This is a genomic window from Herbaspirillum frisingense GSF30, assembly GCF_000300975.2.
Classification (GTDB): Bacteria; Pseudomonadota; Gammaproteobacteria; order Burkholderiales; family Burkholderiaceae_D; genus Herbaspirillum; species Herbaspirillum frisingense.
The window spans coordinates 1-57,298 of sequence record NZ_AEEC02000019.1; the positions used below are offsets into that span (position 1 = coordinate 1).

The window sequence follows — 57,298 nt, forward strand, 5'->3', positions numbered from 1 at the left end:
CCCGCCATGACCGAACTTGTCATCGCGATTGTTCAGACCTACCGAACAGTGTTGTTGGATTATATGTGTTTATTCGCGACCCTGCTGTGCCGCACAATTCGCCACATTCTTGGACAAGTGGCTTCGGCCCGGGCGCACATCATGCAAGCCTCGCATTCGCTGGATATCCGCAATTTCTTCGTTCCCGGCCCGCTGGGACGCATCCCCGTGCGCCTCTACCAGCCGGTGCAGGCCGCCGCCAAAGGCGAGCAGCGGGCGCTGGTGATGTACTTCCACGGCGGCGGTTTCACCAGTGGTTCGCTGGATGACGCCGACGCCCCCGCCAGCTTCATCGCCCATCACGGCCAGGCCGTGGTGCTGTCGGTAGGCTATGCGCTGGCACCGGCCAAACCCTTCCCGGCCGCCCCGGAAGACGCCTTCGCCGCCGCCAGCTGGGCCTGCAAGCACGCCGACGAACTCAATGTCGACCTCGACCGCATGGTGGTGGCCGGCGACGATGCCGGTGGCAGCCTGGCTGCCAGCCTCACCCTGATGACCCGCGACCGCTGCGGCAAGCCGCTGGCCGCGCAGGTCCTGATCAGCCCCATGCTGGACCCGAGCATGCGCCTGCTGGGCGATGCCGGCCGTCTGCAATCGGACCTCACTGCCGAAACCTGCGCCGCCAGCTATCGCCAGTACCTGCCGCAGACCATGCAGCGCCTGCACCCCTATGCCGCACCGCTGGAGGTGAGCCGCCTAGCCGGCCTGCCGCCGGCCTTCATTGCCACTGCCGAGCGCGACGTGCTCTGCCCGGAGGCCGAGAAGTACGCCTCCAGCCTGATCCGCGCCGGTGTGCCCACACAGGTCTCGCGCTTTGCCGGCATCACGCACGGCGCCCTGCGTACGCACCTGCCGCTGCTGAAAGAAATCGTCAATTTCCTGCGCTGTCGCTTCGCCAGCCTGCAACGCGACGAATCCGGTCACGACTTCATGCCCTTCAAGCTCCACCCCTCCACTCCATTCTGAGGATAAGAACATGCAAACTCCTGCTCCCCTGCGCAAGCGCTTCGCCCTTACTGCCACCGTCCTGGCCGTCATCGCCCTGTCGGTCGGCGGCGCCATCTCGGTGGTCGGCCTGTCGGCCAATGCCTCCACCGCCCCCACTGCAACTGCTGCCGGCGCGCCGGTCGATGTGGCCGAAGTGGTCCAGCGCCAGATCATCGACTGGCAGTCCTACTCCGGCCGTATCGAAGCGGTCGACCGCGTCGAAGTGCGCCCCCTGGTCGGCGGCACGCTGACCGCCGTGCATTTCAAGGATGGTGCGCTGGTCAAGAAGGGCGATGTGCTCTTCACCATCGACCCGCGTCCCTATGAAGCGGAAGTGGCCCGCGCCGAAGCCCAACTGGCCGGCGCCGAAGCCCGTGCCGGTTACACCGCCACCGACCTGGCACGCGGCCAGCGCCTGCTGGGCGACAACGCCATCGCCAAACGCGACTTCGAGGAAAAGCAGAACGCCGCCCGCGAAGCCTCGGCCAATGTCGCCGCCGCCCGCGCCGCCCTGCGCGCCGCCCGCCTGAACCTGGAATACACCCGCATCACCGCCCCGGTCTCGGGCCGCATCTCGCGCGCCGAAGTCACCCTGGGCAATGTGGTCACCCCGGGTGCGGCCAATGCCCCGCTGACCACGCTGGTTTCTGTGGCCAAGGTGTACGCCTCCTTCGACGTCGATGAACAGAGCTTCCTGAAATACGTCAACCCGGCCCGCGCCGCCGGCACCACCGTCCCGGTGGAACTGGGCCTGGCCAATGAGGACGCCTACTCCCGCAAGGGCCGCGTGGGCTCGGTGGACAACCGGCTCGACACTGCCTCCGGCACCATCCGCGTGCGCGCCGTGTTCGACAACGCCGACGGCCAGCTGGTCCCCGGCCTGTACGCCCGCGTACGCCTGGGTGGCGGCGAGCCGCATGCGGCCGTGCTGATTGATGAAAAGGCCGTCGGCACCGATCAGGACAAGCGCTTCGTGATGGTGGCCGACAAGGACAACCACGCCAACTACCGCCAGGTGGTGGTGGGTGCCGGCCATGACGGTCTGGTGGTCATCGAGAAGGGTCTGCAGCCGGGCGAACGCATCGTGGTCAACGGACTGCAACGCATCCGTCCGGGTGACGCCATTACCCCGACCGTGGTGCCGATGCAGGCCCAGGCTGCCAAGGCTGCCGACGCCGGCAAGGCCTGATCCCGCACGGACCTCTCTCGCATTCAAGGAAGAACAAGCCGCGGGGGCGCATCGCCCTCCCGCAAGGGCGGTTGCATCCCGACGGCTGACAAGGAACCTACATGAATATCTCTAAATTCTTCATCGACCGCCCGATCTTCGCGGGTGTGCTGTCGGTACTGCTCTTGCTGGGCGGCGTGCTGGCCATGCTGCAGCTGCCCATCTCGGAATATCCCGAAGTGGTGCCGCCCTCGGTGGTGGTGCGCGCGCAGTATCCCGGCGCCAACCCCAAGGTGATCGCCGAAACCGTGGCCTCGCCGCTGGAAGAGCAGATCAACGGCGTGGAAAACATGCTCTACATGCAGTCGCAGGCCAACAGCGACGGCAACCTCACCATCACCGTCAACTTCCGCCTGGGCGTGGACCCCGACAAGGCGCAGCAGCTGGTGCAGAACCGCGTCTCGCAAGCCCTGCCGCGCCTGCCGGAAGACGTGCAGCGCCTGGGCGTGACCACGCTCAAGTCCTCGCCCACCCTGACCATGGTGGTGCACCTGACCTCGCCCGACAACCGCTATGACACCACCTACCTGCGCAACTACGCGGTCCTGAACGTCAAGGACCGCCTGGCACGCATCCAGGGCGTGGGTGAAGTGGGCCTGTTCGGCTCGGGCAACTACGCCATGCGCGTCTGGCTCGATCCCAACAAGGTGGCCCAGCGCGGCCTGACCGCCAGCGACGTGGTGCGCTCCATCCGCGAACAGAACGTGCAGGTGGCCGCCGGTGTGATCGGCGCCTCGCCCAGCGCGCCGGATACCCCGCTGCAGCTGTCGGTGAACGCGCAAGGCCGCCTGAAGACCGAAGGGGAATTCCGCGACATCATCCTGAAGGCCTCGCCGGACGGCGCCACCACCCGCCTGGGCGATGTCGCCCGGGTGGAACTGGCCGCCTCCGAATACGGCCTGCGCTCGCTGCTGGACAACAAGCCGGCCGTCGCCATCCCCATCTTCCAGGCTCCCGGCGCCAACGCGCTGGATGTCTCGACCCAGGTGCGCGCAGCGATGAAGGAACTGTCGGCCGACTTCCCCAGCTCGGTCAGCTACAGCATCGTCTATGACCCGACCCAGTTCGTGCGTGCCTCCATCGAAGCGGTGGTCCACACCCTGCTGGAAGCGATCGCCCTGGTGGTGATCGTGGTGATCATCTTCCTGCAGACCTGGCGTGCTTCCATCATTCCGCTGTTGGCGGTGCCGGTGTCCATCATCGGTACCTTCTCGCTGATGCTGGGCTTCGGCTACACCATCAATGCGCTGTCGTTGTTCGGCATGGTGCTGGCCATCGGTATCGTGGTCGATGACGCCATCGTGGTGGTGGAAAACGTCGAACGCAACATCGGCGCCGGCCTCTCGCCGCGTGACGCCACCTATCGCGCCATGCAGGAAGTGTCCGGCCCCATCATCGCGATTGCCTTGACGCTGGTGGCGGTGTTCGTGCCGCTGGCCTTCATGACCGGCCTGACCGGCCAGTTCTACAAGCAGTTCGCGATGACCATTGCGATCTCCACCGTCATCTCGGCCTTCAACTCGCTGACCCTGTCCCCGGCCCTGGCCGCCCTGCTGCTCAAGGGTCATGGTGACAAGCCGGACTGGCTGACGCGCCAGATGGACCGCTTCCTGGGTGGCTTCTTCATCCGCTTCAACCGCTTCTTCAACCGCGCCTCCGACAACTACGGCACCGGCGTGACCGGCGTGATCAAGCGCAAGGGTGCCACCATGGGTGTCTACGTGGTGCTGCTGGCCGCGACCCTGGGCGTTTCCTACATCGTCCCCGGCGGCTTCGTGCCGGGCCAGGACAAGCAATACCTGGTGGCCTTCGCGCAACTGCCCAACGGTGCTTCGATTGACCGCAGCGAAGAAGTGATGCGCAAGATGAGCGACATCATGTTGAAGGAACCCGGTGTAGCCAGCGCCATTGCCTTCCCCGGCCTGTCCATCAACGGCTTCACCAACAGTTCCTCGGCCGGTATCGTCTTCGTGGGTCTGAAGCCCTTCGAAGAGCGCAAGAGCAAGGAGCTCTCGGGCAATGCCATCGCCGCGTCGCTGAACAAGAAGTTCGGCGGTATCAAGGAAGCCTTCACCGCCGTCTTCCCGCCGCCGCCGGTGATGGGCCTGGGTACCCTGGGTGGCTTCAAGATGCAGATCGAAGACCGTGACGCACTGGGCTACGCCGAACTGGACAAGGCCGCACAGGCCTTCATGAAGGCCGCCGCCAAGGAACCGGCGCTGGGTCCGATGTTCTCCAGCTACCAGATCAACGTGCCGCAACTGGATGTGGAACTGGATCGCGTCAAGGCCAAGCAGCTCGGCATCCCGGTGACCGACGTCTTCAACACCATGCAGATCTACCTCGGTTCGCTGTATGTGAACGACTTCAACCGCTTCGGCCGTGTCTATCAGGTCCGTGCCCAGGCTGACGCACCCTTCCGCGCCAAGGCCGAGGACATCGCGCAACTGAAGACCCGCAACACTGCCGGCGAAATGGTGCCGCTGTCCTCGGTGGTGAAGGTCAAGCAGACCTTCGGCCCGGAAATGGTGGTGCGCTACAACGGCTACACCGCCGCCGACATCAACGGCGGCCCGGCCCCGGGTTACTCCTCGGACCAGGCCCAGGCCGCCGCCGAACGCGTGGCTGCAGCAACCCTGCCACGTGGCATCAAGTTCGAATGGACCGACCTGACCTACCAGAAGATCCTCGCAGGCAATGCCGGCGTGTGGGTGTTCCCGATCAGCGTGCTGCTGGTGTTCCTGGTGCTGGCTGCCCTGTATGAAAGCCTGACCCTGCCGCTGGCCGTGATCCTGATCGTCCCCATGAGCATTCTGGCCGCCCTGACCGGCGTCTGGCTGACCCGTGGCGACAACAACATCTTCACCCAGATCGGCCTGATGGTCCTGGTGGGCCTGTCGGCCAAGAACGCCATCCTGATCGTGGAATTCGCCCGTGAACTGGAGATGCAGGGCCGTACCGCCGTACAAGCCGCCATCGAAGCCAGCCGCCTGCGTCTGCGCCCGATCCTGATGACCTCGATCGCCTTCATCATGGGTGTGGTGCCGCTGGTGACCTCCTCTGGCGCCGGTTCGGAAATGCGCCATGCGATGGGCATCGCGGTGTTCTTCGGCATGCTGGGCGTGACCCTGTTCGGTCTGTTCCTGACCCCGGTGTTCTACGTCCTGCTGCGCACCATCGACCGCCGCCAGCTGCACTCGGCCTCGCATCATGAAGCCCCGATGACCGCCGGTTCGCATGTGCCGCAGGTGAGCCACGCCGCCCCCGGCCCGCAGGATGATCGCTGATCCCCGGATCAGCCCATGAATGGAGCAAGAAAAATGATGACTCAATCGATGACCCGCCTGCTGCGCCCCGTGCGCATCGGCTCGGCCCTGCTGGCCACCTTGCTGGTGCTGGCCGGCTGCTCGGTGGCGCCCACCTACGAGCGTCCCTCGGTGGATACCCCGGCTGCCTTCAAGGAAGCCGCCCCCACCACCCAGACCGGTGAAAACGGTAGCCAATGGAAGGCCGCCCAGCCCGCCGAAGACATCGCCCGTGGCGAATGGTGGAAGATCTTCGGCGACGACCAGTTGAACGCCCTGGAAGACCGTGCCCAGCAAGCCAACCAGGACCTCAAGGCGGCCGCCGCGCGGCTGGGCCAGGCACGCGCGCTGACCCGCGATGCACGCTCCGGCTACTTCCCGCAGATCGACGCCGGCCTGGGTGCCACGCGTCAACGGCCCTCGCCGGCCTCGCAAGGCTTGCCGGCCGATGCCAACACCCAGCCCAACACCCTGTACCGGGCGCAACTGGGTGTGTCCTATGAAGTGGACCTGTTCGGCCGCGTGGCCTCCACCGTGGACGCCGCCACTGCTGACGCCCAGCGCAGCGAAGCGCTGTTCCACTCGGTGCTGCTGGCCTTGCAGGCCGACGTCGCGCAACAGTATTTCCAGGTGCGTGAACTGGATGCCGCCGCCGAGCTCTATCGCGGCACCGTCGATCTGCGCCAGGAATCGCTGCGCCTGGTGCAGCGCCGTTTCGATGAGGGCGACATCAGCGAAGTCGACGTGGCCCGCGCCCGCACCGAACTGGCCTCGGCCCAATCGGAAGCGCTGGGCATTGCCCGCCAGCGCGCCACCGCCGAACACGCCCTGGCCATCCTCTTGGGCCGTACCCCGGCCGAGTTCGCTCTGCCGCCGCAACCGCTGAAGCGACTGGCGATCTCGGTTCCGGCCGGTCTGCCCTCGACCTTGCTGGAGCGCCGTCCCGACATCGCTGCCGCCGAACGTGCCATGGCCGCCGCCAATGCCCGCGTGGGCGTGGCCAAGTCGGCCTTCTTCCCAGCCCTTAACCTGACCGGTGGTCTGGGCTACGAGTCGGCCCAACTGGGTGATCTCTTCAACTGGTCCAGCCGCACCTTCCTGCTCGGCCCACTGGTGGGCACCGCCCTGACCATGCCGATCTTCGATGGCGGCCGTCGCCAGGCCGGCGTCGATCGCGCCCGCGCCAGCTATGAAGAACAGGTCGCCACCTATCGCGGCACGGTCCTGAATGCCTTCCGCGAAGTGGAAGACAACCTGGCCAACCTGCGCATCCTGGACGACCAGAACCGCGCCCAGGACGAAGCGGTCGCCTCGTCCTCGCGTGCGGCCCGGCTCTCGCACACCCAGTATCGCGAAGGCGCGGTCAGCTACTTCAACGTCATCGATGCCGACCGCACCGTGCTGCAACTGCAGCGCGCCTCGGTCACCCTCGATGGCGAGCGCGCCCGCTCCACGGTCAACCTGATCCGCGCCCTCGGCGGCGGCTGGAGCACGCCGCAGCCGGCTGCGACGCAGGTATCTTCACGCCAGTAATGTTCCCGTCCCCGGTCTCCGGGGACGCTCATCCACTTTCATCCAGAAAAAAATGTCCATCACCCTGCACGAAGTCGGCATCACCCCGCTGATCCGCGCCCTGCACAATCTGTCTTCCCTGCTCGACAAGGCCGAGCAGCATGCCGACCAGCACAAGCTGGAACCGCAGCAGCTGCTCTCGGCACGCCTGTACGAAGACATGTATCCGCTGACCGCCCAGGTACAGCGCGCCAGCGACACCGCCAAGGCCACCGCCAGCCGCCTCTCGGGCGTGGCCGCGCCGGCCTTCAGCGATGACGAGACCAGCTTCGACGAACTGCAGGCCCGCATCAACAAGACCATCGTCTTCCTCGAATCCATTCCCGCCGATGCGGTCAACGGCCAGGAAGACCGTGTCATCACCATGAAGCTGCGCGGCGAAGAGCGCAGCATGAGCGCGCGCGAATACCTGCTGGTGTTCGGCCTGCCCAATTTCTTCTTCCACATCACCACCGCCTACGACATCCTGCGTCACCAGGGCGTCAAGCTGGGCAAGATGGATTTCCTGGGTCTGTAATCCCGACACACCCAGACAAAAACGGCCCGCATCCTGCGATGCGAGCCGCTTTCCAGACCAGTTTCCCGTGGTACTTTGGCCCGCCTCCTTATCGAGGGCGGGCGTTTTTTTTCATGGCTCAGTCCACATGCGGCACGCCCGCCCGCTGCAGCAACTGGCGGCATCGCCGGGACAGTGCCACCACGCGCAAGTCCTTGCCCAACCGGACATAGCGCTCGGCCAGCGTCTGCACGGCGGCAATGGCCGAATGGTCGGCCAGGCGCAGGTGGCGGCAATCCAGCGTGACCTGTCGCGGGTCGTCCTGGGTCGCGAACAGTTCCAGGAAGCGTGTGGTCGAGGCAAAGAACAGGGTGCCATGCGGCAGGTAGGTACGGCTGCCATCCTCTTCATCGACCACCTCGGCACGCACTTCGCGTGCGTGTTCCCACGCGAAGTTGAGCGCGGCGATCACGATGCCGCACAACACCGCCACCGCCAGGTCGGTCAAGACGGTAATGACGGTGACGGCGATGATGACCAGCGCATCGTTCCTCGGCACCTTGCCCAGCACCCGCAGCGAGCCCCAGGCAAAGGTCTCCTGCGCCACCACGAACATGACACCGGCCAGTGCCGCCAGCGGGATGCGCTCGATGGCCGGCGACAGGAACAGGATGAACAGCAGGATCATCACCCCCGCCACCACACCCGAGAGTCGCGAACGGCCGCCGGAGCCGAGGTTGATCATGGTCTGACCGATCATGGCACAACCGCCCATGCCGCCGAACAGGCCCGAGACCACATTGGCCGCGCCCAGCGTCAGGCATTCCCGGTTGGGCTGGCCACGGCTGGCGGTGATTTCGTCGGTCAGGTTGAAGGTCAGCAGTGTTTCCAGCAGGCCGACGATGGCCATGAGCACCGCATACGGTCCGACGATGCGCAGCGTCTCCAGGGTCAACGGCACGCTGGGCAGATGCAGCGGCGGCAAGCCACCGGCGATCTGCGCCATGTCGCCCAGGGTACGCGTGTGCAGGCCACTGACATAGGTCAGCAGACCCACTCCGAGAATGGCTGCCAGTGCAGGTGGAATGGCCTTGGTCACGCGGGGCAGGAGCCACACCACCAGCATGGTCGCCAGCGTCAGGCCGATCATGATCCACAGCGACGTCCCCTGCAGCCACTGCGGCCCGGACGGCGTACTGGTACGGAAATGTTCCAGCTGCGACAGCGCGATCACGATGGCCAGGCCATTGACGAAGCCCAGCATCACCGGATGCGGCACCATGCGCACCAGCTTGCCCAGCCTGAGCGCACCGAAGGCCAGCATGATCAGGCCTGACAACACCACCGTGGCCAGGAAATACTGCGCCCCGTGTTGCACCACCAGCGCCACGATCACCACCGCCATCGAACCGGCGGCCCCCGAGATCATCCCCGGCCGGCCACCGAACAGAGCGGTGATGGTGCAGATGAAGAACGCGCCATACAGCCCCATGAGCGGATTCAACTGCGCCACCAGGGCGAAGGCGATGCATTCGGGCACCAGGGCGAAGGAAGTGGTGAGGCCGGCCAGCACGTTCTGGCGGAGTTCGCGCAGGCGCGATGACGGAGGAGTGACGGTGGTCATGAAAGGAACATGGAACAGAAAATGGACAGGCGCGCAGCTGCGCCGCAGGAACCGCAATGCGTCAGGGAGGGACGCGCCGACAGTCCCGCGCTAGCCCCACAGGGTCTCGATCTCGGCATCCAGGAAATAACCGGCGCCGCGCTCGGTGCGCAGCAGGGTCGGGTTCTTGGGATCGGCTTCCAGCTTGCGGCGCAGTCGCAGGATCTGGACATCGATGGCACGGTCGTAGACTTCGTCGAAGGCGCGCGTGCTCTCCAGCAGGTGCTCGCGCGAGACGATGCGCCCCGGCGCGCCCAGGAAGGCCACCAGCAGGCTGAATTCGGCATTGGTCAGGCTCACCTGGCGCTGGTCCGGCGCGGTCAGGCGACGGGTGTTCAGGTTCAGGTCCCAGCCGGCGAAGCGATAGGCACGCGGGTGCTTGCTACGGGTCACCGGCGCTGCGGGGGCGGCTGGCGTGGCGGTGCGGCGCAGTACGGCACGCATGCGGGCCAACACTTCGCGGGGCGAAAACGGCTTGGTGATGTAATCGTCGGCCCCCAGCTCCAGGCCCATCACCATGTCGGCCTCTTCATTGCGCCCGGTCACGCAGATGATGGACATGCTGCTCTCGGCCCGCCAGCGGCGCGCCAGTTCGGCGCCATCGATGTCGGGCAGGCCGAGGTCCAGCAGCACCATGTCATAGACCGATTCCTGCACGGCGCTTTGGGCCTGGGCACCGGTGGCGGCGCTGTCGACCGAGAGGCCGTGGCCGCTCAGGTAGTCGACCAGCAATTGGCGCATGGCCTGGTCGTCATCGACGACCAGCACCCGGATGGGAGGGGTAGTGCTCATGGAGTTCCTTGTTCGGTATCGGGCAGCGCGGTCATGATAGCGCGTCGCAATGCAGCTCGCTCAAGCGGCTTGGTCAGGCCGGCAACGCCCAGCGTCCTTGCCAGGTCCACCACGTGGGCCTGACCGGAGCACAACACCACCGGCAGATCGGCGCGCAGTTCGCGCAGGGCCGCGATGAGGGCATCACCCTGCATCTGCGGCATGTCCAGGTCGGTGATCACCAGATCCACCGCCAGCGGCTCCAGGGCGAATTCCTCCAGCGCCAGCAGCGGGTCGTCGAAGACGATGGGCGCATAGCCCAGCGCATCCAGCCATTGCGCACACAGTGTGCGCTGGCCCGCATCGTCGTCGACCACGAAGATGCATTGGCCCTGCCCGCTGGCGACTTGTTCGTCGTGCAGCTGGTCGGCGTCGGACGTCGGTTCCGGTGTTGCCGCAGGCGACGGTAGATCAGCGGCGGCCGCAGCCGGCAGCAACAGCCGGAAGCGCGTGCCCCCGGCATCACTGGCAACGGCCACGCCCCCTTCGTGTTCGATGGCGATGCCGGCCACGATGGCCAGACCCAGTCCGGTTCCCTTGCCGCCCGGACCGTCGCGCGTGGTGAAGAAGGGTTCGAACAGCCGCGACAGGTGCTGCGGGGCGATGCCGCTGCCGTCATCCACCACCTCCAGCCACACCGCCTGCTGTTGCGGCAAGTCGCCGGCCAGGGGCGCTTCGGCTGGCGCCTCCCCGGCATGCAGGCTGACCATCACCCGGCTGCGCGCAGCCTGGCTGGCATTGCGGATCAGGTTCAGGGCCACGCGCGAGAGCTGCCCGGCATGGCCTTGTACTGCCAGCGGCTGGGCCGGTGGCTGGAACTCGATCACCACGCCGGCCCGGCACAAGGGACGGGCCAGCCGCACCGCCTCGGCCACCGGCTCGCGCAGGTCCAGCAGGCTGCGCTGGCGATCTCCGCGACGTCCCGCCAGCAGGATCTGCTCCGTCAGTTCGCGCCCCCGACGCACTGCCGATACCACCTCCGACAGCGGGCGCTGGGCCGGCGCGGCCGGGTCCAGTTGTTCCTGGGCCAGTTCGGCATAGCCACCCGCTGCGCCCAACACGTTGTTGAAGTCATGGGCGATGCCGCCGGCCATCAACCCCAGCGATTCGAAGCGGCGCATCTGTTCCATCCGTGCCGCCAGCGCCTGCCGCTCGCGCATGGCCACGGCGATGAAGAAGGTCAGCATGGCCAGGCCGGCCAGGTCGACCTGCAGGCTCCAGGTGCTGTCCAGCCCTTCCTGGCGATAGGGGCCCATATCGTAGAGCGTGAGCAAAACCGCCATCACCGCGGCCAGGCTGGTCACCAGGGTGGCACTGCGCATGCCTCCGTACAGGGCGGCCCCGGCCAGCACCAGCGACAGCAGCACACGCTGCACCTCGCCCGACCAATCGCAGGCGGCACATGCCAGCAATACCGCCACCACGGCCGCGGCACCGAGCAAGGAGGGCCGGTCGCCGCGCAGGCTGCGCCAGTGCAGCTGCGACCAGACCAGCCAGGTCGGCGTCAGTACCAGGATTGCCAGGCCATTGCCCACCAGCAGCGTGCGCCATTCGGCCCACCAGCCGGCCGGCATCACATCGGCCGCCAGGCTTGCCCCCAGGGCAGCCACCACCGCCACTACCAGCAAGGGTAGGAGCGCCACGAAGCGGCCCAGTTTGTAGAGACCGTCGAACTGCCCGTCGCGACTGACGAAGCGTCGTCCCAGCCAGATGCAGGCGACGATCTGCACCACGTTCAACAGCGCGAAACCGGCGTCGACCTGCACCGGCAGGCTATCCCGGTCACCCACCACCAGCATGGCCACGAACACCGCCAGCAGATACGGGAACCAGTCGCGCGCCGGCTTGCGCCACAGCAGCGCGATCATCAGCGCGGGGGCCGGGGCGGCAATCGGCGCCAGGGTGGTGCTGTCCTGCAGGTTGGCGGCAGGACTGGCCAGCAGCGTATAGACCACGCCACACAGCAGTGCCGACAGCAGGCTGCGGAACATGGCGGCCAGCGGACGTTGAGGGATAGATGGGGTCATGGCCAGCCTCAGTTGCGCGAATACAGGACCCGTAGCGCCACCCTGCGCTCTTCCGGCGGCAGCTGGTTGACTGCGCGCAGGTAGGCGATGGAGGCATCACAGGTAGCATCCGGATCGGCCTGGCGACGCAGCGCCGAGGACAGCAGCTTCAACTGTTCCTGCGTCAGCGGCGCCAGCGCCTTGCGGAAGACGCGGGTGCGCTCGGCCAGGGTGTAGCGACCGGCATTGGCCGGATCGGCATCGCGCAACAGGCGCTGGGTCATCTGCTGCTCGCGGTTGGCGAATTCCTGCGGCAGCACGGCCTGCGGCGCCTCGCGGCCGGCGGCGGCATCCGCGCGCGAGCGTGGATAGATCAGTTCGGTACAGGCCGCCGTGCTGATGCCGCGCAGGGCGACCGCTTCATCCAGCAGCAGCTGCTGGAACTCGGCCAGGGATTCGTCGGAGGCGATCGGCAGCAGGCGGCGGCTCAACAGGCCGACCTGCTCGCGGCCGACCGCCAGGATGTCGGCGTCCGACGCATGCGCCTGGACCTTGGCCCAGGCCAGGTCGATGGTGTGGGCAAAGTCGGCAGGATGGTAGCGCGCCATGATGTCGAACAGCGCGCCCTTCTTGAACTCGGCTTCCAGGATGTCGCGCGAGCTGGCGATGGTGGCGATCTGCGCGGTCTCTCCCCCTGGCGCCAGCCGTGTCAGCACACCGGCCTGCAGCAACTGGCCCAGTTCCGGATACCAGCTGCGGGCGGCCGGGGTATCGGCAATGTGTTCGATGAAATCGTGCGGCAGACCCAGCTTGCCGTAGGTGTCGAAGGTCAGCTTGCGGTCGAAGCTCTTGTTGATGCGGTCGTCACCACCCACCGTGTAGAGCGTATGAAAACCGATATGCGCACGCGGATCCATGGCACGGTCGCGGCCGGCCAGGAAGGCCAGCGTGCAGGAAGAGGAACACTCCTGCTCCACATAGGTATTGAGCCGGTGGCGACGGATCACCTCGCCCACCAGCTTGCCCTCGCGCACCCAGCCCCCGGCCGAATACAGCACCACGGTCTGCACCGAAGGATGCTGTTGCAGCAGGCGTTCCAGGCCATCGGCCGCGCCATCGTTCATGCCACCCTGCAGCAGCAGCGACTTGCCGTCCACTCTCAACTGATAGACCACCGGCGGCCCCAGCTGCTTGCCCAGGGCGATCTCGAACTGCTCACGCAAGGAGGGCGCGGCGCGCCAGGTACTGGTGGCCATGCTGATGGCACCGCACACGATGAGGAACTTGACCACCACCTCGGCCCAGCGGCGTCCGCCCCGCGCCACGTGCTTGCTGGCCGAACGCCAGCAGCCGCAGACGCCCCAGGTCCAGGCCAGGTAGCTGAAGGCGGCGATCCCCAGCACGCCGGCCATGCCATAGCGTGCCGGCATGTCATTGGTCAGGCGCGCCAGGACCGAGATGGCCAGCGCCGGCACCAGCGAGGTCAGCAGGACGGTATGCAGCCAGTAGGAACGGCCCAGCGAATAATCGCCGCGCCAATGACGGCGCAGGAAACTGGCGGGCGGGCTGACGGGAGCGGAAGATCGGGTTACTGCCTGGGACACGTGGTGCTTTTCCTCGATGCGAGCCCGCATGCGGCGGGCTCGTCTTCAATGACGGGTGACTTTATGCAGCCGTGAGCATAACCCAGCTTGGCCCGGGTGTCGGTTTTCAGCCACCGTGACCGGGAATGCGCGACAGGTCGACTTCGTCGATCTGGCTGGGATGCATGAACTGCTCGGCGTACTTTTCGTAGATGCGTTCCCGCACGAAGAGGTCGAACAGGTCCGGGTCGATATGGTCGCGCGCCTTGAAGCCGGCCAGGATTTCCACCGCCTCGTTGAGGGTATTGCCGCGCTTGTAGGGACGGTCGGCGGCAGTGACGGCCTCGAAGATGTCGGCCACCGCCATGATGCGCGCCTGCACCGACATCTGGTCCCGCGTCAGTCCCTTGGGGTAGCCCTTGCCATCCATGCGCTCGTGGTGGCCGCCGGCAAATTCGGTGACCCGCGAGAGCTGCTTGGGCCAGGGCAGCGACTCCAGCATGCGGATGGTGATGACGATGTGGTTGTTGATGATGGCGCGCTCGGCGTCGTTGAGCGTCCCGGCGCGGATGCGCAGGTTGCCGGCCTCTTCGTCATCGAGCAGCTTGCGCAGCTGGCCATCCGGGCCGCGCCAGGTCCGCTCGGCGATATCCAGCACGCGCTGCTGGTCTTCGGCGCGCATGCCTTCGTTGCCATAGTTGATCTTGCGCAGGAAGGCCCGCTCCTCATCCATCTGCATCACGTCGGCCTGCAGGGCGGCTTCCAGCGCAGCCGACTTGTCCGCGCTCAGGTCCGCGCCCAGCGCCAGCTTTTCCTGCAGCATGCGGATTTCGGCATCGCGCTTCAGTACCTCGAAACGGGTATCGATCAGGTGGATACGGTCGAAGATGGTCTCCAGCTTGGTGGCCTTCTCGACGATATGGCTGGGCGAGCCGATCTTGCCGCAATCGTGCAACAGTGCCGCCAGCCACAGCTCGCGACGGTCGGCATCGGTCATGCGGAAATCAGCCAGCGGGCCTTCGGTGGCATTGTGGGCCGCCTCGGCCAGCATCATCGCCAGCTGTGGCACCTGCTCGCAATGGCGGCCGGTATGCGGGGATTTTTCGCCGATGCCGATGTTGATCAGCTTGATCAGGCTTTCGAACAGGTTTTCCAGGCGACCGATCAATTGCTGGTTGGTCATCGCCATGGCCGCCTGCGATGCCAGGGCCTCGATGAAGCGCTGGTCGGTCTCGGAGAAGGGGATCGGTTCACCACTGTCGGCATCGATGGCATTGATGAGCTGCAACACGCCCACCAGTTCGCCCTCGTGGTCCTGCATCGGCACCGTCAGGATGGACTTGGACTGATAGCCATACTTCTCGTCGAACAGGCGCATGCCGTTGAAGTTGAAGCCACTGGCCTGGTAGACGTCCGGGATGTTGACCGAATTGCGGGTATTGGCGGAATAGGCCGCCACCGCCGCCAGGTTGGGCTGGCCGTCCGGCAGCGTCAGGGCGATATCGGGAATCGAGATCGGCTGACCGCTGCTGCCACCCTGGTGCATCTTGAGGGTCTGGTTGACCGAGATGTAGAAGCTCAGCGCGTCGCCATTTTCTGTCGTGCGGTAGAGGGTGCCGCCGTCGGCGCGGGTGATATCGCGCGCGGTCAGCAGGATGCGTTCAAGCAACAGTGGGATATCGCGATTGCTGCCCAGCTCGCGGCACAATTCGGTGAGCCGCTCCAGCCGGTGCGCGATGTCGCGATGCTGGCCGGCACTGGGACTGAGGTCGTGGATATTCATGCTGCCATCTCCCCAGCGCGGCAGTGGTGGCACGGGCCGTGGTGGCAGGCTCGGGCTGCTGGATGGACTGCTGGCGACATGCTGCTCCCTGATGCGTTGGCGTATGGACATGACCCGGTGATTGCCGGCCGGCAAACCCGCGTTTTCTTCAGATGCTTTTCGGGCATCATGGCGATTCTAGAACGACGGCGCACGCCGTCTTGCAGCGAACTTGGGGGGATTTGGGCGCCAATTCTACGCTTGTCTCCGCCGCGCCGACGGCGTGCCGCGCATTTCCCAATGCCGCGCCGCAACTGCTGAGCTCAGGGATATCCTGATTGCACTACCGCGCTGAATCCCTTACCATCACAATCTGTTGCATTATTTGCCACATTTTCCGCAAAGTCAGTCCCGGCGCGGGTTTCCGGACTGCAACGCGCATCCCTGACGAGCTTCCATGATCTTGCAGGGACCTTAACACCCTGAAAGCGGCAACGACGATGCGTGTAGAAATTCTCGGCTGCAGTGGCGGCATCGGTGGCAACGGCATGCGCACCACCTCCCTGCTTATTGATGACGATATCCTGATCGACGCCGGCACCGGCGTGGGCGACCTGTCGCTGCAGCGACTGGCCGCCATCGACCACGTCTTCATCACCCACGCCCATCTGGATCACATTGCCTGCCTGCCCCTGATGATCGACAGCGTCGGCGACATGCGCAGCACCCCGCTGACCATGCACGCCACGGCGCAGACCCTGGAGATCATCCGCAAGCACATCTTCAACTGGCATATCTGGCCCGACTTCAGCGTCATCCCGAATGCCGAGCAACCCTTCCTGCGCTTTGCCACCGTCGAGCAAGGCCAGGCCGTCCGCATCGGCCAGCGCAGCATCACGCCTCTGCCGGCCACGCACACCGTACCGGCAGTGGGTTATCACCTGCACAACGAACATAGCGGCGCCTCGCTTGCCTTCAGCGGCGATACGTCCATCTGCCCGGCGCTGTGGGAAGCCCTCAACCGCATCGACGCCCTGCGCTACCTGATCATCGAAGCCGCCTTCGCCAATCGCGACCGCGAGCTGGCGCTGCTCTCCAAGCACCTGTGTCCCAGCCTGCTGCTGCAGGAACTGCAACACCTGCAGAGCACGCCGGAAGTGCTGATCACCCACGCCAAACCCGGTCAGATCCAGGAGATCGCCAGCGAGATTGCCGCCGGCACCGGCATGCACCGTCCGCGCATGCTGGCCACCGGGACCGTGCTCGACTTCTGAAGCCGGCCGGCTTCAACAAAAAGGGCGCCGCACACAAGTGTCGGCGCCCTTTTTTCAGGCTTGCTGCAGCGTATGCATCACTGCACTACACAGGCATCCAGCTTGGCCGCACCAATCTTCTGCGTACCGTTGTTGCCATTGCTGCTGATGGCCGGCGGCATGGTCACCTGCACGCCCTGCGACTGCGGCACGATCACCGGCGGCACGATCCTCGACTGCACGAAACCGAACTGGCCGGCACTGAAGACCTGCGAACCGGCCGGGTTGGTCACCACGATGGCGCCCGTCACCACATCCACGTGCAGACCATTGTCTGGCGGCTGGCCGCTGGGCGTCGGTACGCCACCGCAATCGTTCTGGCAGTACAGCGCGCCGAAGTGGGTGCCGCGAATGCCGATGGTGGCCGTGGGCGTATCGAAGTTGACGGCTTCGTGATTACGCTTGCCGACCAGTCCGGTCACGGCACGCAGGCCACCCTTGACCAGGCCGATGGCCACCGAGTCGTTCTTCGGTTCCTTCTCGTCGTAGATGTATTTGTTGACCGCCACTTCGGTCCCCGGACGCAGGACGATCTCGGCATTGTCCAGGAACTTGACGCGGGTATAGGTCTCCCGCTCGGTGATCAGGGTATCGCCCTGCAGGATGGCCGATTTCACGGCCAGCACCACGCGCGAACCATCGGCATGACGCGCCGTGAGCACGCCCGACAGGTGGGTCACCTGGCCGACCACCGGCTGCGCCTGCGCATGAGCCGGGGCGGCCACGACCAGCAGCCACAGCGCCAGGCTCAACGCCAGCAGTTGCGCGGCCACTTGTTGCCGGACCAGTCCCGGCAGGTTTTGCTTGAAGGAGTTCATAGGCGTGATTTGATCCGGTTCATCAGGTGCACATCGGCAGCGGTTTCTTGGCCTGCTTGCGATCGCCACCCTCATCGCCGAAATTGTCGGCGGTGCCGCCCACGGTCTGGCCGTTGGCATTGTTCTGCTGCAGGACATCACCGGTATGGTAGGCCGCCGAATCCGAGAGCTGCGCATTGTTCAGCGTAGCCTGCAGGTTCTGGCTCTGCTGGTTCTGCTGCTGCTGCACCGCCTGCGCAGTCTGGCTGTTGGCCGAGCTGCTACTGGTGCTGATACTGCTGGCCGCCACCGGCGTACGGGTACCGTTGGCGTCGGTGATGGTCACCCCTTGCGCATAGCCGATCACCGCGCCGGAATCCACCGACAGCAGCGCCACGCCCGGCGGCGAGGTGGAGATGTTGGCATTGATGGTCATCGAATCACCGGCCGAGAGCGTGATGTTGCCGCCGGTGGAGACCAGCACGCCATTGACGGTCAGCGTATCGTTGCTGCCCGACGAGGCCCCGGCAGTCAGCGTGATACTGCCGGTGGCGCTCACCCCGCCCGAACCGATGGTCAGCGGGCTATGCGTGACCAGGCTCACGGATCCGTTGGAACTCTTGACCTGGCCGGTGGTGTTGATGCCCAGCAGCGACAGCTTGCTGGCCGCGCTGGTGACCGTGCCATTGGCGCTGGTGGGCAGACTGCCGAGGAAATCGGCATTGCTGCCGATGGCCGTGGTCTGCGCACCGCCCGTATTGTCGATGCTGATATTGCCGCGCGTGGTGTTCACGCCATTGATGCTGACCACGCTGGCGTCGCTGGTATTGAGCGAATTGGTGAGGCTGATGTCACCCGTGCCGTTGTTGTTGGCCGCGAAGCCCGCCACCTGGTTACCCGAATTGCTGAGCTTGATGCCGGTGGTGGCCGCCGCGATCAACTGCCGCGTCACCCGCAGCGAAGTACCGCTGTTCTGGCTGACGTTGCCGCTCTGCGCTTCCAGTACCAGGTTGTTGGCGGTGATATTGCCCACGGCCAGAGCGCCGCTGGCCTGCGACAACGCTGCGTCGGCCAGGGTCAGGTTGCCACCGGTCTGGGTAAAGCCTTCGGCCACCACCAGGCGCGAGCCGGTATTGCCGGTCACGGTGCCGTTGGAGACGGTCAGGTTGGACAGGCGGACATCGCCACCCAGTGTCAGGTTACCGGCGGTCAGATTGACCGTCATGCCGGACTGCGAGGCATTGGCGATGGTCACGCTGCCCTTCAGGAGCGTGGTCTCCCCCTCGATCATGTCAGTACCGCCGATGTTGAGGGTGCCATTGCCGCTGGTGGTGCCATTGAGAATCAGGGCCGTCGTGGCATTGGCAGCCGCCGAACTGCCGACACTGACGTTGGCCGTCCCCTGGATGCTGGCACTGTTGCGGACCGTCAGGTTGCCGCTCTGCTGATACAGCTGGCCGCCCTGGGCGATCTGCAGGCTGCCGATCACGTCATCCCCGCTGTCATGCCGCAGGCTGGTGTTGGCCGCGATGATCACGGTATCGATCTGGGTCGGAAGATAGGTGTCGCTGGTGCTCTCCCCCTGGCTGTCGGCCCAGCTGTAGCGGCTGCCCCAACCACCCTCGCTGTTAGCCGCGTAGAAGGTCTCGGCGCCCCTGAACTGCAGGCTGAGCGAGCCGCCGTCACCATAGACCGCCTTGATCATCTTCTCGTCGCTACCGACTTTGACCACATCGCCAGTCACGTAGCGGAAATAGCTGTCCCCGACGCCGGATTCGCTGAAACCGAAATCGAAGACATCAAAGCTGGCGTTGCTCGTCGGAACATAGTTGCCGAGCAGTCGTGTCTTGAGGGTACCGTCCAGGTTGACCGAGCTGGTGTTGAGGGTGATGCGGTCATAGCTGCTTGGGCCGGCGATGTCGACCAGCATTCTGCCGGCCGCATTCTGCGTGAAACTGTTGGCACTGATGGTGAGGCTGCCCACCATGCCATCGCCACCCGGCGCCAGGGTACCGTTGTTGATGACCGAACCATTGGCGGTGAGCGTGCCGTTTCCGGAAATGGTGCCGTTGGCCGCATTGGTGATCTGCTTGACACTGATCGTGGCGCCAGCCATGGTCAGCGTGCCGTTGTTGGTGAAGCTATTATTGCTGCCGCGGATGGCGGTCTGGTTGCCCAGGTTCATCTGACCATTGTTGACCAATCCGTTCGAACCATCCAGGCTCAGGTTCTGGCCCACGCCGCTGATGTTGAGCGTGCCATTGTTGGTCCAGGTGGCACTACCCGATGCGGTCAGGGCGGTACTGGCTGCATTGAGCAGTATCTTGCCGTTGGCATTGTTGACCACATCGCCACTGGAGGTGACCGAAGCGCTGGAATTGACGGTGATGGTGCCGTTGTTGCTGATCCCGCCGCTGCCCACGGACAGGCTGTTGCTGCCACCGGCCAACAGGTTCACGGTGCCATTGTTGTTCACCGAATCGACGTTGAGCTGGCTGCCGCTCATCGTCAATACGCCGGCACTGCCCAGCTCCAGGGCAGCGGCAGTCAGCAGCCCTCCCGTACCGAGATCGACCGTGCCATTGCTGATGAGCAGATTCCCTTTGCTGGAACCATCCTTGACGTCCATCGTGCCACCGTTGAGCACGACGCGCGCGTTATTTCCGATGGTCGTCTGGTGACTGGAACTGACCACCGCCACCCTGAAACTGTCCGTCTGCACTTCCTGGTAGCCGCTTTCGAGGTTCAGGTCCAGCTTGCCCGCCGTGCTGGTGATGTTGGCGTTGATGGTGATGTTGTTGGCCGCCTGCAGCGTCAACGTCGCATCGTAATCACTGGTCTTTTCGATGGCGGCGCTGACGGTGATGTTGCCGGCCTGGTCGCCGCCATCCGTGCCTGTCCTCAGGCGCACGCTGGTGCCGTTGTTGAGCTGGTTGCTGATGGTACTGGCACTGATCTGCGAGCCGTCTTCACCGGAATACACGGCATAGGAGGTGCCACAGCTGCCACCACTGCCGGTCAGGGTGCCATTGGCCACCACCTCCAGGTCATATGGATCGATCAGCCAGGTGCCGCCCGAACCGACCGTGGGCACCTTCACCACGTCCAGTTGCTTCAGGCCCGATGTGTCGACGAAACCGCCCTGCCCCGGCGCGCCGGTGGCCGAGACATCGCCATCGATGAAGGCCTTGTTGCTGGCGAACAGCGTGACGTTGCCGCCCTTGGTGCCATCGGCGGTGATGCTGGAACTGGCGGTGGTGGTGAGGTCCTGCGAAGCCCGCAGGAAGATGCGACCACCTTCGCGCACCACGCTGGAGGCGCTGATGACGCCGCTGTTGGTGATCAGGCCCGCAGCCACGCCGATGCGCCCGGCTTCGGCGGTGATGCTGCCCAGGTTGGTGACGTTGCCGGCGCTACCGGTGACGTTGACCGTCACGCCCGGCGTAGCGGTGTCGGCCAGGGTCACGGTCTGGCCGGCGGCCAGGATCACCTCGCCCTGCGGGCTCTTGATGATGCCGCTGTTGGAGACACTGCTGCCGATCAGGTAGACGCTGCCACCGGTGGCCGATTCGATCTTGCCCTGGTTGTCCACCAGACCGGCCGTACCCTGCTTGGCGAAGTTGAGCTTGCCGGCCAGGAAATCACTGTCGCTGATGGCCAGCGAGGTGGCGATGAAACGCGCCGCATCGATGGTACCGCTGGGGCCGATCACCACGCCGTTGGGGTTGTATAACACCACGGTGCCGGTGGCGGACAGCTTGCCGTAGATCTGCGAGATATCCGCGCCGGTCACCTTGGCCAGCAGTGCTGCCGCTGCATTGGGCTGGTTCACGTTGACCGCTGCATCGGCGCCGATGCTGAAGGAGGCGAACTTGGCGATGGCCTGCGGCGAGAGCTGGTTGATGTTGAGCGTGTTGCCGTTCTGGGTGAAGGTGACATTGCCATTGACCACGCTCCAGCCGTTGGGCAAGGTCCCCGGCGCGGGCGCCGCCGCCAGTACCGGTGCCTGCCACGCACCGCAGACGGCGGCCGCCGCCAGCGAGATGCGCAGCCCCGGCGCCAGCAGACGCTGCCAGGAGCGACGCAGCAGGCGCGACAGCAATTGCGGCAGCGGCTTGCTGGGACGCCAGGACAGCGTCAGCTTGCGCCTGCCCACCCGCACCGTGATCGACGGCGGCAGCAATTCGATGGCCGGCTGGACCGGACGTTGCGTGGAAGCAGAAGCGGAGGTGGATGTCGAAGTCATGTCAGAACCCCAGGATTGCGCTCAGATGGGCGTTGAGATCGCCGCGTTGTTCGGTCACCGAATTGCCATTGAGCAGTACGCGCGCCACGTCCAGGCGCAGGCTGAAATCACGGCCCAGGGTGTAACGGACGCCGGCACCGAAGCTGGCCAGCGTCACGGTGGAAGGCAGCGTGGAAGCGGACGTCACGTTGTTATTGGCACCCCGGCCGGCATCGAAGAAGGCCAGCAGGCGCATGTTCCCGCGCACCTCCTGCTTGGCCAGCAGGTCGGGCGTATAGACTTCGCTGTTGAGGACCACGCCACTGTCGGCGGCCACTGCACGTTCGGTAAAGCCGCGCACGGTATTGGCACCCGCCATGCCGAACTGCTCCACTGGCGGCAGGGCGTGCGGTGAAATCTGCAGGGCGCTGGCCAGGCGCACCTGCCAGTCGTTCTCGAAGCCCTTGAACCAGGACGCGCCGCCACGGATGGCGATGAAATTGTCCATCGACCGGCGCGAGCCGGTGAAGAGCGAATAGCGGTCCGTCACATTCAGGCTATCGTTGCGCCGTGCCTGGCCGGTAGCCAGGTTGCGGGCGATGCCCAGGTTGTAGTCGATGATCTGGCCCACGCTCTGGCGCTGCGCGCTGTAGCTGACCGACAGCGGCAGGGTGGAATAAGGCACGCAGGTGTTGATGTTGGCGCCATTGAGCAGACCGCCGGCGATGGCGCAGGACGACTCGACCTTCTTGTAGTCCGCCCCGAAGACCAGCTTGCTGCTCCACTCCCCGCTGCGGGCAAAGAAGTGGTTCCAGCGCAGTGCATAGACTTCGCCACGGCCGGTGATGTTGAGGGTGGAATTGAGCGCCAGCGTCTGACCCGAGCTGACGTTGGATTTACCGTAGATGAAATCCAGGCTGTCACCCAGCGCATACAGCGGCACCCGGTAACCCAGCGAATACAGGTCCACCTTGGCGCCCGAGGGCGAGTCCGGCGAGGTGGTGTAGGCCACCGTGGCCACATGATCGCGGTTGAACAGGTTGGAGTGCTGCAGGGCGACGCCGGTACGCCAGCGGCCGGTATCGCCGCTGCCGGTGTTATCGACGTTGAGCAACAGGCGCAGCGGATTTTCATCCTTGACGCCGACGGCGGCATCGATCTGGTTGCTGGTCTCGGAAGCCGTCAGGTTGACGTTGATCTGCTTGCCCGGATTGTCGTTGGCCAGTTGCACCGACTCCGAAATGCGGCGCAGGTTGGGGGCGCTGCCCTCGCGCAGGTCGGGAATGCTGGCGCGGATGTTCTGTTCGCTGAAGTAACGGTTGTCGCTCACCACCACCTTGCCGATGACCGCCTCGACCACCTGCAGGCGTACCACGCCGCCGGTCAGTTCCTGTTCCGGTACGCTGACCTGGACGGCGCTGTAACCGGCACTGCGGTAGGCGTTTTCCAGTGCCTCCAGGGCCTGCTGGATATCGCCGTAGACCCGGCCCGGGCCGGTGAAAGGCGCCACGACGGCATCGATGCGGGACTGCGACAAGAGGCTGTTGCCTTGCACGTCATAGCGGCGGATATCGAAGCGCTCATCCCTGGGCGCCGACATGGCCACACCCGGCGCGGGCGTGGCCGTTTGCGCCATGGCACCCGCGGCTGCGCCCAGCAGCGCCATCCCCATTACATAATGCGGCAAGCATCGTTTCATCGTCTCAACAGCCATGCCTGCGGCAAGGCTCTCCCTGTTTTCTTGTTTGCGATGTGCATCGCCCGCGCGACGCACCCCTGCTCCCTCCCGCCATGTCCTTACACCACTGATCACCCCGATCAATGGTGCAGGCGCGCAGGCACGCGCCCGTGGACGACACGACGATGCCCTGTCCACGGCGATGACGCCCCACAGCGAAATACGAATACGAGAAGGAACCCCTGAAGCAGAATCATCCGGACACCGATGTTCCCCTTCTTGCGGGAGGGATGGATCGCTGCCGGATACGCTGCCGCCTTTCCAGGCGGCACCGCTTATTGATGCTTGTAAAGTATACTGACTAGTCCTGACCGAGTCGACAATAATCGTCGTTTAACCGCCTCCAGTGGGCGTTTGCGCCACTTTTAGCCGAAACAAATTTCCACACGGAAATGAATTTCCCCGGCCAGATGTAAAGAATTTCAAGCCGCCTCAGGGGGTGAGAGCAACTGTCCATTGCACCTTCAAATCCGGTTCGCACCCCACCCGACAACGACCGCCAGGATGCCATGGTCACCCCGGATGTCGTCGTCCTTCAGGCGCGTCTATTTGGTCTCGAAGGTGGTCACGCCATCCCAGTCTGCTGCCGGCGGCGTGACACGATAGTGGGCGATGCGCTCCAGGTAGAGCGTGTACAGACCACGCGGCTTCTCCTGCTGCAGGGCCAGCAAGGCGGGCTCGGCCTCGTCCCAGCGTTGGGCGCGCACCAGCGCCAGTGCCGCATGCCAGCGTTCGACCTCGGCGCGCAGGACGGCGTCGAGTTCGTTTTCCGGTGCCAGCGGTTCATAGATGGGGACCGGCTCGTTCTTGCCCTTGACCCGCACCCGGTCCAGCTCGCGGTAGGCGAACTGCGGCGCCGCCTGGCGCGTGGCCTGGCCCACCAGCACGCCCACGCCATAGACCTTGGTGATCGATTCCAGCCGCGAGGACAGGTTCACCGCGTCGCCCATGACGGTATACGCCTTGCGGATCTTCGAGCCCATGTCGCCCACGCGCATCTGCCCGCTGTTGAGGCCGATACCGATCTTCAGCGGCGGCCAGTTGCGACGGATGAATTCCTCGTTGAGCAGCAGCGTGGTCTGCTGCATCTTCAGCGCCGTGGCGACCGCCCGGGCGGCGTGGTCGGGCAGTTCCAGGGGCGCGCCCCAGAAGGCCATGACGGCGTCGCCGATGTACTTGTCCAGGGTGCCGCGATTGCCGCGGATGTCTTCCGACATCGCCGTGAGATAGACGTTGATGTATTCGCGCAGCTCATTGGGCTGCAGGCTCTCGGAGATGGTGGTGAAACCGCGCACGTCGGAAAACATCACGGTCAGCTCGCGGATCTCGCCCTCCATGTTGTAGCTTTCCGGATTGGCGGCCATTTCGGCCACCAGTTCCGGCGCCACATATTCACCGAACAGGTTGACGATGGCCTTGCGGTTGCGATACTCGAACAGGTAGCCCCAGGCCAGATTGCTGATGAACAGCATGGCCACCAGCAGCAGCGCGGTGGCCAGTGGCAACACCATGCCGGCACTGTCGTAGAGCCAGAAGTTGAGCCCGCCCAGGGCAGCCGCTGCCCCCACGGTGAGCAGCATCGATGCCAGCGGACCCAGCATCGGCAACAGCAGACCCAGCAGCAGGCCCACCAGCAGCACCTGCAGGGCATCGTAACCCTGCGCGAAATCGGGCCGGGCCTTGAAATCATCATCGATGATGGAGGCGATCAGGTTGGCATGGATTTCCACCCCCGGATAGACCGGGTTGACCGGCGTGGCCCGCAGGTCGTTCAAGCCCGGCACGGTGGTGCCGACCAGCATGATGCGGCCATCCAGCTGGTCATGCGGATAGGTGCCGCGGATCACGTCCACTGCCGGCACGTAGCGGAAGGCGCCGCCCTTGGGGCCGCCCGCGCCGCGATAGGTGACCAGCGTGGTCAGGTGCCGCTCCACCGGGATGAACAGGGGCTGCGGCCTGGCTTCCACGGCAATGCCGGCCAGTGCGCCATAGTCGCGCAACTGCCCCTCGAACAGCACATCCTGGCGCTGCAGGAAGACCGGCTTGATGCGCCTGCCACCCAGCGCCACGCGCGAGGTCGCCAGTGCCAGCGATTCGTAGAAATGATCACCCACCTGCGCAATGAGCGGCACGGCGCGGATCAGGCCGTCGTCATCCGGGATGGGATTGAAGAAGCCGCCCGCGCGGGCCGCTGCCTGTAACTGCGGCAGATTGGCGCCGTAGGCCTGCCAGTGGGTCACATCCAGTGCACGACCGCCCAGGTCGGCCACGCTGAAGGCCGGCGGTGGCAACTGCCCCTTGGCAATGGCACCCGACTCATTGGAGAGGTTGTAGCCCATCACCACCGGTTGTCCCTGCAGGGCCTCGGCCAGGCGGGCGTCGTAGTCCATCTGCGGCTTGAGCACCTGCAGCTGTCGCGCCAGCTGCGGCACATCCTTCAGCGGTCCCTGCGCCAGCTGTTCCAGGCGACCATAACCGGAGCTGGTATCAGGCTCGGCGAACACCACGTCAAAGCCCACCGATTGCGCCTGGTAGGTCTGCGTCATCTGCCGCACCAGTTGCGCCACCACGTCCCGGCTCCAGGGCCAGCGGCCGATCTCGGCGATGCTTTTCTCGTCGATGTCGATGATGACGATGCGCGGGTCCAGATCGGGCTTGGCCACCCGCATGCGCAAGTCATAGAAGAACAGGTCCAGTCGCTCCACCAGGCGGTTGGGCAGCATGCCCATGACCTGAGCACCCGCCACGCCGGTCAGTACCAGCGCCAGCAACCAGCGCGCCCAGTATTTGCCAAAGGCGGTACGCAAACGACGCAGCATGGACTTTCCCCCGGATTCCCTTTTTGATTGGCTGCGATCATGCCAGTAGTTGGACGCCGCCACAATCGGCGCAATGCGGCGATATTGCCTGGCAGCATCAGTAGCTCTCGGCCGGGCATGGATGAGCCCCATTGGCACGGCGCGATGAACCGATGGCGAAAATGGGTTCTAATGTTTTCCCATTCATTCTTTCCACCCCTCTTGCTGGAGCCACAGATGAAGCCCATCCCGCTGATCACGCTGCGCAATGGCGCGCAGGTCCCCGTTCTCGGACAAGGTACCTGGAACATGGGCGAATCCCGCGCCGCTGCCGCCACCGAGGTACGCGCCCTGCAGGCCGGCATCGACTTGGGCCTGACCCTGATCGATACGGCCGAGATGTACGCCGACGGCAATGCCGAGCGCATCGTGGCGCAGGCCATCGCCGGCCGGCGCGAACAGGTCTATCTGGTCAGCAAGGTCTTGCCGCACAACGCCAGCAAGCGCGGCACCATCGCCGCCTGCGAAGCCAGCCTCAAGCGCCTGGGCACCGGGCATATCGATCTCTACCTGCTGCATTGGCGCGGCTCCCATCCACTGGCCGCCACCATCGAAGGCATGCAGGCCCTGGTGGCGCAAGGCAAGATCGGTGGCTGGGGGGTGAGCAACCTGGATAGCGACGACATCGCGGAATTGCTGGAGCAACCGGAGGGCGAGCACACCCTGTGCAACCAGGTGCTCTACAACCTGTCCCGTCGCGGCATCGAATACGACCTGCTGCCGCAGGCGCAGGAAAGCGGGATGGCCGTCATGGCCTATTCGCCCATCGAACAGGGCCGCATCCTGAAGAACCCGGCCTTGCACGCCGTAGCGCAACGTCACGGCGCGACACCGGCACAGGTGGCGCTGGCCTGGGTAGTGCGACAACCGGGCGTGATCGCCATTCCCAAGGCGGCCGACGTCGCCCACGTCGAGGCCAACCGCGCCTGCCTGGCGCTGGCCCTGGACGAGACCGACCTCAAGGAACTGGACGCCGCCTTTCCGCCGCCCCGCCGCAAGGTGCCGCTGGCGATGCTGTGAGCGCTGCGGCGATCGGGGGCTGTCAGGCAATACTCAGGAATACTCAGGCAATAGTCAGGCAGCCGCCTCCAGCGCCTGCAAGGACTTCAGCAGATGACGCACCGCCGCCGGGATCGGTGCGATCACCGGCACCGTGAATCGCCGTGCCAGGGCAATGGCCGCCTGGCCCAGCGGGCCGCCACCGATCACCACGGCCTGCGCGCCATCGATCTCCACGCATTCGCGCACGGCCTGGGCCAGGGCCTCTTCCAGTGCCTGCGGATCGGTCGCCAGCACACGCGGATCGCCCGCCGTCAGGCGGATACCGGTATAGAGTCCACCTACCCCGGCCTGCACCGCCTTCTCGCCGATCACCCCGGCCAGTTCCGGCGTGACGGTGGCGATGCCGAAACGGCGACCGCCCTGGGCGGCCTCCAGCATCGAGGCTTCGCACAGGCCTGCCACCGGGCGTCCATCCAGCGCGCGCAGGCGTTCGATACCCGGATCACCGAAGGCGCTGATGATCGCGCCCACGCTATGCCGACCGGCCTCGCGCCAGTTGCGTTCCACCTCGGGCGCAGCCGCCGCCAGCTCGTCGGCATTGACGATCATCCCCGGCCCCTGCCCGGCACTGACGCCACTGATGCCATAAGCGGCCGGCAGCTCGGCGCGGGCGATGGCCACCATCATGTCGGTGGTGGCACGGGAAGCGTTGGGGTTGATCAGCAGGATATGCGGCATGCCAGTCTCGACAGAAAATGCATCAGCTACGCGCGGCCACCGCCTGCACCGGCGCTTCGGGGGCGTCGTCCTGCAGCGGCGCATCGGGCGACTTGCCATAGGTTTCAGGAACGGTGCGCACGGCCAGCGTGAAGATGCCATACATGGCCGCGATCATGCCGAACACGCCGGCCAGGCCGAAGGCGTCGAACAGGCGTCCGGCCACCAGCGGCATGAAGGCGCCGGCAGCGGTGCCGGTGGCCAGGATGAAGGCGGTGCCGAAGGCGCGCACCCGGGTGGGATAGAGTTCCGGCGCAAAGATCCAGATGGTGGTGTTGAGCAGCAGCACGAAGAACTGGAATACCGCACCGGCCGCCAGGATCAGCACGATGTTCTTGGCCAGGAAACCGATGGTCAGCGCCGCCAGGCAGGCGCCGATGGCGCCTGCCGTCAGCACGCGCTTGCGCGGCAGGTGGAAGCCGAAGGCCGAGGCCGCAATTGCACCCAGCAGGCTGCCGCTCTGCATCACCATGGTAAACAACAGGCTCTTGGACATGGTGTAACCCAGGCTCACCAGGATGGTCGGCATGAGCGTCAACACCGAGATCTGCGCGCCATAGGTCATCCAGATGGCAATGCACAGTGGCAGCGTGCGGCGGGCCAGCGCCCCCTGGAAGATTTCCATCGAGCGTACCTTCACCGGTGCCGCCTGCTCGCGCTTGCCATCATCGCTGATCCAGGCCTGGCCCTGCGGCGCCGGGCCGGACAGCTTGCCGCTGGCCAGGCGCGCCAGCACCTGATTGGCCTCGGCGATCTTGTGGCGCGACAGCAGGAAGCGCGGGGTCTCCGGGATGTAACGACGGTAGAAGGCCCCCAGCAGGGCCGGCAGCATCAGGCAGAAGAACAGCCAGCGCCAGCTGTTCTCGCCCGGGAACAGGGTGAAGACCAGCAAGCCGAAGGCCGGCGCCAGGAAGTTGCCCATGCCGCCGGCACCGACGTTGACCAGCCCCACCGCCGTACCACGGAACTTGCTGGAGCAGAACTCGGCCAGCATGGTGACCGCAATGGCGATCTCCCCGCCCAGGCCAAAGCCGACGATGGCGCGACCGATGGCCATGACCGTCAGGTCCGGTGCCAGCGCACAGATGCCCGCACCCAGCGTGAACAGCAGCAGATCCAGGCTCAGCATGACACGACGGCCATAGCGGTCCGCCACCAGCCCGGAGACGATGCGACCGATGGCCGCGCTGGCGAAGGTGATGGTATTGAGCAGGCCGATATCGGTGGCGGACAGCCCCCACTGCTGCTTGAGCAGGGGACCGACCAGGCCGATGGCGTTCTGTTCGAAACTGTCGAACAGGCAACCAATCAGGATCAGGAAGATGATGGTGTGGTGCGAACGGGTCACGCCGATCTTGTCCAGCGCGCCGTCCAGCTCGGCTACGCGCGGCGAATTCGGGATGTCCGGCGACGAAAGTGTGGGTCCAGCCATGGTCTGCTCCTCGTGCGTAGGGATGGCAAATGAATGCTGCTCGGTCTGCGGTCGAATCAAGGCTGTGGAACCACGGGTACTGCATGTCACCGTTTGGATACTGTAGTCCAGCATGCCCGCAAATGGAAGTTTGATTTCAATAAATAGTATTTTATGAAATTTAAATTTCACTCACGCCAGGCTATTAGCAATCTGCATGCCAGCAATGCTGAATGTATGAAATCCAGCTTTCAGGAACATCGGCGTAGCCGACAAAGCCGCCAGGAGTGGGGATGTCGGAAGAGATAGGAAGCCAGGCCGCCCGTTGGCGGCACCCTTTCAGGTGTGCCATCGGGTGCGCCCCGCCGGGGCAGCGACAGGCGGCGCGACAGTCACCGCGCACCGTACCAGTGCGGCACCCGCATGAAAACAGGGAGTCAAGCCGGTGGATTCCCTGAAATCACTATTTCGAACCGGCAAGCCGGGGATTACTCGAAATCCCCCAGCTCCTCATGCTCCTGCTCCACCGCCGCCAGCCGCTTGCGCCCGGCGGCACCGCTGGCGTCGATGACCAGGGTGGCCAGCAGGTCGCACAAGGCCATCACGCCGACATGGTTGTCCAGCGGGCCGGGACCGCGACACTGGGCCTGCAGCGACCAGCGGGCCTGGGTGCAATCCGGCGAGGCATGGTCGCTGATGTAGAGGATAGGGGCAGCGGCGCGCACGGCCGCCTGCAGCAGGCGGTCCATCTGGCTGGTCTGCCGACGGGTACCGAAGACGATGACGCAATCGCGCTCGGACAGGCCGGCGGTGTATTCGGCCAGGGTCTCGCCGGGACCGGGGATGACCGTCACCCGCGGCAGCACCTGGATGATCTGCCAGCGCAGGTACAGCGCAAAGGCCTGGCTGCTGCGGCTGCCGAAGATCAGCACCTGCGGGGCGCCGACGATGGCGCGGGCGATCTCGGCCATGGTGGCGTCGGACAGGCGCTCGAAGGTGGCTGCCAGATTGGCCTGCGACTGCTGGAAGTGCGCCGTCACCGAGCGCACCTGGCGTGCCGCACCGGCACTGCTGCCGTGGAACAGGGGCGAGCCGACTTCCTGCTCTTCGCGCACGTGACGGCGGGCTTCTTCGTAGCTGTCATAGCCGATACGACGGATGAACCGGCTCACCGTGGAGGGCGACACGCCGGCCAGCTGCGCCAGCTCGTTGCCGGCGTAGCTGGCCAGTTCACCCGGGAATTCCAGCAGGAAGTCCGCCAGCAGGCGCTCGGTGCTCGACAACTCGTCCAGCTTGCTGCGCACCCGGCGCACGAAGGATTCGGAAGAAGGTCTCATGGTGGCGCGGGCCGGGCCCGCTGCGGTGCTATCAGGATCGCCGCATTGTATAGCAGCTATCGCGACACGAAAGGCCGCAGTTCAACCAAACTTGCGCGCCGCGTCGATGGCCAGGCCACTGCCGATGCTGCCGAACAGGTCACCTTCCACATGGCGTGCCTTGGGCGCCAGTGCCGCGATGCGTTCGCGCAGCAGGCGCACGCCGCTGGAGCCACCGGTGAAGAACACGCTGTCGATATCGTCGGCGCGCAGGCCGGCCTGCTTCAAGAGCGCCAGCACGGTCTGCTCCACCGTCTGCACCAGGTGGTCGACGGCGGCATCGAAATCGCTGCGCTGCAATTGCAGCTGCTCTGGATTGCGCAGGCGCTCCAGGTCCAGCACGGTCTGCTCCGCCGAGGACAGCGCGATCTTGCCGGCTTCCACCTGCAGGGCCAGCCAGTGGCCGCAGCGCTGCTCCACCACATCGAGCAGGCGGGAGAAGCGCTCGCGGTCGGCCACCTCGCGCCCCACGTCCTGCAATTGCTGCCAGGCCTTGCGGGTGTAGAGCTGGTTGATGGTGTGCCAGGTGGCCAGGTTGAAGTAATAGCTGGAGGGGATCTCGGCATTGCCCTGCAGGCGGCCGCCCAGGCCGAGCAGCGGCATGACGCAGGCCAGGCTGAAATACTTGTCGAAGTCGGTGCCGCCGATGTGCACGCCGCCATTGGCCAGGATGTCATCACGGCGCTCGCTGCGCTGCGCCCGCTGCGGCGACAGGCGTACCAGCGAAAAGTCGGAGGTACCCCCGCCGATGTCGACGATCAGGACCAGCTCTTCCCGGTCGATGCGCGACTCGTAGTCGAAGGCGGCGGCGATCGGTTCGAACTGGAAGGCGATGTCCTTGAAACCGACGTCACGCGCGATCTCTTCCAGCGTATCCTGCGCCAGCTGGTCGGCAGCCGCATCGTCGTCCACGAAATGCACCGGACGACCCAGCACCACGCTGGAGAACGAGGTGCCGGCGGCCCGCTGGGCGCGCTGCTTCAATTCACCGATGAACTGCGACAGCAGGCCGCGATACGGCAGCGCCCGGCCGCCGACCTCGGTCTGACCATCAATGGCACCGGAGCCCAGCAGGCTCTTGAGCGAGCGCATCAGGCGGCCTTCATAGCCCGCCAGGTATTCACCCAGTCCGGCGCGACCATAGCTGAAGCTGTTCTCGTCGGCGTTGAAGAACACGACCGATGGCAGCGTCGCACGGCCTTCTTCCAGCGGCAGCAGCAGGGAATCCCCGGCATCCGGGCGCAGCCAGCCGACGGTGGAATTGGAGGTGCCGAAATCCACACCGCACGCGTTCGCCATCGCCATCGATCACTCCTTGTTTTTTCGGCCGGCAATCATATAGAAAAGCACCGTGCTTGTCTGCACGGATGTCCGGCAGCGTTTGAAGCAAGCAACATGCCGTGCGCATTTCCTTGCCGTGGCGACAATGTCAGGACGACAAAAGGCGCCGGGCGGCATGTCTGCCGTCCCGGCGCCTTCTATGGCAGCGGATCGCCTGAGGCCTGTGGAAAACTTAGAATTCCTGGGCCACCGGACGCAGCACCACTTCACTGATGTCCACATTCTCCGGCTGCTCGATGGCATAGGCGATGGCACGGGCCACCGAATCGGCGGGAATCTGGTTGGCTTCGTACCAGGCTTGCACGGCGGCCGAGGTTTCCTGGTCGCTGCTATGCGTCTTCAGTTCGGAATCCACCGCCCCCGGGGAAATGATGGTGGTGCGCACGCCCTCCGGTGCTTCGGTACGCAGGCCCTCGGAAAGTGCACGCACGGCAAATTTGGTGGCGCTATACACGGTTCCCATACCGGCGAAGACCTTGATCCCGGCCACCGAGGCCACATTGATGATGTGACCCGAGCCCTGGGCGGAGAAACGCGGCAGTGCAGCGGCCACGCCGTAGAGCACACCCTTGATGTTGACGTCGATCATGCGGTCCCATTCCTCGACCTTGAGCTTGGCAATGGGTGCCAGCGGCATGATGCCGGCATTGTTGACCAGCACATCGATGCGGCCGAAGTGCTGCACGCCCTGCGCCACCAGCGCTTCCACATCGGCGCGGCGGGCGACGTCGGTGGTCACCGCAATGGCCTCGCCACCGGCGGCGGTGATGTCGGCCACCAATTTCTGCAGGCGCTCGGTGCGACGCGCGCCCAGTACCAGCCGTGCGCCCAGGGAGGCCAGATGGCGCGCCGTGGTTTCGCCCAATCCACTGCTGGCGCCGGTGATGACGATGACCTTGTTCTTGATGTTGTTGCTCATGATGAATCCCTTTCCATGGATAGTGTGAATGCCTGCCTATGTGTGTTGCTGATGCTGTCGGTGCTGCGGATGCTGTGGTTGCTGCGGTTACTGCATATCGATGGAAGGATTATGGTCACGGCGACTATGCCAAACAATGGAAATGATAAGATTACAGAATTCCAATTCAAGGAATCATCATGCTCAACCGACTGGAGATGCTGCGTATCTTCTGTGCAGCCGCCGACGCCGGCAGCTTCAAGGATGCCGCCATCCATCTCGGCATTTCGCCGCAGGCGGTCACCCGCGCGATCCAGGAGCTGGAGCGGCTGCAAGGCGAGATGCTGTTCCACCGCAACACCCGCCAGGTGCGCATCACCAGCTTCGGCGAACAACTGGCCGAACGCGCCCGCACCAGCCTGCAGCAGCTTGATGGCCTGTTCGCCCCGGATCCGGCCAGCCCGCCGGACGACATGAGTGGCGTGGTGCGACTGGCCGCACCCTCGGCACTGGGGCGCAGTCGCCTGTTGCCCATCGTGGAAAGGCTGGCCAACGCCCATCCCGGCCTGCGCTTCGACCTGCGCCTGACCGACCAGCGCGCCGACGTGGTCGGAGAAAAGATCGACATCGGCATACGCGTGGGGGCGTTGCGCGACAACCGCTTCGTGGTGCGCCGGCTGGGCAAGACCCGCTTTCATGTCGTGGCCACCCCGCGCTTCCTGCGCCGCCACGGCACCCCCGCCGGGCTGGAAGACCTGCCCGCCCTGCCCTGTACCGGCATTCTCGATCGCGACACCGGCCGGCTGTGGCCATGGATGTTTGCCGGGGATCGCCAGATGAACGCCGACCATGCGCGCTTCGTCTGCGATGACTCGGAAGCGGAATACCTGCTGGTCAGGGATGGCATGGCCATCGGTCAGATTGCTGGCTTCCTGTGCGATGACGATATCGCCGCCGGACGCCTGGTGCCGGTACTGGGGGAACATGAACCGGAACCCTGGGATACCTATCTGTACCGCCCGCAGCGCGGCCCGGTGCCGCCACGGCTGCGCCTGGTGTTCGATACGCTGGTACAGGAGCTGTCCGACTGAGGAACTGAGGAACTGAGGGCTGGGGGAGTGATCTGCTCCGCTACCAGCGGCAGTCGTGGTCCATCAGGACTTCGGCGCTGCCCGGTTCCTGCAGGTCGAAGTTGACCGGCATGTTGACCAGGAAGAAGCCGGCACTGCCGTCGGCCAGGCGCGCCCCGGTCAGCAGCAAGGACTGCGAGGCCATGTTGGCGGCTGCATAGGCGCTGCCGGCGGCGGCCAGCCGGAAGGGATCATCCTGCTGCAGCGCATCGGCAGGCAGACGCATGACCCAATAACGATGGCCCTCGAAATGCCAGGGCAGCCACTGCTTCAACGGATCGTCGCGATGCCCGGCCAGGCTGACGGCAACGTCGCGCCGCATGCAGTCCATGTGCAGATGCAGGTGCAATTGCGAACGCGCGGCGGCGGAGTTGATTTCCACGCCCAATTGCTCATCTTCCAGCGGGCGCCCCAGCTTCTGCGCCACGCGCCACCGCTGTTCCCAGGCATAGGCCCAGTAGCGGGGCGCATCCTCCCTTAACAGTTCCGGACTTTCGATACCGGTCAGGCGCCGGGTCGGCATCAGCAGGTACTGGGCCGGACCCACCAGATCCTTGAGGATCACGAAGCCGCGTTGCAGGTCCACCATGGCGCAGGGCTGCGGCTGTTCCCGCCCCTGCATGGATGGCACACATTGCTGGCTGGTGATTTCCCACAGCTTGTGGGGATCGGCGGCTGCGGTGGCGGACGGGCTGCACAGGAGCATGAGAGGGCAGATCAGGAGCAGGCAAGAGAATGGTCGCATCGATGTCATTCCCGGCAGTAGGGCCGCGGCGGCCCGGTTGCAGTGGGTGGCAGGCTGCGTAGATTAACACCTCGGCATGTCGGCACCATGACAGCGACCATGGCAGGTATGTGGGCCGGCTCCTCACCCATCTCATCCTGGACTACACTGACGCTCTGTAGCGCCATTTCGTCATTGTGTCGTATCCATCAACAGGACAGGAGAACCGGAAATGATCAGGCTGGACCACCTCGACAACATCGACCGGCAACTGCTCTCCATCCTGCAACTGAATGCCCGGGAACCGGTGGCCGAGATTGCCCGCCGTCTGGGCGTGGCGCGCACCACCGTGATTGCACGCATCGCCCGGCTGGAGCAGGCCGGCGTGATCGGCGGCTATACCCTCAAGCTCGGGAACGACGTGGTCGATCCCAGTCTGCAGGCCTATGTGGGCGTCACGGTGCAGCCGCGCGCCGGGCGCGATGTGGTCCGCCGCTTCGGGCGCATCGCCGAGGTCCAGCAATTGTGTGCCGTCAGCGGCGAGTTCGATTACGTCGCCTGGCTGCGCGTGAGCACTCCCGAACAACTGGACAAGATCCTTGACCAGATCGGCGAGATGGAAGGCGTCATCAAGACCACGACCTCGGTGGTGCTGGCGCGCAAGATCGACCGGGGCGATGTGGCCAAGACCCGCTGACGCTACATAGTGACTAATTGACGCTACATATCGTCTGCAAACTTGCTGCTTTCTGACGATCTGCCAATGTATTCTGTCGTGACGGCTACCTAGAATGAATCATCCGTTCACCTTCATTCTGGAGAGTCATCATGCGTACCGTCCTCCTCGGCTCCGGCCACATCGGCCAGACCATCGCCCGCCTGCTGGCCACTGCCGGTGATGGTCGCACTGGTCACCACACCCACGACTACAGCGTCACCATCGCCGACCGCGACGCCCACGCCTTGCAGGCGGTCTCAGGCCTGAATGTCGAAAAGACGGTAGTCGATTCCACCGACCCACAGGCACTGGCTGCACTGCTGCGTCAGGCCGATGTGGTCATCAATGCCCTGCCCTATCACATGGCGGTGCCGGTGGCGACGGTGGCGCGCCAGACCGGCACCCACTATTTCGACCTGACCGAAGATGTGCAGGCGACCGCAGCGATTGCAGCGCTGGCGACGGATGCCCCCACCGTCTTCATGCCGCAATGCGGACTGGCGCCGGGCTTCATCGGCATCGCCGCGCATCACCTGGCGGCCGGTTTCGACGAGGTACACGACATCAAGATGCGGGTGGGCGCCCTGCCGCAGTTCCCCACCAATGAATTGAAGTACAACCTGACCTGGAGCGTGGACGGTCTCATCAACGAATACTGCCATCCTTGCGCGGCGCTGCGCGATGGCGAGCGGGTCAGCGTCGACGCCCTGGCCGACCTCGAACATTTTTCACTGGACGGTGTGGAGTACGAAGCCTTCAATACTTCCGGCGGCCTGGGCAGCCTGTGCGAGACGCTGGCCGGCAAGGTGCGCAATCTGGACTACAAGTCGGTACGCTATCCCGGTCACCAGCAGCGCATGAAATTCCTGCTGGGCGATCTTGGCCTGCGCCATGACCAGGCCTTGCTCAAGGACATCCTGCGCAAGAGCGTGCCGGCCACCATGCAGGACGTGGTACTGGTGTTCGTCACCGTGAGCGGGCTGCGCGATGGCAAGCTGATGCAAGAGGTCTTCACCCGCAAGATCTTTGCGCGGCAGTCCGATGGCCGCTGGCAGAGCGCCATCCAGGCCAGCACCGCAGCCGGTGTCTGTGCGGCGCTGGACCTGTTCCGCGAAGGCAGGCTGCCGGCCCGGGGCTTCATCCGGCAGGAGCAGATCGCCCTGCCGGATCTACTGGCCAACCGGTTCGGCGCGGTCTATGCCTGAGGCAGTGGCCGGCGGCTCACTTGCCGCCGGTGACATCAAGAAAGGTGCCGGTGATGAACGATGCTTCTTCGCTGGCCAGCCACAGCACGGCGCGCGCCACCTCTTCGGGCTGGCCGCCCCGGCCCATCGGGATACTTTCCCTGACCCGGTTGACCCGATCCGGCTCGCCGCCACTGGCATGCATCTCGGTATAGATGTGTCCCGGCCGGACACAGTTCACGCGGATGCCTTCGCGAGCCACTTCCTTGGCGAAGCCGGTGGTGAAGGTCTCCAGCGCGCCCTTGGACGCAGCGTAGTCGACATATTCATTGGGGCTGCCGAGCCGGGCAGAGGCCGAGGAAATATTGACCACCGCGCCGCCGCGTCCCTGGTAGCGATAGGCCATGCGCCGCAGCGCCTGCTGGGCGCACAGCATGGGACCGATGGCGTTGACCGCGAAGACACGCTGCATGCGCGCGTAGCCCAGGTCTTCCAGCCGTGACTGGCGGTCCAGCATCGCTGCGTTGTTGACCAGCACATCGATGCGTCCGAAGCTGTCATCGATGGCGGCGAAGAGCCTGGCCACCTGCTCCGGATCAGCGCTGTCGGCCTGCATCGCCAGGGCGCGCTGGCCCAGCCTGCGCACGTCGTCTGCGACGGATTGCGCCGCCTGCTCGTTGGCGAGGTAGCTCAGCGCGACATCGTAGCCGCGTGCAGCCGCCAGCCGGGCCGTGGCGGCGCCCATGCCACGGCTGCCGCCGGTGATGAGGATCAGAGGGGATGAGGAAGGGACGGACATGGTCGTTCTCCGAAAGGGTAAAACGGGAAACCTGTCTGGCAGTGCCTGAGGCACATGTCGGCTTCAGCCGATCAGGACCGTGCCGGCAGCGATGGCGGCGCACGCCAGCAGGCGCGCCAGGCCCAGGGATTCACCCAGGAACAGGTAGCCGATCAGCGCCGCGAACAGCACGCTGGTCTCGCGCAGTGCCGAGACCGCGCCCATCGGTGCCAGGTCCATGGCGTAGATGACGATGCCGTAGGCCAGCAGCGAGACCAGTCCACCGGCAAAGGCGCGAGCGAATCCCGGCTGCAACATGAAGATCACACGCAGGCCGCGTGGGCGGCGCAGCGCGAGGTAGACCAGCGGCATGAGCAGTCCCCAGCCCGCTGACATCCACGCGGTATAGGCCAGCGGCGCCCCCGAAAGACGCACGCCGATGCCATCGACCACGCTGTAGGCAGCAATGAAACAACCGGTCGCCAGCGCATAAGGCAGGCCCGGCAGCGCCAGCCCGCCTCGGCGAAACGCCAGGGCTACGATGCCACCCGACACCAGTACGATACCCAGCAGAACGACCGCGCTCATCTGTTCACCTGCGAAGATAGCGGCACCCAGGGTCACCAGCACCGGCGAACATCCGCGTGCGATCGGGTAGGTCTGGCCCAGCTCACCGGCCCGGTAGCTGCGCACCAGGAACAGGTTGTAGCCCACATGCAGCAGCGCCGAGCCGGCTGCATAGGGCCAGCTGGCCGCTAGCGGCGAAGCCAGGAAGGGCATGGCAGCGAGGCTGGCCAGCGCCACTGCCATGCACATCACGGTCATCGACCAGAGGCGGTCGCCGCCGGCACGCAGCAAGGCGTTCCAGGCGGCATGCAGGAAGGCGGCGAGGAGGATGAGCAATACGATAGGCAGGGACATGCGCCATGGTAAGCACGACCGGGCGCGGACCCAAGCGAAGTCTCCTCATCCCGGCATGAGCAATTGCTCATGCTACGCGGCCATCAAGGTCCATAGCCTTGTGCAGCCTGCAGGGATTGCGCCATCATCCACGCGCGGAAGCTGGCCACATGCGGCTGCACCTCCACGCCCTGGGGACAGACGAAGTAGTAGGCCAGGGGCGAAGGCAGGGCCAGCGTGAACAGCCTGACCAGGCTACCGCTGGCCAGCTCCTGCTCCACATGGCCGCTGCGGGCCAGGGCCACGCCCTGGCCCAGCAGGGCTGCTTCGATGGTCATGTTGGTATCGGCCAGCCGTACGTTCTCGCGCAAGGCCGGTGCCGTCACGCCGGCTTGCTGGAACCACAGGTCCCACTTGGGCACCATGTCGGCGCCGGCACGGGTGAGCAGGGGATAGCGCAGCAGGTCGGCCGGCTTGTGCGGCTTGCCCAGGCGCTGCAGCAAGCCCGGGCTGACCACCGGGAAGATCTGTTCGCGGAACAGGAACTCCGAGAACAGGCCCGGGTAGGGTCCGGTACCAAAGCGGATGGCCACGTCCGGCTCGCCGGGCATGAAGCGGATGGCGGCGTCGGTGGTCTCCAGCGTGACCAGGATGTCGGGATGGTCCTGCGCCAGATCGGGAAGGCGCGGCAACAGCCACTTGAGCGCGAAGGAATAGGTGGTGCTGACCTTGAGCCTGACGCGTCCATTCTGCTCACGCAGTTCGCCCAGGGTGGATTCCAGCTTCATGAAGAACTCCCGCACCACCGGCGCCAGCGCCGCGCCGGCCGGGGTCAGCGTGAGCGACTTGCCACGCTGGAACAACTGCACACCCCAGAGTTCTTCCAGATGCCGCAGCTGGTGGCTGACCGCGCTCTGGGTGACGTGCAATTCCTCGGAGGCGGCGGTGAAGGTGGCGTGCCGGGTCGCGACTTCGAAGGCGCGCAAGGTGGCGGTGGGGGGCAGGTCTCGCATGGGCCGGACTCTCGGAACGGGAGGTCGTCAGCATCGCCAACCTCGTATGAACGGATGCTCATGATAGCAAGCGCCTGCCCGGGCTGCGCAAGGCAAGCTACGGCGGAGTATACGTAAAGTCTAATTTTAGATAATATGTATTGCATGACTTCACGCTCCCGCAAAAAGAAACCCGACCGTCCCGACCATGCCCTGCTGCTGTCGCAATTGCAGCAGGTTGCCCTTGGGCTGGGCGAGACCTTCGCCCCCTTCTGCGAAGTGGTGCTGCACGACCTGCGCGATGCGGACCATTCCATCGTGGCCTTGCACAACAACCTGTCCGGGCGCGAAGTGGGCGACGCCACCACCGAACTGGGCCTGGCACGCATCGCCGACGAAAGCTATCCGCAAGTGCTGACCAACTACGCCAACACCCTGCCCGACGGGCGCCAGGCCAAGAGCACGTCGATCGGTATCAAAGACGCTGATGGCAAGTACGTGGCGGCGCTGTGCATGAACATCGACCTGACGCTGTTCGGCGCCTTGCAGGGCATGCTGCGCCAGTTCGGCGGCATCGATGGCGCGGTGCGCGTGGCCGAGACGCTGGAGCCGGCCGGCGCGGACGCCCTGCGCAGTCGTATCGACGATTTTGCGACGCGCCTGTCGACCACGCCGCGCAGCCTCAAGGCCGAGGACCGCCGCCAGTTGATGCGCGAGCTGCGCCAGAGCGGCTGCATGGATGTGCGCCGGGCGGCCGAGATCGTGGCAGCGCACCTGGGCGTCTCACGTGCGACGGTCTACAACGACGAGAAGGACTGACCCGCCCCGCACCGACGCCGGCTCCTCCTTCTGATTGCGCTATCGAATCCCTCCGACTCCACCCTGCCTCCAAAGGAAAATCATGATCCCCGTTTCCAGCGCCACCGAATTGCCCAGCTTCGCCGATGTCCTGCTGGCCGCCGAACGCATCAAGCCCTGGGCGCACAGGACGCCGGTGTTGCGCTCGCGTACCGCCGATGCCGAGCTTGGCGCGCAACTGTTCTTCAAGTGCGAAAACTTCCAGCGCATGGGCGCCTTCAAGTTCCGCGGAGCGATGAATGCGCTGTCGCAATTCGATGCAGACCAGCGCCGCCACGGGGTGATCACCTTCTCTTCCGGCAATCACGCGCAGGGGACGGCGCTGGCCGCGCAGTTGCTGGGCATCCCCGCAGTGATCGTGATGCCGCAGGATGCGCCGGCGGCCAAGGTCGCCGCCACCCGTGGCTATGGCGCCGAAGTGGTCACCTATGACCGCTACACCGAAGACCGCGAAGCCATCGGTGCGCGCCTGGCGGCCGAGCGCAAGATGACGCTGATCCCGCCCTACGATCATCCGCACGTGATGGCCGGCCAGGGCACGGCCACGCTGGAATTGCTGCAGGAGACCGGACCGCTGGATGCGCTGTTCGTCTGTGTCGGCGGTGGCGGCCTGCTGTCGGGTGCGGCACTGGCGGCCCGCGCGCTGGCGCCGGACTGCAAGATCTACGGCGTGGAACCGGAGGCCGGCAATGATGGCCAGCAATCGCTGCGCGCCGGTCATGTGGTCCACATCGATACCCCGAAGACCATCGCCGATGGTGCGCAGACCCAGCACCTGGGCAAGTACACCTTCGAGGTGATCCGCCAGCTGGTGGACGACATCCACACCGTCAGCGACGCAGAACTGATTGCCGGCCTGCGCTTCTTCGCCGAACGCATGAAGATGGTAGTGGAGCCGACCGGCTGCCTGGGCTTTGCTGCCGCCCGCAAGTTAAAGGACCAGTTGCAGGGCAAGCGGGTGGGCGTGATCATCAGCGGCGGCAATGTGGACCTGGGCAAGCTTTCCGCTTACCTGGCCAGCTAATCGTTTACACCAATATCATCGTCGGCGGTTTTGGCTTACAGTCGCAGGCAGCCTTAGCCCGCACACCCCTCATCTACCTAACAAGGATTGGAACCACCATGCCCCATCTCGTTGTGGAATACACCGGCAATCTCACCCTCGACGTACAGCCCACCCTGCTCAAGCTCAACCAGGCACTGGTGGCCAGCGGACACTTTGACGAAAACGCCATCAAGGCGCGCGCCGTGCGTCTGGATGACTACCTCGTCGGCACCGCCGCCGATGCCAAGCGAGCCTTCGTGGCACTGCGCCTGTCCATCCTGACCGGCCGCACGCTGGAAGAAAAGAAGCAGGTCGCCGACCTGCTGGGCGCGGCCATCCAGAAGGACCAGAGCTGGCCGGCACAGACCCAGGTGCAGATCACGGTGGACGTGGTGGACATGCAGCGCGAGACCTACTTCAAGCTTGCCGCGCAGTAAGCGCGGCAGCGCCCACAGCACGCGAGGGGAAGCGTTCCCTTGATCTGCGTGGGTGCTGGAACGCAGGAACGAAAAAGCCGTCCGGTATTTGCCGGACGGCTTCTTTTTTGGTGCTGTCGATGGGGGTGCGCTGACCGGTATTGTTCTTCTGCAAGGTCAGCAGCAATGTCCTCAGGAGGCCAGCGCCGGCTCGCGTGCGACTTCGCGGAACTGCACCACATTGCCTTCCGGATCGAAGCCATCGCAGGCACGGAAGTCCGGCCCGCTCCATTCGGCGTCGGCGGGCTTCATGCCACCGCCGAGCTGTTGCGTGCTCAACCTGGCCTGGGCCAGCGAGCGCACCGGCAGGAACAGCTTGACCGGCACGTTCTCACGCAACACCGGTGGCGCGCTGATTTCCAACGTGGCTGCTGCGGCGGGCGGAATGGCATGGATCACCAACAGGAAATCCTCGGCCTCGATCACTACCTTTTCTGCATGGGCATGCTTGGGAACCACCGCCAGCACCTGCGCATAGAACGCGGCGAGGCGGGCTACATCTTTGGCGAACAGGACTGCGCCTGCTTTGGGCTGGGTCGACATCTCTGCTTTCAAAAACGTTGATCGGATCTACGGAACGGCAGAGTTTATTTAGGACCAAGCAGCTTTGCAAGCATTAATCGTCACCTTGTGGCGACATGATTTTGTCGCCTCATGGCGACGCCTGAATGTCGCCTTTTTTCGCTCTATTGCAGAGCAATATAAGAATCCGCTGACACGCGAAAGTGGCGCTGTCCGATGGGCATTTCCGAGGGCGCAATTTATTGTTACGCATCGCCGTGAAGACACTGGCAAAACGTCAATTGTCGGCATGATCAGCGAAGCTGTTCTTATGTGATCGGAATGGCATCGTTTCCGCTACAACGAGGTATAAATTGTAAGCGGATGTTCCAAAGCGGTTTACTTCGGGACGTGATCTGCTACCTTGATGTCGCAGGGCAACATGATGTGCGGTGATGTACGGTTGATGAAGAAGAAAAATATTTCCGTCCGCGCACCAGACCACCAGAACATCCTGCACCGTCCTCCCCACTGCCTCACACGAAGCACCGACGGTGAATCAAATAAAACGAAACCCAACCCTCACGAGTATCACGCCATGAACATTCGAGATTTGCACGCCCAGTACACTCCCGAACGCTCCCTCTTCCAGCGTACCCAAGGCCGCCAGCGCGGACTGACCGACACCCGCGTCGAACTGGCGCACACCGACAGCGACGCCGACGCCTGGCTGGAACCGGCACTCTCCGACTTCATCTCGCTGGCCTCCAGCGTGTGCGGTACTCCCATGGGCATGTTCAGCCAGCTGCACCCCGACATCGGCCTGCAACAACCCTATCTGTCGGTGATCAACGGCCGTGGCGACAGCCGCAACCAGTGGTGGCACTTCCCCGGCCAGACAGGCGTGCTGCGCAATGCAGTGGACTTTTCCTTGTGCGACATGGCGGCCCGCACGCCGGGCGTGGTGACCGAAATCACCGATCTGCGTACTGTCGAACGTTTTGCTGTCAGCGCCCTGGCCAATGGCACCCCACCGGTGCGGTTCTACGCCGCCGTGCCGCTGGTGTCGGGCAATGGCGACATCATGGGCACGCTGTGCGTGATGGACCGCGAACCACGCGCCCTGTCCGCTACGCAACGTGATGCCTTCCTGAAGCTGGGCCGCCAGCTCGAAGCCCTGCTCGACAGCCATCGCGCCATGCAGAAGCTGGAGCAGCAGACCATGACCGACTCCTTGACCGGCATCGGCAATCGTCGCAGCTTCGATTCGCGCCTGCGCGAAGAATGGACCCGCCACCTGCGTAACGCGCGACCGCTGTCGATGCTGATGGTGGACGTGGATTATTTCAAGCAGTACAACGACACCTACGGTCACCCGGCAGGCGATGCCATGCTGCAGCAACTGGCAAGGGTGCTGCGTTCACCGCTGCGTGCCAGCGATTTCCTGGCCCGCTACGGTGGCGACGAGTTTTCGCTGATCCTGCCCGATACCGACGAGACCGGCGCACAGCAGGTTGCCGATCGCATCAAGCAGGCGGTGGCGCGGGTGAAGTGGCCGCATACCGATATCGAGATCAGCCTGGGCGCAGCCACCGTAACGCCCTCTGAAATGTGCGACTTCAGCGCACTGCTGCATGCGGCCGACCAGGCCATGTACCAACGCAAGCACGGCCGCAATCCACGCAACGCCTGAAGTCTGCAGGACCCGCTGCAAACGAATGACGCCGCTGCACAGACAGCGGCGTTTTCATGTCAGCGCCCTAGCACCTGACGCGCTACCCGACGGTGCTCATGTGCCTTCGCCGGGTGAGCGCATCAGATGCAGCGCCACCAGCATCGACAATCCCACCAGGACCGCTCCCGCCAGATACACGCCCTGCACCCCCACCTGGCTGGCCAATGCGCCGGCCAGGGGGCTGGTGATGCCCAGCGACAGATCAAGGAAGGCCACGTAGGCGCCCATGGCCAGGCCACGGGTCTGGGGTGGTGCGCGACGCATCGCCTCCACGCCGAAGCCGGGGAAGGCCAGCGAATAGCCGAAGCCGGTCAGGGCTGCACCGGCATAGGCCAACGCGCTGGCATCAGCCTGCCAGATCAGCAACTGACCCAGGGCTTCGATCAGCACGCAGACCAGTGCCACCCTGGCGCCACCGATGCGATCAGGCAGATGCGAAAACAGCAGGCGGGCGATGATGAAGGCCACGCCGAAGCTGGTAAAGGCCAGCGAAGAATCGCCCCAGCCACGCGCAGCGAACAGCAGCGCGATGAACGCCGTGATGACACCGAATCCGACACTGGACAGGGCCAGCCCCAGCCCAGGCTGCCATACCGCGCCCAACACCTTGTAGAAGGGCGTGCGACGACTGGCGCCGGGTGCCACCGGGCGCAGGCCGGCGATGAGCGCCAGTGCCAGCAGGGCAATGGCCAGGCTCACCATGCAGATGCCGGCAAATCCATACACATGGCTGACCGCCACCCCCAGCGGCGCCCCGCAAGCCATGGCGGCATAGATGGCGATACCCAGCCAGGCCATGACCTTGCCGCCATGCTGCGGGCCGACCAGCGCAATGCCCCAGCTCATGGTGCCGGTGACCACCAGGCTCTCGCCCAGGGCCAGCACCACGCGGCCGACGAGCAGGACCAGCACCGACAGCGCAGGTCGATCCAGCAGGGCCAGGGAAGCAAGATAGATCAGCGCCGAAACCGCAGCGGCGATGAAGCCCATGACCACCGCGCGCTTGGCCCCGTGCATGTCGGCCTGGTTGCCGGCCCAGGCACGGGACAGCAGGGCTGCCGCGAACTGTGCGCCGACCACCACGCCGACCATGGTGGCATTCATGCCCAGGGCATCCTTCAGATGCAGGGGCAGTACCGGCAACTGCAGGCCGATGGTGAGAAAGGCGATGAAGACCGCCAGCGTCAGCGGGGCGAGCCTGAGAAAGACGATGAAGGACGCCGCGCCGGGGCTGGCCAGCGGCGTCAGGGAAGCAGGCTTGTCAGCCGGTTTGATAGTCATGGTATGTCCTTGGAGATAGACGAGGTGAGGATGCCTGCCGGGCCTGCACCGTTCCGATTGAAGGTCGCGACCACCCAGGCTAGAATGCGACGAATCCGTCACATCCTGTCGATACGCAGTATGCGATCATTTCGTCAGGTTTTCCATTCGCATTCCCTACGACCACTTCCTGCACCATGCCCAAGCCCCGCCGCCCCCAGATTTCCCTGCGCAAGACGCCGCAGCAGGCCCGCTCGACCGAGCTGGTCGCCGCCATTCTCGAAGCGGCTGTTCAGGTTTTGCTACGCGAGGGGGCGCAACGGTTCACGACCGCGCGGGTGGCCGAGCGGGCCGGTGTGAGCGTGGGATCGGTGTACCAGTATTTCCCCAACAAGGCAGCCATCCTGTTCCGTCTGCAGGCCGACGAATGGCAGCAGACCACCGGGATGGTGCGCCAGTTGCTGCAGGACCAGCGCAAGCCGCCGACCAGACGGCTGCGGGAACTGGTACATGCCTTCATCCGCAGCGAATTCGAGGAAGCCCAGGTCCGGCTGGCGCTGGCCGATGCGGCGCCGCTCTATCGCGATGCGGTGGAGTCCGAAGCCTTGATCCAGGAATGGGATGCGATCATCGCCACCTTCATGCGCGAGGCCCTGCCGGGCGTGCCGACACCGCGACGCAAGCGCGCCGGCGAACTGGTGATGACCACGCTCTCTTCGGTGGGTGAACATCTCTCGCGCAGCGCGCAACAGCCCAGGGCCGTCCGCGCCTATGGCGAAGCCATAGCCGACATGTTCTGTGCGTATCTGGAGAGCCTGCAGGTGCGCTGATCAGCCCTTGCGCTTGCGTGGCGCTGCGGTCGAGGCGCGCTCCACCAGTTGCGGCGTGGCGGTCACCCGCATCACCGGCGAAGGACTGCGGCGCTCGATCAGCGCCAGCAGCAGATCGATGGACATGCGCGCCGCCTCTTCGGTCGGCACTGCCACCGTGGTCAAGGCCGGACGCGAGACCCGCGCCCACTGGATATCGGTGATGCCGGTGACGGAAATGTCACGCGGTACGTTCAGCCCGAGATCGGCGATGGCATTCATCGCGCCCAGTGCCGGCAGGTCATTGCTGGCAAAGATGGCGGTCACCTGTGGATGTTCCTTGAGCAATTCCATGGTGGCGCGATAGCCGGCCTCGACGGTGTCGTTGATGTAACGGGTGCGCTGCAGCGGGTGCTTGTGACCGGCCTGCGCGCAGGCGCTGGAAAATCCGCGATAGCGTTCGGCATGGATGCCGCTTTTCTTGCTGCCCACCAGCGCGGCGAAACACTGGTGACCCAGCCCCAGCAGATGACGTGCGGCGATTGCGCCGGCCTCATGGAAGTCCACTGCGATGCAGGGCAGTTCCGGCGGCGCATCGGGCTTTTCCCACATGCATAGCACGACCGGTGCACCGCGCTGTTCGGTCTTGCGCAGCTCATCCATGGGCAGGTTGGCATTCATGATCAGCACACCATCGGACAAGGTGCCGGCGATCTGGTCGAGATAGGCGCGGCCAATATCGGGATCGTCATTGGTGTTGCAGACGATCAGGAAGCGGCCACGATCACGCGCGGCACGTTCAGCGGCCAGGGCGAACTCGGGATAGAAGGGGTTGGCGATGCTGGAGACCACCAGCGCCAGCGTCGGCGCCCGTCCCTCGGCCAGTGCGCGCGCTGTCAGGTGCGGCCGATAGCCGAGCTGGGCAACTGCGTCCAGCACACGCTGGCGCGTCTGCTCGCCGACCTTGCCGCGCTGGCGCAGGACGTTGGAGACGGTGGCCGAGGTGACACCGGCCAGACGGGCGACTTCGGATAAGGTGGTCATGGCTGCATGGAGTTGGAAGCCCTCGCATTCAATCCGCTTATGTCGGGCTTGTCAACGCAGTCCACCATCACGGCGCGTGCCAATCCCGCGGCGGCTGACAAATTCCTGTCGGCCTGCGGTTACAGGATTGTTGTTGCAGGGCCGATTCAAGATGGGTATGATCGACCGAAATTATTTGCCGCCACCAAGGCGGCAACGCGATCAGAACAACGACGTGGAGACAACCCCGATTGCACACAGGAAACTCAGGCGATCTTTTTTTTGGATAGTTTGATTAAGCGCTTAACCTTAGGCTCGACCTGACGTCCGCCCTGCCCTTGCGGCGTCCTGCCCTGCAATCCATTTCTGTAAGGAAGACGTGATGGCCAGCATCAGCTTGCGTGCAGCACAAAAAGCCTACGGCGATGCGCCGCCGGTGATCCGCAATGTGGACCTCGACATTGGCGAGCATGAATTCTGTGTCTTCCTCGGCCCTTCCGGCTGTGGCAAGTCGACCCTGCTGCGGGTGATCGCGGGGCTGGAAGACCTCTCCTCCGGTGATCTCTTCATCGGCGGGCGCCGTGTCAACGATGTGCCCTCGGCACAGCGCTCGGTGGCCATGGTGTTCCAGAGCTATGCGCTGTTCCCGCACATGACGGTGTTCGAGAACATGAGCTTCGGGCTGACCCTGGCCAAGCTGCCCAAGGTCGAGATCGAGCAGAAGGTGCGCGAGGCCGCACGCATCCTGCAGCTGGAAGAACTGCTGCAGCGCAAGCCCAAGGAATTGTCGGGCGGCCAGCGCCAGCGGGTGGCGATCGGACGTGCCATCGTGCGACGTCCGGGCGTGTTCCTGTTCGACGAACCGCTGTCCAACCTGGATGCCACGCTGCGCAGCCAGACCCGCATCGAGATCGCCCGCCTGCACCGCCAGTTCGAACAGGCCAGCGTGGTCTATGTCACGCACGATCAGGTCGAGGCCATGACCCTGGCAGATCGCATCGTGCTGCTGCATGCCGGAGCCGACACGCAACGCTTCGGCAGCATCGCCCAGGTCGGTACACCCATGGAGCTGTACCACCATCCGCGTAACCGCTTCGTGGCCGGCTTCATCGGTTCGCCGCGCATGAACTTCCTGCCGGTGCAGGTGGTTGGCGTGCAGGACCAGGGCATCCTGGTGCGCCTGACCAGCAGCGACGAGACCGTGCTGGTGGCCGCGCAGGGCGCCGTACAGCCGGGCCAGATGCTGACGCTGGGCGTGCGTCCCGAACATATGGAGATCGGCCATGGCAGCCCTGGTGGCCAGCAGAGCCCGTACGGCATCACCCGTGAGGTGGTGTTGGTGGAACGCCTGGGCGAGCAGACCTACGTGCATCTGGATGAGCCAGCCGGCCAACCCCTGGTCGCCAAGGCGGCGGGGGATGCCCACATCGCCCGTGGCGAACGCCTGCGCGTCTCGGTGTCTCCCGACTGCACCTATCTCTTCGACCAGGACGGCGTGGCGCTGGCGCGCAGGCAGCCTGCTCCCGGTCTGGCTGCGGCGGCCTGAACCACGGGCTGCGGCCGCGACCACTGCCGCACCTCTCCTTCCACGCTTCACTACCGCTAAGGAATCACGACCATGTCGTTACGATTGGGAGTCTGTTACTACCCTGAACATTGGCCCGAGGCCATGTGGGAAAGCGATGCGCAACGCATGCAGGCGCTGGGCATCAAGCAGGTGCGCATCGGCGAATTCGCCTGGAGCCGCATCGAACCGTCGCCGGGCGACCTGCGCTGGGACTGGCTGGACCGCGCCATCGACGTGCTGGCCCGGCATGGTCTGGAGGTGGTGATGTGCACCCCGACTGCGACGCCACCCAAGTGGCTCATCGACCGTCATGACGATGTGCTGGCAGTCGATGCCCATGGCCGCGAGCGCGCCTTTGGCTCCCGTCGTCACTACGATTTCTCGTCCGACTCCTATTACGAAGAATCGCAACGCATCGTACGCCTGCTGGGCGAGCGTTATGGCCAGCACCCGGCCGTGACCGCCTGGCAACTGGACAACGAATACGGCTGCCACCAGACCGTGGTCAGCTATTCACCGTCGGCGCAGCGCCGCTTCCGCCAGTGGCTGCGCCAGCGCTACGGCAGCATCGACGCGCTCAACAGCGCCTGGGGTACGGTGTTTTGGAGCATGGAATATCGCAGCTTCGATGAGATCGATGCGCCCATCGGCACGGTGACCGAAGCCCATCCTTCCCATCGCCTGGACTACCGCCGCTTCGCCTCCGACGAGGTGGTGCGCTACAACCGCATGCAGGTCGAGATTTTGCGTCCGCTCTCGCCGGGTCGCTTGATGGTGCACAACTTCATGCAGATGTTCCTGGAGTTCGATCACTATCCGGTCGCGGCCGACCTGGACGTGGCCACCTGGGATAGCTATCCGCTGGGCGCGCTGGAGGTGATGTGGTTCGACCAGGACACCAAGGCGCGCTGGCTGCGCACCGGTCATCCGGATTTCGCCAGCTTCAACCATGACCTCTATCGCGGCATGTCGGCCCAGCCCTTCTGGGTGATGGAGCAGCAGCCGGGGCCGGTGAACTGGGCACATTGGAACCCGCATCCGCTGCCGGGCATGGTGCGTCTGTGGAGCTGGGAAGCCTTCGCCCACGGCGCCGGCTGCGTGTCCTACTTCCGCTGGCGCCAGTGCCCGTTCGCGCAGGAACAGTTGCATGCCGGCCTGAACCGTCCCGACAATCGCCTCGACGTGGGCGGCGCGGAGGCCGAGCGCGTGGCGCAGGAAATCCTCGCGGTCGAAGCCAGCCATGGTGCGCTGGCACAGCCACGCGGCAAGGTGGCGCTACTGTTCGACTATGACGCCAAGTGGCTCTTCGAGATCCATTTCCAGGGTATCGACTTCGAATATGCGCACTTCGCCTTCGACTATTACTCCACCCTGCGTGCGCTGGGGCTGGATGTGGACATCGTGCCGCTGCACGCGAACCTCGATGGCTACGCCATGATCGTGGTGCCGCCGCTGCCCATCGTGCCGGACGACCTGCCGGGTCGCATCGCGAAAAGCGGCGCGCAGGTGGTGTTCGGTCCGCGCAGCGGTTCCAAGACCGGCTCGCTGCAGATTCCCGACACGCTGCCGCCGGGCTCCCTGCAAGAGTTGCTGCCGATGCGCGTCTGGCGCGTGGAATCGATGCGTCCCAACGTCAGCGAGCCGGTGCAATGGGGTAGCGAACAAGGACAGGGCCGCTACTGGCGCGACCTGATCGAAGCCGATGGCGATGGTCTGCAGACCATCGCCCGCTTCGGGGATGGCCACCCCGCCATCGTGCGCAAGGAACGGGCCCATTATCTTGCCGGCATCTTCGATAGCGGGTTGACCACGCGCTATTTCGAAGAGGTCGCACGCGCCGCCGGGTTGACACCCCAGCGTCTGCCAGAAGGCCTGCGCCTGCAGCAGCGCGGCGGCCTGCAATTCGCTTTCAACTACAGCGATGCGCCGATACAGCTGCCGCAGACCGATACCGCACAGTTCCTGGTGGGACAGGCCCGCCTGGAACCGCAGGGCGTGGCGATCTACCGCAGCAGCAAACCCGATTAGGCAGGACGCCGGCCTCACTCTGGAAGAACGCACGGCAGCCGCGGCTGCCGTGCACAAGCAGGCAAGAGACCTGCGCAAGATGGGCAAAGAACCTGGCAGAACTGAAAAAGAAGCTGCGCAGGTCGGTCACAGCATCGACAACGCAGCTGTTTTGAAACCAACATTCGGAGACGACAATGAACAAGATGATTCGCATGACCGTGATCGCCGGCTGCCTGGCCGCATCCGCCTGGAGCAGCGCCGCCATGGCCGGCACCCTGGCCGTCAACATCGCCTACAAGGGGGCGGTCCAGCGCGCGGTATGGCAATCGACGATGGATGAATTCAAGAAGGCCAACCCGGACGTGGACATCAAGGCCTCCTTCATCGAGGAAGAAGCCTACAAGGTGCAATTGCCGGGCTGGCTGTCGACCCAGGCGCCGGACATCATCAACTGGCACAACGGCGAGCGCATGGCCTTCTACGCCAGCCGCGGCCTGCTGGAAGACCTGAGCGAAGACTGGAAGAAGAACGGCTGGGACAGCACCTATGCTTCCACCAAGGAAGCCTCGTCCTGGCAGGGCAAGCAGTATTCGGCACCGACCGTCTACTACTCCTGGGGCATGTTCTACCGCAAGGACCTGTTCAAGAAGGTCGGCATCGCCAGCGAACCCAAGACCTGGGATGAATTCCTGGAAGCCTGCAAGAAACTCAAGGCCGCCGGCATCGCCCCGGTCGCCGTCGGTGGTCGCGACGCCTGGACCCTGGCCGGCTGGTTCGATTACCTCGACCTGCGCATCAACGGCAATGCCTTCCACCAGCAGCTGATGGCCGGCGACGTCGCCTACACCGACCCTCGGGTGAAAAAGGTCTATACCGCCTGGAAGAGCCTGATCGACAACAAGGTCTTCATCGACAACGCCCTGTCCTACGACCTGGACGGCGCCCAGCCCTTCCTGTTCCAGGGCAAGGCCGCCATGATGCTCATGGGCACCTTCATCGCCAAGGGCTTCCCGGCCAAGCTGGCACCGGAGATGGGTTACTTCCAGTTCCCCATCATCGATGCCGCCGTGCCGACGGCCGAGGAAGGTCCGACCGAATCGATCCACATCCCGGCCAAGGCACGCAACAAGGCCGATGCGCACCGCTTCATCGCCTTCGTGGGAACACCCGCCATCAGCGCCAAGCTGGCCGAGGGCCTGGGATCGCTGCCGGCCAACAGCAAGTCGCCGGCACCGAGCGACCCGATCTCGCGCATCGGCTTCGAGATCCTGTCCAATGCCAAGGGCGGCATCTCGCAGTTCTATGATCGCGACATGACCAAGGAAATGGCCGATGAAGGCATGAAGGGCATGCAGAAGTTCGTCAGCGATCCGAACAAGCTCGATGATGTCCTCAACGATCTGGAACAGGCCCGCAAGCGCATCTACAAGAAGTCCTGAGCGCTGGCAGATAGAGACCCACCCGGGCCATTCCGGTCGCCGACGGCGGCGGGAATGGCCCGCAGAAATTGAAGGAGACCCAGCCATGCTCGCGCCCACTTCCGCCGCGCAGCCGCCTGCGACCGATGCAACGGCCACATCTGCCACATCTGCGGTATCAGCCACCCCGGCCAGCAGCCCGCAGCGCAGAGCCGCCCGTCGCAACCGTGCCGCCTTCTGGTTCCTGGCGCCGGCCTGCGTGATGACGCTGGTCTATGTGCTCTATCCGATCCTGTACACCATCTATCTCAGCTTCTTCAGCTGGGATGGCATGACCGATCCCAGGTTCGTCGGCCTGGCCAACTACGTCGAACTGTTCCACGCGCCGACCTTCTACACGGCGCTCAAGAACAATGTGCTATGGCTGCTGATGTTCCTGCTGGCGCCGCCCATGGGGCTGGCCATCGCGCTCTACCTGAACCAGAAGATGCGTGGCATGCGCGTGGTGAAGTCGCTGTTCTTCGCGCCCTTCGTGCTCTCGGGGGTGGTGGTGGGACTGATCTACAGCTGGTTCTACGATCCCAGCTTCGGCCTGCTGTCGTTGATCCTGGGCCAAGGCGTGCCGGTGCTGGGCGACGCCCGCTACGCCACCTTCGGCATCATCTTCGCGGCGCTGTGGCCGCAGACTGCCTATTGCATGATCCTCTATCTCACCGGGCTGACGGCACTGAACCACGACCAGGTAGAAGCGGCGCGCATGGAAGGCGCCAAGGGCTGGAGCATGCTGCGCTACGTGATCCTGCCGCAGCTGCGCTCGACCACCTTCATGGCCTTCGTGGTCAGCATCATCGGCGCGTTGCGCAGCTTCGACCTGATCTCGGTGATGACCAGCGGCGGACCTTACGAGAGTTCGACCGTGCTGGCCTACTACGCCTACGACCAGGCCATCAAGTATTACCGCCAGGGTTACTCGGCCGCGGTGGCAGTGACGCTGTTCGCCATCATGCTGGTCTACATCATCTACCAACTGCGCCGCATGCTGCGCGCCGAACGCTAACGAAGAAAAGAGGGATCGCCATGTTTCCCATGCCGATAGAAAAATGGAAGCCGTTCAATCGGGCGCTGTACCGTATCTCGGTGCCGGTGGCCCTGCTGATCTGGCTGCTGCCGATGCTGACCGCGCTGGTGACCTCGGTGCGCTCCAACGATGAACTGATGGCCGGCAACTACTGGGGCTGGCCGCAGGACTTCGCCATGCTGGAGAACTACCGCGAAGCGCTGACCGCCTCGCCCATGCTGCATTACTTCTGGAACAGCTGCCTGATCACCATTCCCTCGGTGATCGGTGCGATCTCGCTGGCGGCGATGGCCGGCTTTGCGCTGTCGACCTACCAGTTCCGGGGCAATACGGTGCTCTTCGCCACCTTCGTGGCCTGCAACTTCGTGCCGCAGCAGATCCTGATGATCCCGGTGCGGGACCTGTCGCTGTCGCTGGGCCTGTTCAACACCATCACCGGGATGATGCTGTTCCACATCGCCATGCAGACCGGCTTCTGCACGCTGTTCCTGCGCAATTTCATCAAGCAGCTGCCCTTCGAGATGATCGAGGCTGCACGCATCGAAGGCGCCAGCGAGTGGACCGTGTTCTACCGCATCGTGCTGCCGCTGATCCGGCCCGCGCTGGCGGCCCTGGCGGTGCTGGTCTTCACCTTCGTCTGGAACGATTACTTCTGGGCGCTGGTGCTGACCCAGGGGGACGACGTGGCGCCCATCACGGTGGGCGTGGCGGCCCTGCGCGGACAGTGGACCACCGCCTGGAACCTGGTCTCGGCCGGTTCCATCCTGGCGGCACTGCCCTCGGTGATCCTGTTCTTCGTGATGCAGAAGCAATTCGTGGCCGGCCTCACCTTCGGGGCCAGCAAGGGCTGAGCCCGCTGCGCCTATTGGGCGGCAGCAGGCGTCGCGGCCACCTCGGGTGGCCCGTTCTTGGGCGGTGGCGGCGGCACATCGGTGTGGATCATCAATACCGTGCACTGTCGCGCCACCATGCCATTCTTGGCAAGTTGCGGCCCCTTGCCGTTATAGATCTTGGCATTGCCCATGAAGACGCCATCGATCTTGAAGGTCCAAGTGTTGGCGGGATTCTCAAAGCGGTAACCCATGCCATCCAGGCTCAGCGATTCGCCCATGATGGTGCCGGACATCACCTCCTCTGCAATCTTGGTACGGCGCTTGAGGCTCACACGGTTACCATCGACCTCGGCGATGAAATTTGCCTGGAAAGGCTTGGAATCCTTGTTGAAGCGGTTAGCATCGCAGGACATGACGGCACGCCAGCGGCCATCAGGCGGGGTCGGATCGGGACTGGCCGTACCGCCCGCGACGCCAGCCGAAGGCAGGACCCCGAGACGGCTGCCCAGCGTCACCGTAACCGAGTCAGGATAATCGAAACCGGCACCGCTGCTGCGATCGACCACATAGCCGATCGGGCCACCCAGCAGCAGGTTTCCCCACACATTGGTGTTGGCGCGCGAGACCACGTTCTGCTGACCGCTCACACCGTCCTTGGCGCATTCCACCAGCAAATCACCCGTGCTCTTCTTGATGGCCACGCTGCCTGGGGTCTTGACGTACCACTTGCCGACGTCGTTGCTCAGCGTGCAGCTGGCACCCGAGATGATCTGGCTGCCCTGGTTGGCAATGACTGAAATGGGTTGCGTCTGCGTGCCCGTGATGGAGGCACAACCACCCAGCAGCAGTGCTGCAAGGCATACCGGCATTCTCGACATGGATTCCCCGATTCTCTTCTGTCCGCTCGCGCGGATTTCATTGTTGTTGTAGTTCGCGGCGGCGATAACGCTGCCCCTGAAGACCTACCACCACGTGAGAATATAGCTGAGCTGTTTGCCGCTTGACTGACGAATAACTGACAGCGGAGAAAAATTATTTCAACTGAAATGCGGGCGTCGCTTTTTGACATCCGGGCATGACCGGACCGGTGCAAGATGACTCCATCGACACAGCAATCCGCCACCACAAGGAGCCCATCATGCACACCACCACCCTGCGCCTGGCCGTCTTCATCGGTACGATGAGCATCGCGTTCGAAGCCCACGCCGGTCGCGGCGGGGCGATGCTGATGAAGGACCTGACCCGGCTGTTCAGCCACCTGTTCCAGCAGTACATGGGCGGTTGACGAGAGAATGGGATAGGAAAGGGACGGGAGCGCCCGCTGGGTGCTCCCGCCCTGTCCGTTCAGGGCTTGGCCGCTGCCTGCTGGGCAGGTGCTTCGATGCCCACGCCCATGGCCTGGAACAGGGTGGCGGTATCGCTCATGCGGTTGGCCGTGGCACGCACTTCGCCCAGCCTGGCATTGAGATACTGGCGCTCGCCTGCGCGTGCGGCACTGGCCGGGTAGGCGCCCAGCTGGGCGCGTCGCTGGGCATTGCGCCAGCCCTGCTCGCTGGCCGCGCGCGCCGCCGTGGAGGCTTGCAGGGCATCAGCATCCTGGGTCAGCGCCACCAGGCTATCGGCCACGTTCTGGAAGGCATTCAACACGGTCTGGCGATAATTGGCCTCGGCCGCGAGATAGGCCTCCTTGGAAGCATCACGCCGGGCGCTGAGAGCGCCGCCGTGGAACAGCGGCTGCGTCAACGAAGCCCCCAGTCCCCACACCGCACCCGCCCCACTGGTCGCCTTGGCCCAGGAAAAACCGGACTGGCCGAAGGAGGCGCTGATGGACAGACTGGGGAACATCTCGGCCGTGGCCAGCGCCTGCTCGGCGGCAGCCACCTTCAATGCGGCGTCGGCAGCCAGGATATCGGGCCGCTGGCGCAGCAGTTCCGAAGGCAAGGCCAGCGGCACTTCGCCGGGTAGTTGCAGGCGGGTGATATCCAGATCGGCCGGCGCAGCGTCCGGGGTGCGTCCCATCAACACCGCCAGCGCATGGCGCGAGGCCTGCCACTGCGCTTTCATGGCGGGCAGGCTGGCGCGCAGCGACTGCGCGCTGGCCTGCGCCGACAGCAACTCATCCTGTGACACCGCACCCAGCGCCAGCCGGCGCTGCATCTCCTCGACATCGGCATCGGCCAGCGCCACCAGGCGTTCGGTATGCATCACCTGCGCGTGCAGGGAAGCCGCATTGATGGCCGTGATCACTACATTGGCCGCCACCGAGCGGCGTGCCGCGTCGAACTGGTAGGACTGCGCATCCACCTGGGCTGCAGCCGCCGAGTTGGCGAAGCGCTCCACGCCAAACAGGTCGAAGGTATAGCTGGCGCGAATCTGGCCGGCGAAGACGTTGTACAGGTTGGTGGTCGGCCCCAGATTGGGCAGCCCCAGGGCGCGCTGGCGCTGGGCCTGGCCGACCGCATCGATGGTGGGCCACAGCGATTCATCGATCTGGGCGCGCAACTGGAGGCGGGCGGCGGCCAGATTGCGATCAGCCTGGGCCAGGGAATGGTTGCTGCGCAGGGCCTCCTCCACCCATGCGGACAGTTCCGGCGAGCCATAGGCACGCCACCACTGCGGTACGGCGCGCTGGCCGAGCACGAATTTCTGACGCGCCTCCTGCGGCCCCAGGGTGGCGGGTGTGGCATCGACGGCGTAGTGGGCCGGCTGGGGCGAGGCCGGTGCCTCGCCGGTCGGACCCAGGGCGCAACCGGAGACCAGCAGCGCTGCGGCCAGCGCCAGGGTGCGCGGGGCGGGGGGAAAACGGACGGCGCTCATCAGTGGCTCCCTTGCGCGGCGTTGTCGCGATGATGGGTTTCATCCGGCTTGACCCGGTAGCACAGCGCATACAGGGCCGGCAGGTAGAACAGGGTCAGGATGGTGGCGATGGTGATGCCGCCCATCAGGGCGGTGGCCATCGGGCCGAAGAAGTTGCTGCGCAACAGCGGGATCAGCGCCAGCACGGCGGCGGCCGCAGTCAGCGTGATCGGGCGGAAGCGACGCACGGTGGCA

At 64.8% G+C, this 57,298-nt stretch carries 47 protein-coding genes (1 of these 47 cut by a window edge); 23 read left to right on the forward strand and 24 right to left on the reverse strand.

Going from position 1 to position 57,298, the window contains the following annotated elements; all coding sequences use genetic code 11:
• The first annotated feature begins 141 nt into the window (after positions 1-141).
• From HFRIS_RS14070 to HFRIS_RS14090, 5 genes are all read left to right on the forward strand, one after another.
• Positions 142-1,005, forward strand: coding sequence for an alpha/beta hydrolase (locus tag HFRIS_RS14070; protein ID WP_006464056.1), 864 nt, complete (start codon positions 142-144; stop codon positions 1,003-1,005).
• A gap of 10 nt (positions 1,006-1,015) precedes the next feature.
• Positions 1,016-2,215 carry an efflux RND transporter periplasmic adaptor subunit gene (locus tag HFRIS_RS14075; RefSeq protein ID WP_006464057.1) on the forward strand — a complete coding sequence of 400 codons (1,200 nt, stop codon included), beginning with the start codon at positions 1,016-1,018 and terminating at the stop codon, positions 2,213-2,215.
• Positions 2,216-2,316: 101 nt separating this feature from the next.
• Entirely contained in the window at positions 2,317-5,541 is a 3,225-nt protein-coding gene (locus HFRIS_RS14080) for an efflux RND transporter permease subunit (protein ID WP_006464058.1), read from the forward strand.
• 33 nt (positions 5,542-5,574) lie between these two features.
• On the forward strand, positions 5,575-7,092 hold the full coding sequence (locus tag HFRIS_RS14085; protein WP_039875792.1) for an efflux transporter outer membrane subunit: 1,518 nt from the start codon (positions 5,575-5,577) through the stop codon (positions 7,090-7,092).
• Between the two features lie 52 nt (positions 7,093-7,144).
• Positions 7,145-7,648 (forward strand): DUF1993 domain-containing protein, encoded by a 504-nt coding sequence (locus HFRIS_RS14090; protein ID WP_006464060.1) that lies wholly within the window; start codon positions 7,145-7,147, stop codon positions 7,646-7,648.
• A 118-nt stretch (positions 7,649-7,766) separates the two neighbouring features.
• On the opposite strand, the gene HFRIS_RS14095 is transcribed toward HFRIS_RS14090, so the two are convergent.
• The 5 genes from HFRIS_RS14095 to HFRIS_RS14115 form a co-directional block, all read right to left on the reverse strand.
• Positions 7,767-9,251 carry a SulP family inorganic anion transporter gene (locus tag HFRIS_RS14095; protein ID WP_006464061.1) on the reverse strand — a complete coding sequence of 495 codons (1,485 nt, stop codon included), beginning with the start codon at positions 9,249-9,251 and terminating at the stop codon, positions 7,767-7,769.
• Positions 9,252-9,341: 90 nt separating this feature from the next.
• Positions 9,342-10,082: a response regulator transcription factor gene (locus HFRIS_RS14100; RefSeq protein ID WP_006464062.1), complete on the reverse strand. Its 741-nt coding sequence runs from the start codon at positions 10,080-10,082 to the stop codon at positions 9,342-9,344.
• A complete protein-coding gene (locus tag HFRIS_RS14105; protein ID WP_006464063.1) occupies positions 10,079-12,148 on the reverse strand; it encodes an ATP-binding protein in 2,070 nt (689 codons plus the stop codon). Before HFRIS_RS14105 ends, HFRIS_RS14100 begins: the two co-directional genes overlap by 4 nt.
• A gap of 8 nt (positions 12,149-12,156) precedes the next feature.
• On the reverse strand, positions 12,157-13,761 hold the full coding sequence (locus HFRIS_RS14110; RefSeq protein WP_006464064.1) for a COG3904 family protein: 1,605 nt from the start codon (positions 13,759-13,761) through the stop codon (positions 12,157-12,159).
• A gap of 76 nt (positions 13,762-13,837) precedes the next feature.
• Positions 13,838-15,493 (reverse strand): HD family phosphohydrolase, encoded by a 1,656-nt coding sequence (locus HFRIS_RS14115; protein ID WP_006464065.1) that lies wholly within the window; start codon positions 15,491-15,493, stop codon positions 13,838-13,840.
• 479 nt (positions 15,494-15,972) lie between these two features.
• On the opposite strand from HFRIS_RS14115, the gene HFRIS_RS14120 reads away from it, so the two are divergent.
• Complete coding sequence (locus HFRIS_RS14120) at positions 15,973-16,746, forward strand: 3',5'-cyclic-nucleotide phosphodiesterase (RefSeq protein ID WP_006464066.1); 774 nt, start codon at positions 15,973-15,975, stop codon at positions 16,744-16,746.
• A gap of 77 nt (positions 16,747-16,823) precedes the next feature.
• On the opposite strand, the gene HFRIS_RS14125 is transcribed toward HFRIS_RS14120, so the two are convergent.
• From HFRIS_RS14125 to HFRIS_RS14140, 4 genes are all read right to left on the reverse strand, one after another.
• Positions 16,824-17,603 (reverse strand): FecR family protein, encoded by a 780-nt coding sequence (locus HFRIS_RS14125; protein WP_006464067.1) that lies wholly within the window; start codon positions 17,601-17,603, stop codon positions 16,824-16,826.
• 22 nt (positions 17,604-17,625) lie between these two features.
• The gene (locus HFRIS_RS14130; RefSeq protein ID WP_006464068.1) at positions 17,626-21,828 is read right to left on the reverse strand and encodes a beta strand repeat-containing protein; all 4,203 of its coding nucleotides are present in this window, start codon (positions 21,826-21,828) and stop codon (positions 17,626-17,628) included.
• A 1-nt stretch (position 21,829) separates the two neighbouring features.
• Positions 21,830-23,479 (reverse strand): ShlB/FhaC/HecB family hemolysin secretion/activation protein, encoded by a 1,650-nt coding sequence (locus HFRIS_RS14135; RefSeq protein WP_006464069.1) that lies wholly within the window; start codon positions 23,477-23,479, stop codon positions 21,830-21,832.
• 611 nt (positions 23,480-24,090) lie between these two features.
• Positions 24,091-26,364, reverse strand: a complete 2,274-nt coding sequence (locus HFRIS_RS14140) for a CHASE2 domain-containing protein (protein ID WP_006464070.1) — start codon at positions 26,362-26,364, stop codon at positions 24,091-24,093.
• A gap of 216 nt (positions 26,365-26,580) precedes the next feature.
• On the opposite strand from HFRIS_RS14140, the gene HFRIS_RS14145 reads away from it, so the two are divergent.
• Entirely contained in the window at positions 26,581-27,423 is an 843-nt protein-coding gene (locus HFRIS_RS14145) for an aldo/keto reductase (RefSeq protein ID WP_006464071.1), read from the forward strand.
• Between the two features lie 54 nt (positions 27,424-27,477).
• Here the strand turns inward: HFRIS_RS14145 and HFRIS_RS14150 are convergent, their stop codons facing one another.
• The 5 genes from HFRIS_RS14150 to HFRIS_RS14170 form a co-directional block, all read right to left on the reverse strand.
• Complete coding sequence (locus HFRIS_RS14150; protein ID WP_006464072.1) at positions 27,478-28,143, reverse strand: aspartate/glutamate racemase family protein; 666 nt, start codon at positions 28,141-28,143, stop codon at positions 27,478-27,480.
• A 22-nt stretch (positions 28,144-28,165) separates the two neighbouring features.
• A complete protein-coding gene (locus tag HFRIS_RS14155) occupies positions 28,166-29,614 on the reverse strand; it encodes an MFS transporter (RefSeq protein WP_006464073.1) in 1,449 nt (482 codons plus the stop codon).
• A gap of 467 nt (positions 29,615-30,081) precedes the next feature.
• Positions 30,082-30,930, reverse strand: a complete 849-nt coding sequence (locus HFRIS_RS14160; protein ID WP_039875801.1) for a MurR/RpiR family transcriptional regulator — start codon at positions 30,928-30,930, stop codon at positions 30,082-30,084.
• A gap of 81 nt (positions 30,931-31,011) precedes the next feature.
• Positions 31,012-32,268, reverse strand: a complete 1,257-nt coding sequence (locus HFRIS_RS14165; protein WP_039875855.1) for an Hsp70 family protein — start codon at positions 32,266-32,268, stop codon at positions 31,012-31,014.
• 214 nt (positions 32,269-32,482) lie between these two features.
• Positions 32,483-33,229, reverse strand: a complete 747-nt coding sequence (locus HFRIS_RS14170; protein WP_006464076.1) for an SDR family oxidoreductase — start codon at positions 33,227-33,229, stop codon at positions 32,483-32,485.
• 179 nt (positions 33,230-33,408) lie between these two features.
• Here HFRIS_RS14170 and HFRIS_RS14175 point away from each other — a divergent pair, with 179 nt between their 5' ends.
• Positions 33,409-34,299: a LysR family transcriptional regulator gene (locus HFRIS_RS14175; RefSeq protein WP_006464077.1), complete on the forward strand. Its 891-nt coding sequence runs from the start codon at positions 33,409-33,411 to the stop codon at positions 34,297-34,299.
• 40 nt (positions 34,300-34,339) lie between these two features.
• Here the strand turns inward: HFRIS_RS14175 and HFRIS_RS14180 are convergent, their stop codons facing one another.
• The gene (locus HFRIS_RS14180) at positions 34,340-35,044 is read right to left on the reverse strand and encodes a CDP-diacylglycerol diphosphatase (RefSeq protein WP_006464078.1); all 705 of its coding nucleotides are present in this window, start codon (positions 35,042-35,044) and stop codon (positions 34,340-34,342) included.
• 250 nt (positions 35,045-35,294) lie between these two features.
• Here HFRIS_RS14180 and HFRIS_RS14185 point away from each other — a divergent pair, with 250 nt between their 5' ends.
• Both HFRIS_RS14185 and HFRIS_RS14190 read left to right on the forward strand, forming a co-directional pair.
• Entirely contained in the window at positions 35,295-35,759 is a 465-nt protein-coding gene (locus HFRIS_RS14185; RefSeq protein WP_006464079.1) for an Lrp/AsnC family transcriptional regulator, read from the forward strand.
• Positions 35,760-35,890: 131 nt separating this feature from the next.
• Positions 35,891-36,985, forward strand: coding sequence for a saccharopine dehydrogenase family protein (locus HFRIS_RS14190; protein WP_006464080.1), 1,095 nt, complete (start codon positions 35,891-35,893; stop codon positions 36,983-36,985).
• 16 nt (positions 36,986-37,001) lie between these two features.
• Here HFRIS_RS14190 and HFRIS_RS14195 read toward each other — a convergent pair whose 3' ends face one another.
• From HFRIS_RS14195 to gcvA, 3 genes are all read right to left on the reverse strand, one after another.
• A complete protein-coding gene (locus HFRIS_RS14195; RefSeq protein WP_006464081.1) occupies positions 37,002-37,763 on the reverse strand; it encodes a glucose 1-dehydrogenase in 762 nt (253 codons plus the stop codon).
• A gap of 63 nt (positions 37,764-37,826) precedes the next feature.
• Positions 37,827-38,663 (reverse strand): DMT family transporter, encoded by an 837-nt coding sequence (locus tag HFRIS_RS14200; RefSeq protein ID WP_006464082.1) that lies wholly within the window; start codon positions 38,661-38,663, stop codon positions 37,827-37,829.
• A gap of 83 nt (positions 38,664-38,746) precedes the next feature.
• The gene (gene gcvA / locus HFRIS_RS14205; RefSeq protein WP_006464083.1) at positions 38,747-39,655 is read right to left on the reverse strand and encodes a transcriptional regulator GcvA; all 909 of its coding nucleotides are present in this window, start codon (positions 39,653-39,655) and stop codon (positions 38,747-38,749) included.
• 135 nt (positions 39,656-39,790) lie between these two features.
• Here gcvA and HFRIS_RS14210 point away from each other — a divergent pair, with 135 nt between their 5' ends.
• The 3 genes from HFRIS_RS14210 (at position 39,791) to HFRIS_RS14220 (ending at position 41,974) form a co-directional block, all read left to right on the forward strand.
• Positions 39,791-40,453, forward strand: coding sequence for a helix-turn-helix transcriptional regulator (locus tag HFRIS_RS14210; RefSeq protein ID WP_039875813.1), 663 nt, complete (start codon positions 39,791-39,793; stop codon positions 40,451-40,453).
• An 82-nt stretch (positions 40,454-40,535) separates the two neighbouring features.
• Positions 40,536-41,516, forward strand: a complete 981-nt coding sequence (locus tag HFRIS_RS14215) for a threo-3-hydroxy-L-aspartate ammonia-lyase (RefSeq protein WP_006464085.1) — start codon at positions 40,536-40,538, stop codon at positions 41,514-41,516.
• A 98-nt stretch (positions 41,517-41,614) separates the two neighbouring features.
• Entirely contained in the window at positions 41,615-41,974 is a 360-nt protein-coding gene (locus HFRIS_RS14220) for a 5-carboxymethyl-2-hydroxymuconate Delta-isomerase (protein ID WP_006464086.1), read from the forward strand.
• 171 nt (positions 41,975-42,145) lie between these two features.
• On the opposite strand, the gene HFRIS_RS14225 is transcribed toward HFRIS_RS14220, so the two are convergent.
• The gene (locus HFRIS_RS14225; RefSeq protein ID WP_006464087.1) at positions 42,146-42,556 is read right to left on the reverse strand and encodes a VOC family protein; all 411 of its coding nucleotides are present in this window, start codon (positions 42,554-42,556) and stop codon (positions 42,146-42,148) included.
• Positions 42,557-42,620: 64 nt separating this feature from the next.
• Here HFRIS_RS14225 and HFRIS_RS25265 point away from each other — a divergent pair, with 64 nt between their 5' ends.
• Both HFRIS_RS25265 and HFRIS_RS14230 read left to right on the forward strand, forming a co-directional pair.
• Positions 42,621-42,851 (forward strand): hypothetical protein, encoded by a 231-nt coding sequence (locus tag HFRIS_RS25265; protein WP_139347098.1) that lies wholly within the window; start codon positions 42,621-42,623, stop codon positions 42,849-42,851.
• Between the two features lie 261 nt (positions 42,852-43,112).
• Entirely contained in the window at positions 43,113-44,207 is a 1,095-nt protein-coding gene (locus tag HFRIS_RS14230) for a GGDEF domain-containing protein (RefSeq protein WP_241813608.1), read from the forward strand.
• Between the two features lie 96 nt (positions 44,208-44,303).
• Here HFRIS_RS14230 and HFRIS_RS14235 read toward each other — a convergent pair whose 3' ends face one another.
• A complete protein-coding gene (locus HFRIS_RS14235) occupies positions 44,304-45,530 on the reverse strand; it encodes an arabinose transporter (protein WP_006464089.1) in 1,227 nt (408 codons plus the stop codon).
• Between the two features lie 176 nt (positions 45,531-45,706).
• Between HFRIS_RS14235 and HFRIS_RS14240 the strand changes: the two genes are divergently transcribed.
• Positions 45,707-46,339 carry a TetR/AcrR family transcriptional regulator gene (locus HFRIS_RS14240; RefSeq protein ID WP_006464090.1) on the forward strand — a complete coding sequence of 211 codons (633 nt, stop codon included), beginning with the start codon at positions 45,707-45,709 and terminating at the stop codon, positions 46,337-46,339.
• Here the strand turns inward: HFRIS_RS14240 and HFRIS_RS14245 are convergent, their stop codons facing one another.
• A complete protein-coding gene (locus tag HFRIS_RS14245; protein WP_006464091.1) occupies positions 46,340-47,362 on the reverse strand; it encodes a LacI family DNA-binding transcriptional regulator in 1,023 nt (340 codons plus the stop codon).
• A 6-nt stretch (positions 47,363-47,368) separates the two neighbouring features.
• Between HFRIS_RS14245 and HFRIS_RS25270 the strand changes: the two genes are divergently transcribed.
• From HFRIS_RS25270 to HFRIS_RS14270, 6 genes are all read left to right on the forward strand, one after another.
• Positions 47,369-47,665, forward strand: coding sequence for a hypothetical protein (locus HFRIS_RS25270; RefSeq protein WP_152486696.1), 297 nt, complete (start codon positions 47,369-47,371; stop codon positions 47,663-47,665).
• Between the two features lie 58 nt (positions 47,666-47,723).
• Positions 47,724-48,887, forward strand: coding sequence for an ABC transporter ATP-binding protein (locus HFRIS_RS14250; RefSeq protein ID WP_006464092.1), 1,164 nt, complete (start codon positions 47,724-47,726; stop codon positions 48,885-48,887).
• Between the two features lie 72 nt (positions 48,888-48,959).
• A complete protein-coding gene (locus HFRIS_RS14255; RefSeq protein ID WP_039875818.1) occupies positions 48,960-50,936 on the forward strand; it encodes a beta-galactosidase in 1,977 nt (658 codons plus the stop codon).
• Positions 50,937-51,112: 176 nt separating this feature from the next.
• Positions 51,113-52,357 (forward strand): ABC transporter substrate-binding protein, encoded by a 1,245-nt coding sequence (locus HFRIS_RS14260; protein ID WP_006464094.1) that lies wholly within the window; start codon positions 51,113-51,115, stop codon positions 52,355-52,357.
• Between the two features lie 85 nt (positions 52,358-52,442).
• Complete coding sequence (locus HFRIS_RS14265) at positions 52,443-53,393, forward strand: carbohydrate ABC transporter permease (RefSeq protein WP_006464095.1); 951 nt, start codon at positions 52,443-52,445, stop codon at positions 53,391-53,393.
• Positions 53,394-53,413: 20 nt separating this feature from the next.
• Entirely contained in the window at positions 53,414-54,265 is an 852-nt protein-coding gene (locus HFRIS_RS14270; protein ID WP_006464096.1) for a carbohydrate ABC transporter permease, read from the forward strand.
• Positions 54,266-54,276: 11 nt separating this feature from the next.
• Here HFRIS_RS14270 and HFRIS_RS25825 read toward each other — a convergent pair whose 3' ends face one another.
• Complete coding sequence (locus HFRIS_RS25825; RefSeq protein ID WP_244436298.1) at positions 54,277-55,125, reverse strand: hypothetical protein; 849 nt, start codon at positions 55,123-55,125, stop codon at positions 54,277-54,279.
• Between the two features lie 260 nt (positions 55,126-55,385).
• On the opposite strand from HFRIS_RS25825, the gene HFRIS_RS25450 reads away from it, so the two are divergent.
• Positions 55,386-55,532 carry a hypothetical protein gene (locus tag HFRIS_RS25450; protein ID WP_161625977.1) on the forward strand — a complete coding sequence of 49 codons (147 nt, stop codon included), beginning with the start codon at positions 55,386-55,388 and terminating at the stop codon, positions 55,530-55,532.
• A gap of 59 nt (positions 55,533-55,591) precedes the next feature.
• Here the strand turns inward: HFRIS_RS25450 and HFRIS_RS14290 are convergent, their stop codons facing one another.
• Both HFRIS_RS14290 and HFRIS_RS14295 read right to left on the reverse strand, forming a co-directional pair.
• Positions 55,592-57,064, reverse strand: coding sequence for an efflux transporter outer membrane subunit (locus HFRIS_RS14290; protein ID WP_006464100.1), 1,473 nt, complete (start codon positions 57,062-57,064; stop codon positions 55,592-55,594).
• Positions 57,064-57,298, reverse strand: partial view of an efflux RND transporter permease subunit gene (locus HFRIS_RS14295; protein WP_006464102.1) — the 3' portion only. It continues 2,909 nt past the right edge of the window; 235 of the gene's 3,144 nt are visible here — the last part of the coding sequence; the start codon falls outside the window, past its right edge; its stop codon occupies positions 57,064-57,066. Before HFRIS_RS14295 ends, HFRIS_RS14290 begins: the two co-directional genes overlap by 1 nt.

Excerpts from the sequence above, each read along its gene's own strand:
- HFRIS_RS14200 (WP_006464082.1), bottom strand. The coding sequence starts at position 38,663 with ATGTCCCTGCCTATCGTATTGCTCATCCTCCTCGCCGCCTTCCTGCAT.
- HFRIS_RS14145 (WP_006464071.1), top strand. The coding sequence starts at position 26,581 with ATGAAGCCCATCCCGCTGATCACGCTGCGCAATGGCGCGCAGGTCCCC.
- HFRIS_RS14090 (WP_006464060.1), top strand. The coding sequence starts at position 7,145 with ATGTCCATCACCCTGCACGAAGTCGGCATCACCCCGCTGATCCGCGCC.
- HFRIS_RS14210 (WP_039875813.1), top strand. The coding sequence starts at position 39,791 with ATGTATTGCATGACTTCACGCTCCCGCAAAAAGAAACCCGACCGTCCC.
- HFRIS_RS14260 (WP_006464094.1), top strand. The coding sequence starts at position 51,113 with ATGAACAAGATGATTCGCATGACCGTGATCGCCGGCTGCCTGGCCGCA.
- HFRIS_RS14165 (WP_039875855.1), bottom strand. The coding sequence starts at position 32,268 with ATGGCGAACGCGTGCGGTGTGGATTTCGGCACCTCCAATTCCACCGTC.
- HFRIS_RS14190 (WP_006464080.1), top strand. The coding sequence starts at position 35,891 with ATGCGTACCGTCCTCCTCGGCTCCGGCCACATCGGCCAGACCATCGCC.
- HFRIS_RS14250 (WP_006464092.1), top strand. The coding sequence starts at position 47,724 with ATGGCCAGCATCAGCTTGCGTGCAGCACAAAAAGCCTACGGCGATGCG.
- HFRIS_RS14100 (WP_006464062.1), bottom strand. The coding sequence starts at position 10,082 with ATGAGCACTACCCCTCCCATCCGGGTGCTGGTCGTCGATGACGACCAG.
- HFRIS_RS14215 (WP_006464085.1), top strand. The coding sequence starts at position 40,536 with ATGATCCCCGTTTCCAGCGCCACCGAATTGCCCAGCTTCGCCGATGTC.
- HFRIS_RS14220 (WP_006464086.1), top strand. The coding sequence starts at position 41,615 with ATGCCCCATCTCGTTGTGGAATACACCGGCAATCTCACCCTCGACGTA.
- HFRIS_RS14125 (WP_006464067.1), bottom strand. The coding sequence starts at position 17,603 with ATGAACTCCTTCAAGCAAAACCTGCCGGGACTGGTCCGGCAACAAGTG.
- HFRIS_RS14185 (WP_006464079.1), top strand. The coding sequence starts at position 35,295 with ATGATCAGGCTGGACCACCTCGACAACATCGACCGGCAACTGCTCTCC.
- HFRIS_RS14110 (WP_006464064.1), bottom strand. The coding sequence starts at position 13,761 with ATGCGGGCTCGCATCGAGGAAAAGCACCACGTGTCCCAGGCAGTAACC.
- HFRIS_RS14130 (WP_006464068.1), bottom strand. The coding sequence starts at position 21,828 with ATGACTTCGACATCCACCTCCGCTTCTGCTTCCACGCAACGTCCGGTC.
- HFRIS_RS14135 (WP_006464069.1), bottom strand. The coding sequence starts at position 23,479 with ATGGGGATGGCGCTGCTGGGCGCAGCCGCGGGTGCCATGGCGCAAACG.
- HFRIS_RS25825 (WP_244436298.1), bottom strand. The coding sequence starts at position 55,125 with ATGTCGAGAATGCCGGTATGCCTTGCAGCACTGCTGCTGGGTGGTTGT.
- HFRIS_RS14155 (WP_006464073.1), bottom strand. The coding sequence starts at position 29,614 with ATGGCTGGACCCACACTTTCGTCGCCGGACATCCCGAATTCGCCGCGC.
- HFRIS_RS25450 (WP_161625977.1), top strand. The coding sequence starts at position 55,386 with ATGCACACCACCACCCTGCGCCTGGCCGTCTTCATCGGTACGATGAGC.
- HFRIS_RS14230 (WP_241813608.1), top strand. The coding sequence starts at position 43,113 with ATGAACATTCGAGATTTGCACGCCCAGTACACTCCCGAACGCTCCCTC.
- HFRIS_RS14095 (WP_006464061.1), bottom strand. The coding sequence starts at position 9,251 with ATGACCACCGTCACTCCTCCGTCATCGCGCCTGCGCGAACTCCGCCAG.
- HFRIS_RS14240 (WP_006464090.1), top strand. The coding sequence starts at position 45,707 with ATGCCCAAGCCCCGCCGCCCCCAGATTTCCCTGCGCAAGACGCCGCAG.
- HFRIS_RS14070 (WP_006464056.1), top strand. The coding sequence starts at position 142 with ATGCAAGCCTCGCATTCGCTGGATATCCGCAATTTCTTCGTTCCCGGC.
- gcvA (WP_006464083.1), bottom strand. The coding sequence starts at position 39,655 with ATGCGAGACCTGCCCCCCACCGCCACCTTGCGCGCCTTCGAAGTCGCG.
- HFRIS_RS14265 (WP_006464095.1), top strand. The coding sequence starts at position 52,443 with ATGCTCGCGCCCACTTCCGCCGCGCAGCCGCCTGCGACCGATGCAACG.
- HFRIS_RS14115 (WP_006464065.1), bottom strand. The coding sequence starts at position 15,493 with ATGAATATCCACGACCTCAGTCCCAGTGCCGGCCAGCATCGCGACATC.
- HFRIS_RS14120 (WP_006464066.1), top strand. The coding sequence starts at position 15,973 with ATGCGTGTAGAAATTCTCGGCTGCAGTGGCGGCATCGGTGGCAACGGC.
- HFRIS_RS14140 (WP_006464070.1), bottom strand. The coding sequence starts at position 26,364 with ATGCTGCGTCGTTTGCGTACCGCCTTTGGCAAATACTGGGCGCGCTGG.
- HFRIS_RS14150 (WP_006464072.1), bottom strand. The coding sequence starts at position 28,143 with ATGCCGCATATCCTGCTGATCAACCCCAACGCTTCCCGTGCCACCACC.
- HFRIS_RS14270 (WP_006464096.1), top strand. The coding sequence starts at position 53,414 with ATGTTTCCCATGCCGATAGAAAAATGGAAGCCGTTCAATCGGGCGCTG.
- HFRIS_RS14290 (WP_006464100.1), bottom strand. The coding sequence starts at position 57,064 with ATGAGCGCCGTCCGTTTTCCCCCCGCCCCGCGCACCCTGGCGCTGGCC.
- HFRIS_RS14175 (WP_006464077.1), top strand. The coding sequence starts at position 33,409 with ATGCTCAACCGACTGGAGATGCTGCGTATCTTCTGTGCAGCCGCCGAC.
- HFRIS_RS14075 (WP_006464057.1), top strand. The coding sequence starts at position 1,016 with ATGCAAACTCCTGCTCCCCTGCGCAAGCGCTTCGCCCTTACTGCCACC.
- HFRIS_RS14080 (WP_006464058.1), top strand. The coding sequence starts at position 2,317 with ATGAATATCTCTAAATTCTTCATCGACCGCCCGATCTTCGCGGGTGTG.
- HFRIS_RS14235 (WP_006464089.1), bottom strand. The coding sequence starts at position 45,530 with ATGACTATCAAACCGGCTGACAAGCCTGCTTCCCTGACGCCGCTGGCC.
- HFRIS_RS14105 (WP_006464063.1), bottom strand. The coding sequence starts at position 12,148 with ATGACCCCATCTATCCCTCAACGTCCGCTGGCCGCCATGTTCCGCAGC.
- HFRIS_RS14255 (WP_039875818.1), top strand. The coding sequence starts at position 48,960 with ATGTCGTTACGATTGGGAGTCTGTTACTACCCTGAACATTGGCCCGAG.
- HFRIS_RS14180 (WP_006464078.1), bottom strand. The coding sequence starts at position 35,044 with ATGCTCCTGTGCAGCCCGTCCGCCACCGCAGCCGCCGATCCCCACAAG.
- HFRIS_RS14160 (WP_039875801.1), bottom strand. The coding sequence starts at position 30,930 with ATGAGACCTTCTTCCGAATCCTTCGTGCGCCGGGTGCGCAGCAAGCTG.
- HFRIS_RS14085 (WP_039875792.1), top strand. The coding sequence starts at position 5,575 with ATGATGACTCAATCGATGACCCGCCTGCTGCGCCCCGTGCGCATCGGC.
- HFRIS_RS14245 (WP_006464091.1), bottom strand. The coding sequence starts at position 47,362 with ATGACCACCTTATCCGAAGTCGCCCGTCTGGCCGGTGTCACCTCGGCC.
- HFRIS_RS14170 (WP_006464076.1), bottom strand. The coding sequence starts at position 33,229 with ATGAGCAACAACATCAAGAACAAGGTCATCGTCATCACCGGCGCCAGC.
- HFRIS_RS14195 (WP_006464081.1), bottom strand. The coding sequence starts at position 37,763 with ATGTCCGTCCCTTCCTCATCCCCTCTGATCCTCATCACCGGCGGCAGC.
- HFRIS_RS25270 (WP_152486696.1), top strand. The coding sequence starts at position 47,369 with ATGGAGTTGGAAGCCCTCGCATTCAATCCGCTTATGTCGGGCTTGTCA.
- HFRIS_RS14225 (WP_006464087.1), bottom strand. The coding sequence starts at position 42,556 with ATGTCGACCCAGCCCAAAGCAGGCGCAGTCCTGTTCGCCAAAGATGTA.